This window comes from Vibrio sp. YT-19(2023) (genome assembly GCF_033337395.1).
This window is the reverse complement of the sequence record NZ_JAWOQN010000029.1, coordinates 1-57,671: the sequence shown is the minus strand read 5'-3', so window position 1 is coordinate 57,671 and position 57,671 is coordinate 1. Positions and strand designations below refer to the sequence as shown.

Annotated in this window: 40 protein-coding genes and 3 pseudogenes (1 of these 43 running past the window's edge); 28 read left to right on the top strand and 15 right to left on the bottom strand. The window is 40.4% G+C overall.

The features are described 5' to 3' along the window. Nucleotides 1-480 carry the 3' portion of a hypothetical protein gene (locus R7E78_RS18850; protein ID WP_225481803.1) on the top strand. The gene continues 183 nt to the left of window position 1, outside the view, so the window shows 480 of its 663 coding nt (coding positions 184-663); its start codon lies beyond the left edge, outside the window; it ends in the stop codon at nt 478-480. A gap of 839 nt (nt 481-1,319) precedes the next feature. Continuing rightward, on the top strand, nt 1,320-2,420 hold the full coding sequence (locus R7E78_RS18845) for a hypothetical protein (RefSeq protein ID WP_025607707.1): 1,101 nt from the start codon (nt 1,320-1,322) through the stop codon (nt 2,418-2,420). Between the two features lie 5 nt (nt 2,421-2,425). On the opposite strand, the pseudogene R7E78_RS18840 reads toward R7E78_RS18845, so the two are convergent. The 4 genes and pseudogenes from R7E78_RS18840 to R7E78_RS18825 form a co-directional block, all read right to left on the bottom strand. Further along, nucleotides 2,426-3,356 (bottom strand): annotated as a pseudogene (locus tag R7E78_RS18840) (IS1595 family transposase). A 77-nt stretch (nt 3,357-3,433) separates the two neighbouring features. Continuing rightward, a pseudogene (locus R7E78_RS18835) lies at nt 3,434-3,666 on the bottom strand (MerR family transcriptional regulator); the annotation flags it as partial. Nucleotides 3,667-4,116: 450 nt separating this feature from the next. After that, nucleotides 4,117-4,734: a deoxynucleoside kinase gene (locus tag R7E78_RS18830; RefSeq protein ID WP_140069164.1), complete on the bottom strand. Its 618-nt coding sequence runs from the start codon at nt 4,732-4,734 to the stop codon at nt 4,117-4,119. Nucleotides 4,735-4,812: 78 nt separating this feature from the next. Next, nucleotides 4,813-5,730 carry a viperin family antiviral radical SAM protein gene (locus R7E78_RS18825; protein ID WP_318058135.1) on the bottom strand — a complete coding sequence of 306 codons (918 nt, stop codon included), beginning with the start codon at nt 5,728-5,730 and terminating at the stop codon, nt 4,813-4,815. 129 nt (nt 5,731-5,859) lie between these two features. On the opposite strand from R7E78_RS18825, the gene R7E78_RS18820 reads away from it, so the two are divergent. Beyond that, nucleotides 5,860-8,535: an ankyrin repeat domain-containing protein gene (locus R7E78_RS18820; RefSeq protein WP_318058134.1), complete on the top strand. Its 2,676-nt coding sequence runs from the start codon at nt 5,860-5,862 to the stop codon at nt 8,533-8,535. A gap of 378 nt (nt 8,536-8,913) precedes the next feature. Here the strand turns inward: R7E78_RS18820 and R7E78_RS18815 are convergent, their stop codons facing one another. Next, nucleotides 8,914-10,122: a winged helix-turn-helix domain-containing protein gene (locus tag R7E78_RS18815; protein WP_065871655.1), complete on the bottom strand. Its 1,209-nt coding sequence runs from the start codon at nt 10,120-10,122 to the stop codon at nt 8,914-8,916. A gap of 94 nt (nt 10,123-10,216) precedes the next feature. On the opposite strand from R7E78_RS18815, the gene R7E78_RS18810 reads away from it, so the two are divergent. From R7E78_RS18810 to R7E78_RS18790, 5 genes are all read left to right on the top strand, one after another. Then, nucleotides 10,217-11,044, top strand: a complete 828-nt coding sequence (locus R7E78_RS18810) for a hypothetical protein (protein ID WP_065871656.1) — start codon at nt 10,217-10,219, stop codon at nt 11,042-11,044. A 78-nt stretch (nt 11,045-11,122) separates the two neighbouring features. Then, nucleotides 11,123-13,498, top strand: a complete 2,376-nt coding sequence (locus R7E78_RS18805; RefSeq protein ID WP_065871657.1) for a hypothetical protein — start codon at nt 11,123-11,125, stop codon at nt 13,496-13,498. A 109-nt stretch (nt 13,499-13,607) separates the two neighbouring features. After that, nucleotides 13,608-18,308 (top strand): DUF3320 domain-containing protein, encoded by a 4,701-nt coding sequence (locus R7E78_RS18800; protein WP_140110378.1) that lies wholly within the window; start codon nt 13,608-13,610, stop codon nt 18,306-18,308. Between the two features lie 330 nt (nt 18,309-18,638). Next, nucleotides 18,639-19,982, top strand: coding sequence for a DUF262 domain-containing protein (locus tag R7E78_RS18795; protein WP_065871659.1), 1,344 nt, complete (start codon nt 18,639-18,641; stop codon nt 19,980-19,982). Next, nucleotides 19,975-21,888 (top strand): DUF262 domain-containing HNH endonuclease family protein, encoded by a 1,914-nt coding sequence (locus tag R7E78_RS18790; RefSeq protein ID WP_318058133.1) that lies wholly within the window; start codon nt 19,975-19,977, stop codon nt 21,886-21,888. The genes R7E78_RS18795 and R7E78_RS18790 overlap by 8 nt, the downstream gene beginning before the upstream one ends. A 31-nt stretch (nt 21,889-21,919) precedes the next feature. Here R7E78_RS18790 and R7E78_RS18785 read toward each other — a convergent pair whose 3' ends face one another. Further along, nucleotides 21,920-23,245, bottom strand: coding sequence for a relaxase/mobilization nuclease domain-containing protein (locus R7E78_RS18785; RefSeq protein ID WP_065871661.1), 1,326 nt, complete (start codon nt 23,243-23,245; stop codon nt 21,920-21,922). Beyond that, nucleotides 23,235-23,987 carry a chromosome segregation ATPase gene (locus R7E78_RS18780; protein ID WP_065871662.1) on the bottom strand — a complete coding sequence of 251 codons (753 nt, stop codon included), beginning with the start codon at nt 23,985-23,987 and terminating at the stop codon, nt 23,235-23,237. Before R7E78_RS18780 ends, R7E78_RS18785 begins: the two co-directional genes overlap by 11 nt. A 729-nt stretch (nt 23,988-24,716) precedes the next feature. On the opposite strand from R7E78_RS18780, the gene R7E78_RS18775 reads away from it, so the two are divergent. Both R7E78_RS18775 and R7E78_RS18770 read left to right on the top strand, forming a co-directional pair. Then, entirely contained in the window at nt 24,717-25,007 is a 291-nt protein-coding gene (locus R7E78_RS18775; protein WP_065871663.1) for a helix-turn-helix transcriptional regulator, read from the top strand. A gap of 284 nt (nt 25,008-25,291) precedes the next feature. Continuing rightward, on the top strand, nt 25,292-25,939 hold the full coding sequence (locus tag R7E78_RS18770; protein WP_065871664.1) for a hypothetical protein: 648 nt from the start codon (nt 25,292-25,294) through the stop codon (nt 25,937-25,939). Between the two features lie 242 nt (nt 25,940-26,181). On the opposite strand, the gene R7E78_RS18765 is transcribed toward R7E78_RS18770, so the two are convergent. Next, complete coding sequence (locus R7E78_RS18765) at nt 26,182-29,055, bottom strand: UvrD-helicase domain-containing protein (RefSeq protein ID WP_065871665.1); 2,874 nt, start codon at nt 29,053-29,055, stop codon at nt 26,182-26,184. Nucleotides 29,056-29,934: 879 nt separating this feature from the next. Here R7E78_RS18765 and R7E78_RS18760 point away from each other — a divergent pair. Both R7E78_RS18760 and R7E78_RS18755 read left to right on the top strand, forming a co-directional pair. After that, nucleotides 29,935-30,189 carry a helix-turn-helix domain-containing protein gene (locus R7E78_RS18760; RefSeq protein ID WP_065871666.1) on the top strand — a complete coding sequence of 85 codons (255 nt, stop codon included), beginning with the start codon at nt 29,935-29,937 and terminating at the stop codon, nt 30,187-30,189. A gap of 271 nt (nt 30,190-30,460) precedes the next feature. Continuing rightward, on the top strand, nt 30,461-30,736 hold the full coding sequence (locus R7E78_RS18755) for a hypothetical protein (protein WP_140054543.1): 276 nt from the start codon (nt 30,461-30,463) through the stop codon (nt 30,734-30,736). A 469-nt stretch (nt 30,737-31,205) separates the two neighbouring features. On the opposite strand, the gene R7E78_RS18750 is transcribed toward R7E78_RS18755, so the two are convergent. Next, entirely contained in the window at nt 31,206-33,518 is a 2,313-nt protein-coding gene (locus R7E78_RS18750) for an AAA family ATPase (protein WP_065871667.1), read from the bottom strand. Between the two features lie 607 nt (nt 33,519-34,125). Here R7E78_RS18750 and R7E78_RS18745 point away from each other — a divergent pair. Beyond that, a complete protein-coding gene (locus tag R7E78_RS18745; RefSeq protein WP_318058132.1) occupies nt 34,126-36,084 on the top strand; it encodes an NERD domain-containing protein/DEAD/DEAH box helicase in 1,959 nt (652 codons plus the stop codon). Nucleotides 36,085-36,086: 2 nt separating this feature from the next. Here R7E78_RS18745 and R7E78_RS18740 read toward each other — a convergent pair whose 3' ends face one another. Further along, nucleotides 36,087-37,121, bottom strand: a complete 1,035-nt coding sequence (locus R7E78_RS18740) for a hypothetical protein (protein WP_065871669.1) — start codon at nt 37,119-37,121, stop codon at nt 36,087-36,089. 356 nt (nt 37,122-37,477) lie between these two features. Between R7E78_RS18740 and R7E78_RS18735 the strand changes: the two are divergent. After that, nucleotides 37,478-38,397 (top strand): annotated as a pseudogene (locus R7E78_RS18735) (IS5 family transposase). A gap of 357 nt (nt 38,398-38,754) precedes the next feature. On the opposite strand, the gene R7E78_RS18730 reads toward R7E78_RS18735, so the two are convergent. The 3 genes from R7E78_RS18730 to R7E78_RS18720 form a co-directional block, all read right to left on the bottom strand. Further along, nucleotides 38,755-39,528, bottom strand: coding sequence for a hypothetical protein (locus R7E78_RS18730; protein ID WP_065871671.1), 774 nt, complete (start codon nt 39,526-39,528; stop codon nt 38,755-38,757). 14 nt (nt 39,529-39,542) lie between these two features. Beyond that, nucleotides 39,543-40,385 carry a hypothetical protein gene (locus R7E78_RS18725; RefSeq protein WP_140110381.1) on the bottom strand — a complete coding sequence of 281 codons (843 nt, stop codon included), beginning with the start codon at nt 40,383-40,385 and terminating at the stop codon, nt 39,543-39,545. Between the two features lie 135 nt (nt 40,386-40,520). Continuing rightward, entirely contained in the window at nt 40,521-41,867 is a 1,347-nt protein-coding gene (locus R7E78_RS18720; RefSeq protein ID WP_140110384.1) for a tyrosine-type recombinase/integrase, read from the bottom strand. Between the two features lie 838 nt (nt 41,868-42,705). On the opposite strand from R7E78_RS18720, the gene R7E78_RS18715 reads away from it, so the two are divergent. The 7 genes from R7E78_RS18715 to R7E78_RS18685 all read left to right on the top strand — a co-directional run bounded on the left by R7E78_RS18715 (nt 42,706) and on the right by R7E78_RS18685 (nt 47,886). After that, nucleotides 42,706-43,041, top strand: a complete 336-nt coding sequence (locus R7E78_RS18715; protein ID WP_010648852.1) for an energy transducer TonB — start codon at nt 42,706-42,708, stop codon at nt 43,039-43,041. 141 nt (nt 43,042-43,182) lie between these two features. Continuing rightward, nucleotides 43,183-43,605: a hypothetical protein gene (locus R7E78_RS18710; RefSeq protein ID WP_262640758.1), complete on the top strand. Its 423-nt coding sequence runs from the start codon at nt 43,183-43,185 to the stop codon at nt 43,603-43,605. A gap of 135 nt (nt 43,606-43,740) precedes the next feature. Beyond that, the gene (locus R7E78_RS18705; RefSeq protein WP_031781288.1) at nt 43,741-44,091 is read left to right on the top strand and encodes a hypothetical protein; all 351 of its coding nucleotides are present in this window, start codon (nt 43,741-43,743) and stop codon (nt 44,089-44,091) included. Nucleotides 44,092-44,242: 151 nt separating this feature from the next. Further along, nucleotides 44,243-44,644 carry an HIT family protein gene (locus R7E78_RS18700; RefSeq protein ID WP_029807766.1) on the top strand — a complete coding sequence of 134 codons (402 nt, stop codon included), beginning with the start codon at nt 44,243-44,245 and terminating at the stop codon, nt 44,642-44,644. Nucleotides 44,645-45,983: 1,339 nt separating this feature from the next. Continuing rightward, nucleotides 45,984-46,343 carry a hypothetical protein gene (locus R7E78_RS18695; protein ID WP_069494417.1) on the top strand — a complete coding sequence of 120 codons (360 nt, stop codon included), beginning with the start codon at nt 45,984-45,986 and terminating at the stop codon, nt 46,341-46,343. A 139-nt stretch (nt 46,344-46,482) separates the two neighbouring features. Continuing rightward, a complete protein-coding gene (locus R7E78_RS18690) occupies nt 46,483-46,941 on the top strand; it encodes a hypothetical protein (RefSeq protein WP_262640759.1) in 459 nt (152 codons plus the stop codon). A 159-nt stretch (nt 46,942-47,100) separates the two neighbouring features. Further along, on the top strand, nt 47,101-47,886 hold the full coding sequence (locus R7E78_RS18685) for a hypothetical protein (RefSeq protein ID WP_140055236.1): 786 nt from the start codon (nt 47,101-47,103) through the stop codon (nt 47,884-47,886). Between the two features lie 246 nt (nt 47,887-48,132). Here R7E78_RS18685 and R7E78_RS18680 read toward each other — a convergent pair whose 3' ends face one another. Continuing rightward, nucleotides 48,133-48,411: a type II toxin-antitoxin system mRNA interferase toxin, RelE/StbE family gene (locus R7E78_RS18680; protein WP_005398411.1), complete on the bottom strand. Its 279-nt coding sequence runs from the start codon at nt 48,409-48,411 to the stop codon at nt 48,133-48,135. After that, complete coding sequence (locus tag R7E78_RS18675; protein ID WP_005398409.1) at nt 48,408-48,692, bottom strand: type II toxin-antitoxin system RelB/DinJ family antitoxin; 285 nt, start codon at nt 48,690-48,692, stop codon at nt 48,408-48,410. Before R7E78_RS18675 ends, R7E78_RS18680 begins: the two co-directional genes overlap by 4 nt. 202 nt (nt 48,693-48,894) lie before the next feature. Between R7E78_RS18675 and R7E78_RS18670 the strand changes: the two genes are divergently transcribed. From R7E78_RS18670 to R7E78_RS18635, 7 genes are all read left to right on the top strand, one after another. Next, nucleotides 48,895-49,566: an HAD-IA family hydrolase gene (locus tag R7E78_RS18670; RefSeq protein ID WP_318058131.1), complete on the top strand. Its 672-nt coding sequence runs from the start codon at nt 48,895-48,897 to the stop codon at nt 49,564-49,566. Nucleotides 49,567-49,718: 152 nt separating this feature from the next. Beyond that, nucleotides 49,719-50,003, top strand: a complete 285-nt coding sequence (locus R7E78_RS18665) for a MazG nucleotide pyrophosphohydrolase domain-containing protein (RefSeq protein WP_318058130.1) — start codon at nt 49,719-49,721, stop codon at nt 50,001-50,003. Nucleotides 50,004-50,686: 683 nt separating this feature from the next. Then, nucleotides 50,687-50,935, top strand: a complete 249-nt coding sequence (locus R7E78_RS18660; protein WP_141135633.1) for a hypothetical protein — start codon at nt 50,687-50,689, stop codon at nt 50,933-50,935. Nucleotides 50,936-51,682: 747 nt separating this feature from the next. Beyond that, entirely contained in the window at nt 51,683-52,156 is a 474-nt protein-coding gene (locus R7E78_RS18655; RefSeq protein WP_047104294.1) for a GrpB family protein, read from the top strand. Between the two features lie 1,983 nt (nt 52,157-54,139). Further along, entirely contained in the window at nt 54,140-55,111 is a 972-nt protein-coding gene (locus R7E78_RS18645) for a phosphotransferase (protein WP_318058129.1), read from the top strand. Between the two features lie 686 nt (nt 55,112-55,797). Continuing rightward, complete coding sequence (locus tag R7E78_RS18640) at nt 55,798-56,862, top strand: hypothetical protein (RefSeq protein ID WP_054575062.1); 1,065 nt, start codon at nt 55,798-55,800, stop codon at nt 56,860-56,862. 140 nt (nt 56,863-57,002) lie between these two features. Further along, nucleotides 57,003-57,524 (top strand): GNAT family N-acetyltransferase, encoded by a 522-nt coding sequence (locus tag R7E78_RS18635; RefSeq protein ID WP_054575061.1) that lies wholly within the window; start codon nt 57,003-57,005, stop codon nt 57,522-57,524. Nucleotides 57,525-57,671 lie beyond the last annotated feature (147 nt).

Genomic DNA, 57,671 nt, shown 5'->3' with positions numbered 1-57,671 from the left:
ATCCAGAAGATGGTGGGCATGCCATTATCGCATGATGATCGCTTTTACATCATTAGAGAGTTCAACTTACTTGGTTGGCAGGTGGCTATTAATCCTGATTATTGGCTTATATTCGTGGTTGATGAAGAACAGTTGTTCAAATGGGATGAGGCTACGTACCCCTATGGGCTAGAACAGACCATTAAAGCGGTACAACAAGGAAAAGAGCCACCACTAGGTGAACTTGACGATTACTATCGGCTTAAGCCAAATCTAACTGCAAAATTCTTAGGTTGGTCAGACGAAGACATTCAAGAACAGCTTGTGGAAGAGGCTTTAAACGGAGTAGAAGGTGAAGTTGAAGAAGAATATGAGGAAACAGGTGACAAGTCTCTTCTGAACATTAAAGATGATGATGAAATCGGCTTTACAAATTTTACTGCTTGGGAATATCTCGACTATGAACTGGCTAGAAATGGACTAGTTTTCAAATCTAAATAATACTGGCGCAGGTGTGTGGTTACTCGATAGTAGCCACTCATCCACCAAGGAGGTTTGTGTTGTTAACCCATCTACCTAACGAGATCAATACTAGTCATCTTCACAAATGCCTAGAAGATGCGAAGTTAATATCGAAAAAGGTTGGAGAGCAGAACATTCTCTTAGAGCTTCAAATTTACCTCTTAAGGATAGATTTACTAATAGCCAATAGCCGTATCCAGAGTGATTGGCGAACCCATGCATTAACCCTCGATAAAATTCTTCGTAGACTTTTAGGACTTTCCAAGCAGATAGAGTCATTGACGGATAACCATGCTTTTTCAACTCAATATTGCCTTGATAGTGCTTTGGAACAAGTGAAGGTATTGATTACCGTAACCTGTAAAGTTATAGACGCTCGGTAATATTATTGGTGTAATATCGTGTTTGATGTGATGGCACGTGGCGAGTTCCCATCTATCATTTTGAAAAAATTACTCAATCATATTGACTTTATACTTTGTGCATTAATACTGGTGGAATCAGAGCCACCAACATTAATGATGCCAACTGGTGTAAGCCTTAAGCCTGTTTGCCAAACTCACCTCTGTTTAGTAGACGACACTTGTTACCAAGTGTAACTATCTTTGTGGGCGTTATCCAAGTAATGCCAGTAGCAACTCGCGGGCGTGGATTTTTCATCAATTTCATGGTTGAGTTGCGTTAGCCAATTTTCCAACCTGATTACGCATAACTTTCAGCTAAGTTGAAATATCACTTCGTTGCGCTTTTTTGTTACCCATTTATAATGACTTACATGAACAAAGGCTGTTCATCATTCACTCAAGGAATTAACTCACATGTCACTCAGCAAAGTAAAAAATTTGTTCTCTCGCTCCCAGTTCCCACTCCATTATGGCTGGTTAGAATTGATAGAAAAGAGCATTGCCGCTTCCAGTGACCAAGAGTACCTAATGAATGAGATTAATGACATATCCAAACTGATGGGTAATGAGTACACCGAGGCTTTGATATTGCTTATTGATTCCCAACCTGAATCGCCATATTCATTACCTTTGAAGTTAATGCCTTTAAAACTTTCAGCTAAAAAGAGGATAGCGACTAACAGTGGTGAGTTCGCAGGTGATTGTGAAATGATTAAATCCCTGCTCTCAAAACATGTCTCTATCGGAACCAAAACTCCCGCAGAACAACGAAATGAACAACGCCAGATTCAAGAGCAAAAGCTGCAAGCGAGACGTGAAGCATCAGAAAAGATGTTTAAGGAACGAAAAGCTCAATATGAGAGGGACTACATTGATTTTCCATCGATAGAGGTAGTTAAGGTACTAAGACGATCCAAAGCAGCAGAAATCCTCGAACCATTGACCAAAGGGCAAACAATCTCTGAGAGCGATTACTTATGGTTAATCAATAAAGGTTTTGAAAATCAATATGTAAGTGGGCTGTACTATCTGAATCGAGCTGAGCTAGCAAAGCGCAAATGGGAAGATACGAAGAAACCTTGGAATCTCGTGAATGCTATTGCTGATTACAGAAAGGCTGGGAAACCCCAAATTGCGGTCGCTCTGGTTAATAAAAACTTCCCATTCAATTTCGCAAATGGCAACAAGAGCCTGAAATCGGCACTCTTAACCACAAGTGGTGGTGCAAAGCGTGATCTAAACATGTTTGATAAAGCGATCCAATTTGGTACTCAAGCTCATGAACTTACTAAACAAGACTACCGCCCATGCACTCTAATTGGCGCATGTAAGATGATCTTGGGAGATGTTGCTCAAGGGCATGAGTGGTATCAAAAAGCAATTAAACGTGGGTTTAATGAAGATAGCTTTGAGCAAGAGATCCGATCAATCTACAACCGTGCCAGTCGCAAAGATAAAGCTAAAATCAAACAGACCTTAATCGCTGATGGATGGGTATATCAGTGGCTCAAATGAGTCACTTAATACGACTCTGCTAATTTTAGTAACCGATATGGCATAGGAGGTGTTGTCATTGATGAGCCAAGAAGCTCATCTAGCAATTCTTCGAGTCTAAATCGGTAGTTAAATCGAAAGCAAAACTCACCGAGATATCGAGGTAGATGCTTTTTACTGATAGCATGGTAAGTTCCTCTCAATGAGTTCTTGACGTTACCGATCATCGTATCAACCCAATGGAAGTATTTATCTTGAATTTCATCAAGATCAGGTGCGCCATCTTTAACAACCCGATCATGGTGTACGTTCGCATTGGACAGGGCTTCAAAGCAGGAAAGTCCATCTGATATGGCGAGAGTGGACGGCACTAAGTGCTTCTTAGCCCACTTCTCAACTTCATCTTTACGAAAGCCTTTAACCACAGTCATTCGCATGTAAACAGGGTTGTAGTCTTCATTCAGAGCGACAGCAGCAATGAAAGGCACTTTGTTTACAGATCCTCTGCCACGCTTACCCTTTGTTTTACCGCCCCAATATGCATCATCGAGTTGTCTTTTATCATCACTCTCTTTCATCGCTTGCATGAGCTTATGCTTCATGCGCCATGCCGTGTTATATGAGACCTCAATTAGCCTTGATAGCTCTAATGCTGATATGCCGTTTTTAACTTTAGTCAGCAGGAGGATGGCGAGAAACCACTTAGTCAGTGGCAGCTTGGTGTTATCAAGAATAGTCCCTGCGGTAAGAGATGTTTGTTGGTGGCAGGTGTTGCATTGATATAACGAATGCCGCTTTAGCTTGCAGTATTCTTTACCGCCACAGCTAGGGCAGACAAACCCATTACCCCACCTAAGATTAAAAAAGTCTGTCATAGCACTGAGTTTCCGTTCCATAAAGGTTGTTGAAGCGGATCAACGATAAACCTTTTTGAAACTGAATCTCATTTCTAGCCATAAACACCTCTCAAACCAATGATCTGAGTATAGGCTTGGCTCGGAAATGATCAAGCTGAAACTTATGCGTAATCAGGTTTTCCAATGAGCTTCTACTTAACTTCGCGTCCATGCATTGTTCACACTCTTTCAGTGAGAGTCCTGCACTTTGAAGTTGTTTAGTCAAAAACAGTAGCTGAAAATCGTTTTCGCTGTAATAGCGGTACCCATTGTCAAGGCGATGGCCGTTAATCAGCCCTAGCTTCTCGTAATAGAGCAAGGTGGTGCGAGATATACCAGCCTTTGCCCCAATTCCGAAATACGCAATACATGTGAGATTTGACCCAAATGTTCTTAGTATTTGGATAGTATGAACTGTAGGGTAGTAGACAGGTCAAGTAGACTTGTTAGAATTTTTCACCAACCGTGGCTGAAGTGAGATGTTGGTGAGGACTGTGGATGATTTTGAGTTATTAGTCGGTAGCTAGTAGACCGTGTTCAATACGAGAATTTATTTATGATATGAATAGCTAAATTAGCAAAATCACTGGTAAACTATTGTCCATCTTCGAGCCAGCTAGATCTGTGCTGGCTCATTTATGCCCCTTTATGAGTTTGCGTAATAAATCGCAGTTCAATCTAGCCAGAATCTAACCTTACATTTGCTTATGTCGAATCACGGAGCAGTAGTGCTCACGTTCTCCTAAACATAAGCAGAAACGGCTTTCTTTACGAGCAATTTGTGTCTGCATATTCATGCAATATCACCAAGAGATATTGAACTAGAAACTGTACAAATTATTTCCTCCCGAAAGAACGCGCTCGACCCGATCTTTCATTAGTTGGTAATTTTCTTCTACCGAACGGCCATGTTTTTCTGATGTATCGACCTCTACAATTGGAATATCAAACCATTCAAAAACTTTGTGATATGCTGATTCAACACTATTATTTTGCGTAACTGCATCGCCGTACCACTGAACTGTACCACCTCTGGTCTCTATTCTGTTGTTTATTGTTTCAATATCGGCTTTAACAAAAATGATCACTTCTGGAAGAAGTATTTTTTTATTAATTCTAAGTGTGTCAAAAATGTTTTTGACAATATCTTCTCCAAGCATAATTGTTTGGTAAGCCAAAGTTGAAAATATATATCTGTCTAATATGATATCTTCATCGTTTAATACTTTCGAAACCTCGTTACTCTTCAATAAATTATTTAACAAAAAAAATAGAAATGCACTCTCTTTTGACTCATATGAGTCAATGACCTTTCTTAGATCATGAGCTTCAGGGACTACCGCATTATGAACGATAGTATTCATTTCTTTCGCATATAGAGAGCTTAATGTTGTTTTTCCACATGCATCTAACCCTTCAAAAACGATAAATTTATTCATCTGTTCCTCATCTAATATTTTGTGATTATTTATAGCTCCTATAATAAGGAACCTAGTTTTATTTTTTGTTAGTAGATTTTATGAGATTTCTACAATATCTATATTGGTTTCTTTATATCTTGAAGAAAACGTAATTGGATTGAACTCTATTTGAGAAAGAGCTTTTTCCACACCGCATGAATTAATGCATTCGCTATATTTATACTCAGATTTATTGGCAGTATTTTGGTAAAAGCAACCCTCTGGACTAATCATTAAGTATGATTCTGTCATGGTAGAATTAGACTCAGAATACATAGGTAACCCTAATCCACTATGTCTTTGAACAAAATTATCGAACTGTTCTTTGGAAATTAGTATTTCATTATCACCATAAGGCATGACCTGTAATACTTTCCATTTGTATGGTTTTAGACTAGAAATTAAATTAGAGAAATCCTCTTCCCAATTAAGACTATTAATTACAGTATTAATCTTTGTTTTGATTCCTGTTTGTGACTGTGTAAGGTTCGCTAGAGCATGTGTTAAATCATTAACACCAAAAGAGTTCCCTTTTCGATCGTTTCTTCCTATTTTCATACGTGTACTTAAGTACTGACTGTCAAAGCTGATTCCAATCATGTCTAAAGTATCTTTCGGCAACGGTGATTTTCCATGAATTAGGTAATGTCCATTAGTTATGATTGAGGTTTTAAATCCTTTTTGTTTTGCAAGAACCAAAGCGGTAACGAACGTATTTCCTAACATCATTGGTTCCCCTCCTGCAAAGTTAAGACGAACACTTTCGTACCCCAGCTTTTCTTTTAAGACTGGAGTGCCTTTGATGAAGTAGTCTGCTAGCTTATCCAATAAGTTAGCGATTGCCTGTTCTGAACGATGGAGTTCTTTGGGGCGACCCCATTTTGCAAAACAGTATTTACAACTGTAATTGCAGACCTCTGTCATGTGCCAATTGATTACGAGTTCTTTTGTTTTTCTAGATTGTGTTGTTGTCATGCTTTTTATACTCAGGTATTCAGATGGCTTCAGTATGATAAAATCGGCTCTGTAGAAAAATGAAAAGCAACATCCCCCCCCATCAAATTTCTTCTTCTAGCGGAAAACGAAACAATAAAAGGACATTCAGTGGCTACTTTTCCAACCTTCGAATCGGTACTTCTTCAAATTGCTAAAGCGCTTGGCGCTAATAGTCAGATGACTTCAAAATCGAAAAGCACGTTTAAATATGTCGAGATGACGATGGATAATTTATCTAATACTTGGGAAAGTATTTTGGGTGATATAGCGGATGCTTTAGGGCTTGATGAAAGAGCGAAAGAAGATCTGATCTCCAATGTTGCAGATGATTACTTGATGCATAAGAACATCGAACTCAATGTTTATTCTTCAAAGGCGTCACAAAGAAAAATCGTTTGGCATTATTTAGCCAGGGTTATCATACCAGCTCTAGCGAGACATACGGTATTTTGGCAAATTGAATCAAAAATGGATGAGGGTATGCCTGGCGGACGGTTTTGGTATCTTCCTGCCGTAGACTCTACGATTGAACCTACGCAGCTTCTTCTCCCTGTACCGCAAGTCTTGAATTGGCTTATCGACTTAATCCAAAACACCAAAACATCTATTGCTAATAATTTAGACAACGATCTAGATAGTGATGATAAATACGAGAAAGTATTAAGGAATCTTTACAACTGGCAAAAAGGCACGAGCACCCCTGAAATATCAAGTATCGAGAAAACGTTTTCGGACAAAGTGAATATACAGTTTTGTGGCTGCTTTGAGCCTGATGAAAAGTCTTCGCAATTTGAACAGGCTCTGGAGTTTATTGAAAAAAAAGGTTTGTCTTATGATGACTTACAGCATGAAATAGCTATTGATTGTGAAGACTTAAAGTTAATATTAAGGCGTGAATGCTCAGCAGCGGAGCAGCAAGATTTTGTACAGAAACTAAAAGTACGATATCAGGCACCAAGCTCTAAAGTGATACGTATGAGGTTGCTGATAGCCAGAGCTATTCAAGAGGGATATGAGCAATTAGTTAAGTATTTAACACCTGAAGTTGATAAGCTATGTTTTGACTTAAATGAAAATAAAACACTTCAGTTAGTTGAACTTTACGACTATGTATATAACCTGACTTTTGAGGCTCATATTCAAAAGGGAAATTTAGGACACCATGAGGAAAATAAGTTTTTTGAAGAACAACTTCCTTCTTTTTTAAGGTACGATTTATTGAGAAATTTTACCTCAGCCAATAACCACTGTATTCCATGGAGCACTACAGATAGAATTAATGATATTTTTAGCCGTTCTGGAGAAGAGGATATATTAGATAATATATTTCCTACGTCTGAATATGAATTTAAAAAAATAAATAAACTTATAAGAGAAGAAGGCGATTATTCAAATAATTACCTTATGCGTAGAGATGTTTTGATAGATAAGCTAAAACAAAACAAAGCTCCATTTAAACACTTGCAGGATATTGATGATTTTGAGGTGGTATATGGGGCTAGAATTATTCAGGTGAATCAATATTCAAATCCTAATATAGTTGACATGATTGTTGAAAGGTTAAAATTTCTAGAAGCCACACCTACTGAGTCGATGAAGCGAATATTATTTGAACTAGAAGCTCATCTACTCCTTAAGAACTTTGATTCAAAAACCGAAGAAAAGGTATCTGCTTTACTCGATGAGGCGAAAAACTGTGATGATTTTGAATTTTCAAAAGCAAATATACTACGTTATGAAGCACTTCATTATATTGCGCAGAACAAGCTTAAAGAAGCAGAAAAAAATCTAAATTTGGCTATCGATGAATGTAAGAAATACAGCTTTGGAAAGTTTAGAGGATTGTTAGCTAGAGATGCATTCGCATTGGCTATAGCAAACCAAAAACTCATTCCTAATAATCACGAAAAGTACTTTAGAGACATGTACTACTGGGGGGGGCTGAAAGGAGAATCTAATATTTATGACGTTTCGCGTGGGTTACATGAGTATTTTTGGGAAAAGTTGTATCAATGCTATCCTAACTATCAACCGCTTTTTGCTTCTTGTTCTAGCGATATGGAAAAGTTTAGTCGTGATTTCGTAGAGTGTATAAAGAATGGACGTTCTATTGAGCTAGTACTAAAAAAACACAAAGCTTTAAAAAAGAAACAACTGAAATATCCACAAGCAGATAGCATCATTTTTCTAATGATGAAGATGAGCTATGAAATGCGTACTAAATTAAATTCTTATAAACAAATCGATATTGATAATGAAATTAGTAATGTATTTAGTGCGATGGTTACAGGCATCAGGAAAATCATCGAATTATGGCCAGAAATCGTTAATATAACTGACTTTAAACTCCAGACACCTTTGATGTTAGCTGCAAACAACAGAGATCATCAAACGGTAGAAGCATTACTAAAAGCAAACGCAGATCCGAATCTTCAAGATTTCACGGGTAGAACAGCCCTTCATGCAGCAGCAGCTAGTCGATGCTTAAAATCAGCTTATCTAATACTAGAGCATGGTTGTGATGCAACGTTAATTAACGAAGAAGGTGCAACAGCGTTACATACGGCTACTCGCATGGGCGATCTGCCTATAATTGAACTATTAATTGAAAAGAGACCTGAGCTACTAAAGATTGAAGATTCAAAAGGAATAATACCTGAGCAATTGGCCAGAGAAATTGCCAATAATCCGCTAGCTTACGACGTTCTGAAGAACTTTCTCTTGTCTGAAGGCCGTAGTATTGCCAGACACGAGACTTATAAGAAAATCTTAAAGGTTTTTTAACGGTAGATTTAGTTATAAGTTTCGATTTGAGTTGAAGTTTATTTCAGGGTACAAGTATTTCTAAGGATGGTCTGCATGTTATGCTGAAAAAGTGCATAACATGAATCTAACACAACTGGTTGAAGATGGAAGTTTTTGTCCATTTTCTTGAATCTCTGTAACAGTGATAAGCAGTGCCTGATTATGCTTTTGGATACTAAAAGTTATTAATAGGTTGAAAGTTAGTCCGTCGATGTCAAATTAAAAATGTCCACTTTCGAGTTAGCGAGGTTAAGCTTGATTGGTCGGACTATAGGTCAGCACAAGCGCTTGTTGCTTGTGCATTCAGAAAAGTGCATTTTTGGTAGGTTATATATATAAACTGAACAAATGCACTTTTTACATAAACAGAAGCTCTTTCACTAACACACTCACTCTTTGCCTAGAGAGTCCCATTTCTCTGGCAATTTGGGATAAGTTGACTCGTCCGTTATCTTCTAACTGCTTACGGTAGAGTTCACACAAAATTTCTCGGCGCTCCACGTCTGCACCATAGCCTTTCATAGGACCCGACTTCAATGGCTGATATATGCGCTGCGTAGCTTCATACCTCGCTAAAATGCTCAGAATAGCAAACCTCAATTGACCGTTATTGAAATGATTTAATTCTTCAGAAGCTTCCCATCGTGAAGATTCACCCTCCGAGTCATCGAGGCTTTCGATAACCATGAATCCCCAACCTAGAAGAGAATTAAAGCTGGAGAATTGAGTTAAACTATCGGCCTGTTGTAAGCGATGAAAGCTAGTAGGGTAGTTATTTTTAGCATAGAGAATTATCGATTCGGCATATGACTCCCAGTGTTCATCGGTTTGATAACTGAGAACATCAACTACTGCTGGGATGCTATCGTTCACCATGCTGAACAACTTAGCAGCTAGGCCTCTTTGCTTTCCGTTCTTCTTTCTATATGCATTGGAAAAATCTTTTAACTCTGAGTTAGAAGAGTGTCTTCCCGTAAATGATAGAACCTTTCGTACGGCCGAGTTGTACGCTTTTTTGTTGTGAATGGAATGGTGCTCTTTACAATAGTAACTGGATGAAAATGTCCGTTTCCAACAAACAGCACACATAGGCAAACGAGTTTTGTATTGGGACTCAAAAAGATTTAATCGCCCTTGCTCTTGAGCGATTTCAAAAGGTATCCATTTTTTAGTTTGGTTAGTTGCACTCCTTGCTTTTAGCAAAACGCTTTCTAACGAAAAAAGTAAGAACTCTAAATCATCATCTACTTCCACCCTCATCGGTAATTCGAATTCGTAAGCATATTGGATGTTATTTATAGCTGTGCTTAGTCCACCACAGTAGCGTATTAACTCTTCAACACTTTGTGGCTTCAGGCCTTCATATTTCCTGCAAAAAGGAATGGTATCTGAAATTAAGCTTGAATAATGGGCTGACAATTGTGGTTGAGAAAATGCTGTTGAAACCAGAATTCCTGAACTCTTGTGACACTTCTTTTTGAGGAGGTTAAGCCCTTTGTGAGATGCACTAGCTTTGAGTTTTTCAAGGTTGGATACTAATTCGGCTTCTAGTTCTTTATATCTCATGTCAACATGGTTGGGTGGTTTTTTGGTTATTTTGTGTATGGTACAGAGATTTTAAAGTGAAGTCATGTTCAACACATAAGTCGGAAAATCAAAAATGAAAAAACAAAATTACAACCAAACAAAGTCAGTCAGTGAGCAGACTATAAGTAACTTACTTACTGACGGACATACCGAACAAACTAACTTTACAGACCAAACTTACTTGCTGATGGAAGCATCGTTTGTAGAGAAACTGAAATCGTTGGGATATAGCCCCCAAAAAGGAAAGCCATTCTCTGATTACTACAAAGCAATGAAAGAGGGCGAAAACTCAGGGGAGCCAATTGAAAACGTGACTCAATTGAATGAAGCGGTCGGCGGTAAGTTCAACAAATCGAGAGCGGCTTATGAAGCGTACTGGGAGTTCCATTCTCAAAACCTGGCGTTAGAGCCTATTCCGCAGGCTTTTTCCCAAAAGCTAATGGGTTCGATTCAGGTGGATATTGAAAGCATATGGCGGCAGACACAGGAAGAGATTAACAATGCCCTAGCTGAAAAATCTGCTCAAGACGACGTTGAAAAATCAATGCTATCACTTCAGTTGATAGAAAGTGGCGAACTCATCGATGAGTTGAGGGGCCAGTTAGTAGTATTGGAAGGGAAGGCGATTGAGTCTCAAGCAAAGATGGAAGAACTTTTTGAGACTAAAGCTCAGCTCATGCAACTAGAGCAATGTCAGATAGAAATTGAAAGCTTACAAGACAGAGATGCTGAAAATCAGAGAGTGATAACTGAGCTTAATGTCATGAATCGACAGCTAGAAATTCAAGCTCATCAACTCATGGAGCAAAACCAAAGGTTACAACAAGAATATGAGTTCTCAATGGCAGAGAGGTACCGTCTCGAAGGCCGCTTAGAACAGCATTTATCTGAACAAATATAGAGCAATCAACATAGATATACAGGCGCTCAGTGCCTGCTTCAAAAAACTAGAATAAGAATAAGAATAAGAATAAAAATAATGAAACTAGTAGCTAAAAATCATAATTTTGCTCATTTAGTTGAGCAAGAAAGACAAACGAAAAGTATCGTTGTTAAGGCATCAGGCAAAATCAATTTCCAGTCAGAAACAGCAACAATCGTAACCCCTTTAGATAAAAAAAATCTCCAGAAAGTTTGTGAATATTATCGATATGCAAACTATCGTGTAACCATTGCTATTGACAGCCAAAATTTTCGCAAAGACGCAGTCAGGATATTACAAGAGAATTACTTAGGGCTAGGTTGTTCTGTGTTTGATTTGTCAATTTCGGAGTCCCTCCCGCATCCTAAAAATGCAAAGCTTGAGTACTTATGTAAAGCATTTGAGTTAACGCGCTCTGGAAACCTTGCTCAGCTAGCAGCGAAGATAGCGATCATAAAAATTCCGTTTGTTTTTTCTTGTGCTAAACAGTGTGCAGCAGCATATATTCAGGATGATAGTTTGAAAGCACCTTTCATTCGATGTCTTGAGCGCAAGATAGAAAGGGTGAAAGAGGCTGTAGAGCGTGACTTTAAAATCAATTCATCTGATAACTATCAGCGAGTAGACAGCTTGAGAGGTTTAGAACTCTCTCAACTCCCGTCAACCACGGCAATTATCGCTGCGACAGGAGTGGGTAAAACAAGCTATGTATATACTCCGATTGCTCGTAGCGCTTCGGCAGATAAAAATGTGACTTATATTTCGCATTTGATTTCGTTAGTGGAGCAATTTTGTTTGGAAGTAAGCTGTGCGTCCTATCAAGAGCAAGATCTAATGAAGTTAGGACAAGCCAACAGCATGGGGAGTGTAATTAATAGTATTTGGAAACCCCATCTCTTCGAGAAGATATGCTCATCACATACTTTACTTATCGATGAGTTTGAGAAGGTCTACAAGACTCTCGTATGTAGCGAGAACAGTCGAACGATGCAAGCAGATAGAGTGTTTGATGCACTAGTTCATATTTTAAAAACTGTACCAAGGGTAATAGTAGCTGACGCTGATCTTACAGATAACTCATTATCCTTTCTCAAGCAAATTCGTGGGGAACTGTCAGTAGTTGAGTGCGCAGAAAACCCTTATAAAACCCTTAACGCAACGATCTTGAACAAAAAGGAACTTTTAAATCCTAAGCAGATTCGAACTGTATTAGAGGGGGATAAAGTGTTTCTGTTTGACAATCTTCAAACACTGAAACAAGTCGTTGGTCAGCTAGGCTATCAAAATCATCTGGGTTTAGATTGCGAGACGAAAGCTTTAAATGACGGTGTACTTGTGCTGCATAGTGATAATCGAGATATGCCAGCTCAGAAAGCTTTTCTAAAAGATCCAAATCGAGAAGTGACAAAGTACAAAGCTGTCATTGCATCTCCATGTTTAGGTGCTGGTTTTTCGATTATTGAAAACTATACCAACACAGTGAATGTCATCTGTGAATCCACCTTGATACCAAGAGAGTTAGTTAATTTCTCGAGGCGATTTCGATGTGCAAAGGAATATAACTTTTGGTGTGGCGATTTGAAAAGCTCTCGTAATAACCAATCTAACGACTGTCTTGAAAAACACCGCCACTCACATCTCGGGCTACGTTATACAGAAAGGTTGAAATTCGAAAGGCAAAAGCGAGAGCTTAATGAGCATCTAGCTCTATCAATGCGATTTACACTAGAAAAGCTTGGCTTTGCAGTCTCTTGTGAAAATTCTATGCAGCACAATACTGCCCTTTCCAAACATAAAAGGCAGTTTGATGTTGAATTCAAAGCCCAACAGCAAATTGCAGTCGTGAAAGCGGTTGATATAACATCGACGGAATTTGCCACCAAACAACGTTGTAATGCACTATCGTCAATAGCTTTAGCAGAGGTCAGAAAGTTTGAGATCAAAATGATCTACAACTTAGACAAAATCAATGTAGAGCATGTAAAGTTTGATGATAACTTCGATAGAGAGCTATTTGCTCACCTCCCGTTTGTGTTGGACAAATCGAGTCTTCTAAAGCTCGGTATTTATTCAAGGCAGAAAGAATACATAGCGAATATGATTTATCTCGTAGTGTTTGATGGCTATAACTTCGAAGAAGAAAAGTCGAATCACTTCTTATTTAAATCTTCTGTAGCCGACGTATTGAGAAAGATGGATGGTGATGGCCTTGACCTCTATTTCCCACCGCACTTGAAATTCCCCAGCTTAGATAAAGCGGAGCAGACTTACAAAGCCACAAGTTATTTAAAAGCACTGCTGACTAAGCTTGGGTTTGTGCTTGGAAGATACGGAGGAAAGGAGCAAAAAGCCAGAGTATCAGTGTCACCTCTAGCAAAAGAGTACAAAATATGGTTGCGTAACGCCTCACTGAAGCCTGTTGCTGGCTATTAATCATGTGATTAATGTATTTGTTAAACAATCAGTTTTTGATCCATAGTTGTGTATTGCTTAATCAGTTTCTATACAATACGGTTAACGAAATATAAGGTTTAACAGCAACATGAACTCGAATCTTAAAGATATTTTTGATAAAAGCCGTCAAGAACTCCTTGATATGGGGCTTAGAGGAAATACATTACTTAATGTCGGCAAGGGAGCCAAAATTCTAGACATTGTTGACGAAAAGTCCGAGCAAGTGTTTCAACATTTGGTTGAAGACTCAAAGACAATGTCATTTCTTCCAGCTCCTGATTCTCTAGAGAAAGAGGATAGCAATTCGATATCTTTAACTGATTTGACAGCTCATCTTGAAGAAACAAATGGTGATAAAAGGCACGCTGATAACGCTCTGCAAACTCAGTTATTTAGAAAATCACTCGATACTCGCCTACTAAAGCTGAGCACGGAAGCTACGACCTTTGTCCAAGAACAGGGTGTTGATCTACTTTATCTTGCTCTTGGTTTCGTTAAGTGGTTTGAAGACGCTAATTCTGACAAACCGAGACATGCTCCCTTAGTACTTATCCCTGTCGAAATTTTCCGAGCTGATGCGGGTGATGCATACAAAATTCGCTACACAGAATCAGAACTAGGAACAAACCTTACCCTTGCCGCTAAGCTTAAAATGGAGTTCGGTATTGTCTTACCTGACTTTGAAGAAGGAGAAAAGGGTTATGACTTTCAAGGCTACTTAGATTCAGTTGCGAATGCAATTTCAGGTGAAAAGCGTTGGTCGGTAGAAAGTAATAAAATCGTATTAAGTTTCTTCTCTTTTGGTAAGTTTCAGATGTATCAGGACTTATCAGATGAAGTATGGCCTGAAGGTAAAAAACCATCGGAAAATAGCTTAGTTCAAAAGCTGTTTACGGAAGGTTTTGAACGTGATGCAACTTTGCTTGACTCAACACCAATGGACGTAAACCGTGTTGAAGAAATTCAACTGGTTTTAGATTCGGATTCGAGCCAAACTGAAGCCGTATTAGCTGCAAAATCAGGGGCCAACCTTGTTATTCAAGGCCCTCCTGGTACAGGTAAATCACAAACCATCACAAACATCATCTCTCAGGCTTTAGCTGATAATAAAAAAGTGCTGTTTGTTGCTGAAAAAATGGCGGCGCTTGATGTTGTTAAACGCCGACTAGATAACTGCCATATTGGTGATTCAGTATTAGAGTTACACTCCCACAAAGCGAACAAGAAATCAGTACTTTCTTCATTAGAAAGTACATTGATGCAGTACGCTCCTGTCACTCCAGAGAGAAGTGACGATATTGACCGCTTGGTATCTCTTCGTAATAAGCTGGATGATTACTGTCTGTCGGTGAATGAAAGCATTGCTAAGACCGAAGTGAGTTATCATGATGCTCTAGGTTATAGCTCACAGTTTGAGCGAATCATTACTGACGCTTCAATCGACTTGGATGAACTGCCTAGTACCGACTTTGATTTAAATGTATGGGATAAGAGTTATTACTTATCTGCCCTGGCGAAGATAACTGAGGCTGTTGACTATTTAAGTGAGCACGATGCGCCAAGCCTTAATCTGTTTTCATCAACAACCCTTAAAGATTATTCGCCGTCTGATGACAAGCTGGCTCAAAAGCTCGTCTCTGAATTAGAAGAAACACAGCAAGAAATTATCACCCAGGTTAAAGGCCTTCATACATGCGCTGGTTATGTTTCACCTATCACTAATTACACAGACTGTATCTCGGTTTTAGAGGGGCTTTCTCTTATTGCAGATAGACCTGAGCTTGAAAGCGTTGATGCGAACTCTTCCGCTTGGGAGTCTAAAGGTGATGCGATACTCGAGTTCGCTCTTCAAGGTGCAACCCTACAAGATCAAAAGGCAGAGTTATCTGATTACTTTGTCGATAGCGCTTTAGATTACGATTGGATGCCTGTTCGTGGATCATTGCTGACGACTGGTCACAAATGGTGGCGATTCTTATCAGGTGATTATCGAAGAGCGAAAAGTACTTATTCTGGCATGTGTAAGAATGGACTTGCTGGTGGTGCAAGTGAATGGATTGAAAAAATTGATACCGTATTGGAATATCGCTCGACTCAAAAGCGCTTCATCGATTCTGCACAACTAGCAATAGATACTATCGGTAGCCATTTTAAAAATGAGAGTACTGACTGGATAGCGATCTTAAAACCGCTTCAATGGGTTCACCAGTGCCATTCAGGAATTAAGTCTGGCTCACTCGATGCGAGTGCTGCGCAGTACTTAGACCCTTCAAAGGAAATTGGATTTACCACAACAGAGCTTAACCATGTAAAAGAGTTAATCAGTAAGCGTGAAGGTATGCTGAGCGAATTAGCTTCATTACTTCAGCTAGATCTGACGAACTTTACTGACTGTTGTGACTCTTTATCTATTGGTGATGTTGAGTTGTTGGGGAAAGATATTCAAAAGCTTTACCCTCTAACTCGCTTTAACCGCTTAGGAGCTGAGTTAGACCGAATTGGACTTTCAAAATGGAAACAGGAGGCATTTACTTGGGCTAATGTGCCAACACTTTTCCGTGACTGCTTCAAATATACGTTTTATCGCTCACTTGTTGAACATCAGTATGATTCAAGAGATGAAATCCGTTATTTCGATCGAGTTGAGCATGAAAAACAGATTGAGCAGTTTAGCTTCATAGACGGGCGACTATTCCACTTTGCTCAAGAGTCATTAGTTAAGCAGCTCTACGATAATTTACCCAACCCATCAGCAAGAGGTGAAGTTGAAACTTTAAGACGAGAGTTCAATAAGAAGCGACGTCAAATGCCAATCAGAAGACTGCTTAATAAATCAGGTCGTGTGATCCAGCAGATCAAGCCCGTATTTATGATGAGTCCAATGTCGATAGCGACTTATTTAGAGCCAGGTGTGGTTGATTTCGATTTGGTAATCTTCGATGAAGCCTCACAGGTTAAAGTCGCTGATGCACTTGGGGCTATTATGCGTGGTAAGCAGGTTATCGTGGTTGGTGATACCAAGCAGATGCCGCCAACAAGTTTCTTCGGCAAACAATTAATCTTAGATGATGAAGACGCAGAAGAAAGTCTAACTGCGGATATGGAAAGTATTCTGGGCATGTTCTTAGCGTCAGGTACACCAGAAAAGATGCTTAAATGGCATTACCGTAGCCGTCATGAGTCATTGATTGCAGTGTCTAACCAAGAGTTTTATGACAATAAGCTGATGATTTTCCCTTCGTCGGGCATTAACCCTCATGCGAAAGGTTTGAGTTTTAACTACTTGCCGAATACTACATACGATCGTGGTGGCTCTCGAAGTAACGTGGGAGAGGCGACAGAGGTTGCAGAAGCTGTAATTAAACATGCTAAGACAACGCCAAATCAAACACTAGGTGTTGTTGCATTCAGTACAGCTCAGCGTGATGCAATCCTTCTGGAAGTTGAACGACTAAGAAAAGCGAACCCAGATCTTGAGAACTTCTTTGGAAAGCATGAGGAGGGGGAAGACTTCTTTATTAAAAACCTTGAAAACGTGCAGGGTGACGAGCGTGACACCATATATATCAGTATCGGCTATGGTAAGACGAACGAAGGTCGCTTGCCAATGAGTTTCGGTCCACTAAACAGTGATGGTGGTGAACGAAGACTCAACGTTCTTATCTCACGTGCTCGTATGTGTATGGAAGTATTCAGTAACTTCAAAGGTGATGAGATGCCAACGACTGAGGCATCTCCGTTTGGTGTTCGAGCGCTGAAGAACTTCTTACATTATGCTGAAACAGGTGATCTCGTTAAGCGAGAAGAAACAGGCAAGGCACCTGATTCACCTTTTGAAGAGGACGTGATTTCTTCAATTCGCTCTCTAGGTTATCAAGTTCAACCACAAGTAGGTTGTGCAGGTTTCTATATTGATATTGCAGTGAGAGATCCAAATAAACCTGGTCGCTATATGCTTGCAGTAGAGTGTGATGGCGCGACATACCATAGTTCAAAGAGCGCACGTGATAGAGACCGTATTCGTCAGAGTGTCCTTGAAGGACTTGGTTGGCGCTTCCACCGCATTTGGAGTACTGATTGGTTCCGCAACCGTCATAAAGAAACAGAAAGGCTAAATGATGCTATCAAGTCAGCTATTGCTTATTATGAAGCCTATGATTCAGAGCCTATTGTTGAAGAGACTGTAAAATCAAAGCCAAAAGCGGCGATTGAAAGGGTGGAAGTTGAACATCAGGCATCTGCTGCCGTTTACCAAGTTTTCCCTACAGAGCAGTTATACCTTGGGTATGGCGATACGATCCCAGAAGCAAGCACGACTGCCCTAGCAGAGGATATTCTCAAAGTTGTAGAGCTTGAATCTCCAATTCACGTCAAACATCTAACTATTCGTCTTTTGTCTGCGGTGGGTAGCTCACGAAGTGGTGCTCGGATAAATCGATCGATTCTAGATGGTATCGGTTTACTCAATCGGCAAGGTAAAGTTGAATTAGACGGTGAATTCATTATTGCTAAAAGCCAAGGTGATATTACGATTCGTAATCGAGTTGAACTACCATCAAACGAGCGCAAGTATGATTTGATCTATGATGGTGAAATCGCAAAAGCCGCAATAGAGACTGTTAAGGATACTTTCTCTATATCTAGCGATGACCTAGTTAAGTCGATTACGGAAGTACTCGGTTTTTCTAGCACAAGTAAAGCGATGAAAGATAGAACAGAAACAATACTGTCTGAGCAAGTTCAATTAGGTCATTTGGAAATAAAGGGCGGCACCTACCAAGTTGCTTAGTATGCCTTTAGCCATATTCCACTGAGTTGTTGCTCAGTGGAATCCTTTTACTTTTTTATGCATAACAGCACGTTATGCTTATCGATAGACTATCGGATTCATATGTTGATTACGGTATACTGATTAGAAAAGATAAACTGAGCGAACGCACAAAATGGTCACCAGCATCAACAAAGCTAAGCTATATAAAATTGATATTATAACTAGGATTATTCTGTCTGCGTTTAAAGAGTCAGTGATACTATGCGACCAACATAAAGCTCGCTTAAAAGAGTTTCAAGCTACTCAACTGTCTCTAACTGAAGCTATTATTGAGTAGGTGGCGTAATTATGGCAATTGTCTTTAATCAACCTCAAACCATTGCACAGTTGTTGGAGCAAAAACTCACGATTCCTGAGTACCAACGCCCATACAAATGGCAGCCAAAGCATGTTAATCAACTGATTGATGATATTTTTAACCATCGTACTAAGCTTTGTTATCGGCTTGGTACGGTGGTACTGCATCAAGACAAAGATTCAGAAAGTGGGGGGGAAGGTGGCCTCAACATCGTTGATGGTCAGCAGCGCCTTCTTACCTTAACGCTACTTTGCACTATTCTGGATGGAAAAGAGAAAACCATCTCATCAACTCTGCTTGAGCACCAATTTGAATCCTCAGTCAGTATCGAAAGCCTCAAGAACAATGCGCAAATTATCTCTGAACGGGTAGCGAATCTGCCTGCTACAGAAAAGCAGGAACTACTCAATTTTGTTCTTAATAAGTGTGAGCTTATTCAAGTAACGCTGGATGACCTGAGTGAAGCGTTTCAGTTCTTCGATTCACAAAATGCCCGTGGTAAAGCACTTGCCCCTCACGATCTACTAAAGGCTTACCACCTACGTGAAATGATGGACTCAACAGAGCAAAACGAGCGTCTTCACCACGTAAGCTTGTGGGAGCAGGGCGTCAACCCTGATGATGAGTCGGCGAACTTGCACACCATCATGGGGGAGTTTCTGTTTCGTATGCGCCGCTGGATTGACGGTGACTACGGCATCCAGTTTAGTCGCCATAACATTGATGTATTCAAAGGCATTAACCTAGACAGTACTCAGTACGCCTATGTTGATGCAATGCTTGCGCTTGATTACGCGATTGAAACCTTCAATGCCGATCCTGCGAGAAAATGGGACAAGCAAACTAAGGGTTATCCATTCCGAGTTGACCAAGTGATGATCAACGGAAAACGGTTCTTTGAGTACATTCAGCACTATATGGCGATTCACTCTAAGTTGTTTGTTGGCAAGGATGCAAGGCTAGCTTCATTTGTAAAGGAGCACACAAAATACAGTGGCAGTAATCGCAAAGGGGATAGCTATGTGCGAAACCTGTTCTTGTGTGCGGTGATGTACTACTACGATAAGTTTGGTGATGTGGAATTAGATAAAGCAGCACAGATCTGTTATCGCTGGGCGTATTTCTTACGTCTTGATTTGCAGCGTATTGGTATGGAGTCGGTAGATAATCACGCCAAAGCTCGAAGTGGACTCTTCAGGGCTATTAGCAAAGCCGTTCACCCTCAGCAGGTACTGAACTATCAGCCCCGTTATATCCAAGAACCTAAGTTCAATAACGCTGAGGACGTGCAGGCATCAATTGAAGCAATGAAATCGGGAAGTGTAAATGAGTGATTCGAACCAAGTAGAACAGTTATCAGTTAAAGACCTTTTCGATAGTAAAACTCAATATGTAATTCCTATCTACCAGCGTAACTACGCTTGGGGTGCGACAGAGATTGAGCAGCTAATTCAAGATATCAGTGATGCCGCAGGGCTTATTACTCAATCTGATGAAACAGCTACTGCCAAACAAGCTAAATATTATCTGGGTAGCCTCGTCGTTTATCAGCGTACAAATCACACGCACCAAACTGATGTAGTGTACGAAACCATTGATGGACAGCAAAGACATACCACGCTCTCTATATTATTAGCGTATCTGAAACACCGTAAGGTGCTGGGTGCCGACAAACTCGAAGGGCTAAATATTAATTTAACCTTTGATAGCCGCCCAAAGTCTTCCAGAGCGTTAAATGATATCTATACAGGTAACAATAATGGCGAGTCTGAAGAGCCTAACATCCATGCTGCCTTTAACATTATTCAGCGTTACTTCAAAACCAAAGGGTTAGACGCAGACGATAAAACTAAGCGTTTTTTCGACTACTTGTTAGAAAGCGTCACTATACTAAGAGTTGTTGTTCCACCGCAAACCGATCTCAACCACTACTTTGAGATCATGAATAACCGTGGCGAGCAGTTAGAAAAACATGAAGTATTGAAAGCGAAGTTTATGGCTACGCTCGGTGATGAGGAAAGAAGCTGCTTTTCTACAATTTGGGATGCTTGCTCGAATATGAAGCGCTATACGCAGATGGGCTTTCAATCTGACTTGCGAAAAGAAGTATTCGGTGACGACTGGCAAACCATGCCACATAGCTTTGAAGCTATACAAGATAAGCACACGAGCAAGCTGCAAAAGCAAGATGCAATGACGCTACGAGAAATTATCGCCAACAAGACATCCAGCTCAAACAGTGATGATGAAGATCGAGAGAAAGAAGAGCGTTTTGGCACTGTTATCGACTTCTCAAACTTCTTGCTTCATGTTTTAAAACTTATGAAGACAGAAGAAAACGTTTCGTTAGATGACAAGAAGCTGATCGATTCATTTATTTCTAAAGACGATGGTTTGAGGGTTGGTGCCAAAGACTTTGTGTATCAACTGCTTAAGTACCGAATTCTATTTGATAGCTACATAATTAAGCCTGATCAACACGATGAAAAACGTAAGTGGAGTTTGTTAAGGCTCAATGCTTATAAAAACGGTAATAGTTTAAGTCCTGAGTATCCAAATGCCTTTAGTGACCATAACGAAAAGATTCGCATGATATTGGCAATGTTCCATGTATCGAATCCAGCATTAGTCTATAAGCGTTGGTTAAATGATGCGTTAAGGATATTAAATATCCTAGCTACTGACAATGAAAGGTTGGAAGTCGATGGTAGTACGTACTTGATAGATCTTGAAGCTCTGAGTGATAGCTACTTTGATGAAATTTGTGGTGGTTCGAAACTTGAGTTTAGGGAGGATAATGTTGGCGTCTTGCATCAAGGGACGGGCGTCCAAAACTTCGTGTTTAATCGACTAGACTACCTATTGGGGAAGCGTCTATCTGACGATGAGTCGTTTGATGGTATAGGTAAAAAAGAACTTGGGAAGCACTTTGATGATTTCCAATTTTCATTCCGAACCTCTGTTGAACATTACTTCCCGCAAACCGATCCATCTGGCGCACGTAAGATGGACGATGTGGATCGATTTGGCAATCTCTGTCTTATTTCGCCAAGCAGTAACTCAAGACTTAGCAATTACTCTCCTCAAGATAAGAAGAAGTTCTATCAAGAGAACAATCGCGCCGAGAGCTTAAAGCAAGCGATAATGATGAGCTACGATGAGTGGGGGTCAGAAGGGGCAGGGCATGACAATATCCTTAACCATGAAGCTGAAATGATTAAAGTTCTGTGTAATCAGTAGCAATAAGTGAGGCTCTCTGAGCCTCACTTTTCTAACTACCGAATGTCTGTTGAACGATAGGGTCCTTTTCATGCTGAGTTGTTGCCAGTTCATCCAAAGGTGTAATCGAGAGGTTAAACTTATTTTGAAAAGAATACTCGAAGACAGTCAGTATTAGATGATAAAACAAGTTGCTTATCATACTGGATGCATTGTAAATCCCCCGTTCACACTCATAAATAGCTCTTACAATCGCTTTGTCACGGGTTGAACGTATACGCTTTGCATATTCAAACCAATACTCCATTTGTGATTGCTGAGCAGCTTCATGAGCACGAGAAAATGAGAACAGCAGGTAACGATACTGCTGATGCTCGTATTCCTCTAGTTGTTTCTTGAGTTTATCAGCGTGTTCAATCGCCTGTTTCCGAATCGTCTCAAAATGAATGATGGCTTGATCCACTTCAATTTTGCACTTGTTGTAATTGGTGCTTTCAAGGCATGAAGCGTTCAGTACGCCATTTTGAATCAGTTTACCTAATGTATACTTATTGCCACTTCGTAGCGAGGATGCTGCAAAGCGATATTGATGAAATCGATAAGCAATACCTTTAAATCGAGAGTTTGTTTTGTCTGGTATTAGCTCTATTTCAATTCCTTGTTTGAGCAATGCCATTTCATACAGAGTCAACGAGCAAGAGGGCTGCAAAGTACGAATTGCAGTATCAACTTTTCTTCTCATCATACGAATCACCGTTTTCTCTTTTTCGCCTTGTACATCAGTGTCGTAACTTGAGTGAAGTTCCCCTGAGCTTTGTAATGCTTGTAACCCTAGCGTAACTTCTTGCTCCCTCATGATTTCTTGGGCTTTGAGGTGCGATTGCCAGTTAGAAATGATTTTTCCAGTAAGTAAATCAGTCGTAGACGCTACAATATGGACGTGTTCATTGTCGGTATCGGAGTGCTTAAAAACGATATAACGAGCATGCTCATATCCTAAATGGTCCATCAGCTTCTTAATCGTGTTTCGCCATTGGGTTAGGGGTAACTGTTCGCCCTCTGCGAGGGAGACAACAAAATGGCGGAAGGGTTGTTTCGTATTAGGGTTAGCTAGGTGAGCGCTTTGTAGTTCAGCAATCGCACGGCTCCAATCAATGTCTCGGGCATCTTGGTTTCTTGCATTCAGGGGAACCGAAGCGATTTCGTTGGCGCAGATAAACTGCGATGTTCCCCCGAGTTCGTCACCCTTGGAGTGACTTGAAGAATACTCGACCAACAGCGTGACGTCGTCATTTTGCTTGGCGCCATATTGAACTAACTGCGTAGCATCATGCACCGTTTGTTTATCATTCTTACATTTCAATTCCTCAAATATCATCACTAGCGTTCTCTTGTTCAAGTTTGCGACGGTAAAGCTCACGTAAGGCACGGCTATCCAGAAATTGCATTGCTAACAGCTCGGCAGTTTGAGAATTATGTGCATCGATAGCGAGGTTTCGGATGAGTTGTAAATTCTGCTTTAGTTCATATAGAGCATCACCCAGTTGGCGGGCAGTTTCATGGTCGTAAAGGGGGTTATCTTGTTCAATGAGTGATTCCATTACATTCGCGATACATTTAGTTTGCTTGAAGTAATCGGTAATTTCTGAACTTTGTTGAGGTTTGATTGTGAGTTTTTGAGTTATGACATCTCTCAGGAACCGACTAGCGGATTTATAGTTATAGCTATGCATGACTTCAAGAAACTGTTGGTATTCGCTTTCTGTTAGATTGGTTTTTACTGCTCTGCAATACAGCTCTTTGTCAGTTTTTCGTTGTTTCTTGAAATTGGCTTTAACGGTACGAATGAGGGCTTTTACCTTCAAAAGTTCATCTTGATTGGAAGACGTTTGAGGATGTTGGTGGATGAATAGGGTATGAGCAAATGTCGTGATAAATGCTTGCTGCTCCTTGATACTGACACCTGATTCAATTGGGGAAGGTAAAACCCCTGGTAGTAGGGTCGTTAATTCATCAACGGAATAGTCATGATATTCCATCCATGATGTTAGATGTTGCTTTTGTTTTCTGGAGGTGCTGCGAATAACAGCCGCTGCGACTGTATTTATATTAATGTCCATTTTTAAATTCTCTATTTATTATTTTAATTATTTAGAGTGTATTGTTTTTAGCGATAACGCCGAAGGCTGTTATCGCAACCCTACTAAGTAGGGCAAGTTTTCGTGCGTTTATTTGGAACAAATAAGAACGAGCGATATCAGCTTGTTACTATTTTTGTTCTATCTGTTTTTATTATAACAATATAATTTATAATATTAAATGTGCTTATTCAAATAAGTAGAATATATTTTGTGTGATGGCTGGTGTAATATGGAGTTTAACTGGGGAATATGATTGGGAATCTGTCGCATGCGACAGGGAAAGTGCGCGTTACGGCATCGAAAGTGACCTTTGCGACAAGGAATTTGCGCCGCACTCTCACTACGTCTCAGCCGCTTTCATCCGCTTTTACGCCATCTCACTGAAAGTCAGTAGGTAGTTGTCGAGACAGATGTTAAATGATTTAAGTTAAGAAGTAATAAAAAAGGAAGTGTATTCTTGATGGCTGAGTTAAATGAAAATAAAGGATGTACTTGTCATTTATTTATTTTAATTACTTCGCTTGGTTATATTGTGTGATGTTAAATATATGGTGTGTGTATATTTTTTGCGTTTTTAAATATATAGGTTTTGTATATTTCACTTCATGAAATTAATGCGAAAAAGTGATTGCTTTTTACTTCTAAATACGAATATTATATTTGCAACGACTCCTGTAGTCATAAAAAAAGAATAAACGGAGGCGTCCAATGACGCTTATACACCCAATTAACCAATTAAAAATAGAAAAAAAAGTCGATGTATTAAAACGCGTTGGCTTATCCCAAGCCACGCTTCACAGACGTATAAACGATGGCACATTTCCGCCCGCAGTGCAACTGGGTCCCAAGGCAGTGGGATTCATGTCGCATGAAGTCGATGCGTTTCTTATTGCATGCGCTTTGGGAGAAGATAAAAAGCGAGTTGTATCTGAGCTTCTTGCGCAGCGACAAGCGCTTAAACAAGCGAATCCGTTATTGCAGTACATGAACTTTCAATAATCTATCTTTTAGTTCTGTGCATACGTTGCACAGAGCTTGCTCAACTTCAGTGGTAATTGCAAGATTCTCAACGACTTTTGTGCTCAAGCTGAGGAGGATAAAAAAACTCTTGACATTAAAGTACAGGCTAAGTTAGTTTGATAAGGCTTCCAAACCGCTCTGCTCTTTGAAAGCTCTGAATAATAATATAACAGCAAAAATAATAACGATAAAAACAAGATAAGTGGCTGAAAGCCATCAATAAAAGTTATTACGTTGTCACTCATTATTACTTCGGAGAAAACATGAAAGAGTTTAACGTCTTAAAGAAAAATCGAAAGTATTTTGCTGCATCGCTTAACGGCTACAAGTGCAGAATCTTAATCGATGAACTGTCCCAGAACCTCTCAATCGGTACGCAACTGCTGAATGTCGAAGACATCTCCGTTCGTTCAAAGTATGGAACCGACTTAATATTCAAACTTAAATCCTCGATTGAGGAGCAAAATGAGTCTGGTTTTATTACTTTAAACAGCACTTACAATACCTATCTCGTTGAGAAATGCCATGCTCTGGGTGGACAGTGGGATAAGTCCAGTGAGTGTTGGGTGTTTAGCGGCCTTATCGAAGAAAAGGTTGATGAACTGGCTTATATTTTCAATTCCTCTCTCGTACCCGTCGAAGTGACGATTCATGATGACTATGATGTGTACGAAGAAAAGGGGACACTGTGTTGCCTTGGTTACCCAGTCGCACGCGCATTTGACCGTGATTCAGGAGCAAGAGTTGAAGAAGGGGTGGGTGTCGTAGCGGGCGGCTTCACAAGCGGTGGTAGTAAGAAAAATTGGGTGACTCAAGCCAAATCTGGGACAGTGTTTCGCTTTGAGGTGGCAGAGCAAGTGCTCATCCATTTTTCTGAGAAAGAGCCTCATTACCACTTTAAAGCTATCTGAAAATAAGTGATATAAAGTGGTTGCCACCACGTCTTGATGAAACTGAGGCCGTACTTAACAACGCTATTATTCATAATAGCGTTGTTTTTTTCCAAGTTCTTCATGGGATGCCGCAACTGCGTTTGTCTTGTATGACATATTCATGCCAAGTTATCAGAGTTTCATATGTGAGGTCTGATGGTTTTAAGTTGACCAAATTTTAGTAATGATTCCTTGTGTATATTAGTTCAGTTACGATTTGTCTATCCTTTTTTCTTGTATGTGCAGGTATTCGTAGTCCCTTTTCGGTAAGTAGAACATCCCCAGAAATTGCCATACTTACCTTCCCAAAGCTTCATCTCACCACCGCAGTTTTTACATATTGGACGTTCATCATTACAACTCTTATCTATACAGACTTGGAACCCGCTCTTAATACCTCGGCTCATCGGGCTGCCACATTTGCTGCATGGTGTTTCCTTGTTCTTACAGCGTGGATAGAGAGAACAAGATAGAAATTTACCATACTGACCTGACTTGGGGCGTAAAGTGCCTTCACCACATTGATGGCAAGAAATTTTATCGGATTCTTTTTGAATAAGAGAAACATCAAATTCGTTGGTTTCTACAGGGTACTTAGCTTTAATAAGCTCGGTAACAAAATCACTAGCATCCATCATATCAACAAGCAAATAAGCTCTGTGTTTTGCACGAGTGAGAGCAACATAGAACAAGCGGCGTTCTTCAGCATGTTCGAATCTATCTCCCTGTGGCAATAATGCATCCACTAACGGTGGAGTTTGTTTCTCTGAGGGAAATCCATGCTTACCAGTGGTAAGCCCCAGTACAATTACATACTCAGCTTCTTTCCCCTTGGAGGCGTGGAAAGATTGATTCTCTATGTTCAAAGTCGGGAACTGATGCTTCAAAGTCCTTAGCTGGTGTAAATCAGGGAGTTGGTGCCAGTAGCGGGCAAGCAAGTATACCTTGTTCTTGCTCGGTTTCTGAGATGCGAGCAATTGATTAGATATCGAAATGAGCGCCTTTTCTAATGCCGAGATTCCTTGTTCATCTTTTCCATGACGAACGATACTCACCGCAGGTTTATCTACTTTAACAAGTGAAACTATGTCTTTCTTTAACTGAACGGGGTTTTGTGTGACAAATCGAGTTGCGACATCACCAATTGAGCTATTGAATCGGAAGGTCATATCTAAGGTGGTTTCAGATGTAGAGCCAAAGTAGTTGGAAAACGCTGTGGTAAGACGCACATCGGCACCGCTAAAGCGATATATCGCTTGCCAGTCATCACCAACGCAAAACAGTGATGAGCGTTGCACACTATCCCTAAGAGCCTTAACAAGCCTGGCTCTCGGTTCTGAAATATCTTGAAATTCATCGACTAACAGATATTTCCAAGGAGACTGGAATTGACCTGTTTGTACATACTTTAACGCTTTTCCAATCATATCGTTAAAGTCGATAACTTGATGGTCTCGCAGGTACTTCTCATAGCTGTGATACAGCGGCATTAATAACTCAAGCGCTTTTGCTGTTTGCTTCGAATCAATCGATTCTTTGATGATTTTGTTTACGCCAGCGTCATCAAGGCATGCTGCTTTATACATATCAACTAGCGCACCGAGTAACTTAGCTAGCTCAGTTACCCGACCCATCTGCTCCAAGCTGTCTAACAAAGCACTCTCGGAAACTGGTTGAGTTTCCACACCATGCTTATCTAACTCCTTTTCTAGTGCTGTGAGTAGGGTGCCTTTCTTGTGTTGGTGGTAAAAAAACTCGATGTAACCTGTCCCATATTTCTTATGGGTTTCACGCTTCCATTTGATACCTGCATGATAACTCTCTCTGTCTATGTACGGTGCGGTGTTACCGTTTTCATCAATGCCGTAGTATTCGATATAAATATCATAGTCTGGGAGATAGAAATCTGGCTCATACTGGCGATATTCCGCTGTTGCAACGTCGAAGCGATATTTAGCCTCATACTCGTAGTTGATACCTTTACGAAACAACCAGTTGGCAATAACTAGCTCGCCATAGCTTTTAACTTGCTCGCCTCTCATAGAACGAATGTCGTTATCATTGAGATATTTGAGATATGAGCCGCGGGACTCAAAATCCCAAGGATTTTTATCTACGTAGTAGTAGGAGCTAAAGTAATCGAGTAATGCCTTTTTGTAACTGCTGTCAGACATCAAGGCCTCGACTTCATCGTGCATCCATTTGGCTTTCATCTTGGCGCTGTCTTCGAGCTTAGACAGACTCGGTGCCTTACCTTCAACGGATGAGATAATCCTTACGCCAATACTATGAAAGGTACTAGCTTTCACGTCCTCAAAACCTAACTTGTCTTTGATTCTCTCATCCATCTCTTGGGCTGCGATGCGGCCATAAGCTAATAACAAGATATCGCTAGGATTAGCTTGTCGACTTTTGATGAGGTAACCTGTTCTTCCTACCATGACACTGGTTTTGCCTGTACCTGCACCAGCTAATAGGAGGTTGTTGTCATTATCGGTAACGCAAGCGATTCTCTGTTTATCAGTTAGCGGGTTGGATTCCACACAATCAAAGAACGACTTGTATTGAGCGAGCTGCTTTTGCACATACCGACTTCGTATTTTTTGGACATCCGAAGCGCTCCAACTACTGATATTAGTAAGTTGCGATGCTGTGATTTGAGCTAGTTCTGAGAGACCTTGTACTTTGTCCCAACCTTTCCAACGCTTTAATTCATTACTGGCAGTTGTTCTAATTATCTCAACAGAAGAGTCTCTCAGAAATCTTGATGTGCATTGAAGGTATGCATCACTGAGAAAATCTTGCAGGCGCTTCGCACTTTGATTTGCCCAAGATGGGAAAAGTCGTTTTGAATACCTAAACGGTGTAAGATAGCCCAGCATACGATAACGGTAAGTTTGTTCTTGTGAAACTATGACTAAGCACCCGCCATCAATAGCGAGTGACAGGTGTGGTGGGTAATCAAGCTCCGCCCAGTTAAAGTGAGCATCTTCTCCTCCTTGAGCAACATGAATCCCATTATCGTCCACTGTTACCTCGATCTCTTTGTTAAAGAGACGGGCAATTGGATTCGTAGTAAGTGTCCATAAAGTCATTGCACGTAAGCCAGTATATTTACTATTTGTCTCGAAAATTTTTTGTAGTTTACCGTAATGCTTGGAGAGTTGTACTTGAGCTTTGTTAAGCTCTGGTCAGGCACTCAGTTTATGTACAGAAAATTAGCGGACATCTAACTGATGATATTGCTCTAGGGACGTTTCTCAATTTTAAAAGTGTTATAAATAGCTAGCGCACACGTGTCCCAAAGTGTGTTTGAAAATACTAAATATTTTTGTCTTCCGACATTTACGTCCATCTCCTGAGTCTATTGTGTGTCCTGCCTGAATAGAGACCCAACACATTAGCCTGTCGAGCGTTTTGACATACTTCATTTTGTTGCTGGTGGAAGGTATGAACAAGAAACACTACGTGGGTCATATCATCCCCACACCAAGAGATTTACCAAGCCTAACTTTAACGTAGGGTCGATAGACATGGTTAAAGCTCTTATCAATGCCAGTTTTGAGAATCAAAGTAGCATCGTCACTAATGCCCACAGAGCAAGCTTTGTTTCAAGACTGATGTCAAAGCACTACAAAACGATTGGTAGCGCAAACACGACCATAGTAGACAGAATGGTGACTTTTATACTGATACATTGCCTCACTCAATTGACTCATTGCATCATTTAAGTGGGCTGGTCATGAGAAAAATGATTATTTATCAGTATCTTAAGTGTGTGGGGGGGTAAATTCCATCTCTTTGAAAGCCTATATCAAGCTCTTGTGTTTTCTAATGTTCTTACCTAGTCAACTAAACCTCTTAATCCTAGCTATGACTGATTACCCCTGTACGCGGGTAAAATTAACTTTAACCCCTTAAGGGGTTAAAGTGCTAATATCCTCTGTAGGGGTTAATTTACATTGGAGGCAGATATGCTCATAACAAGTCCGAAGCAACTGGGAATATACTTGCGTGATGTTCGCAGGAATCAAAGGCGCAACCAAACCAAAGTCGGCGATATTGTTGGTCTAAAACAGACCACGGTATCAAAACTTGAACGTGCTCCTGCCTCGTCGAGTATCGAAAGTCTGATGCGTCTGCTGTCATCACTAGATCTTGAGCTACATATTCAAGACAAAGCTGTAAGCTGTGAACAGGCAAAGCTTCGTGACCCTGATGATTGGTAAAATCCTATAAAACAAAGCCAACTGTATAACTAAGTTGTTCTCTCACAATCATCATCGAGTTAGCAAATCGATGGTTACGCGACCAGTTTATTTTTGCCCAAAAATGTGTCGGCATCGCTGGTTACTCAGATTTGAACACGTGATTTCGCAAATACTTGAACTAGTGATGGGCAAATGACAAAATCAGCGCCTGAGCGGCGCGTTCTTAGTCCACGCTAATAAGCCAATGAATTTGTTTATAATTCATAAAAGTGTGATATATTTAACGTAGTTGACTAGAGCATATTGGTCTGAAAGCGCTACCGATGGTCACATCTGTGCCACTTACGAAATCACTGACTACGTAAAAGCAGAAGCTTGTCTGACAGCAAGCTACCCATTGACTAGCAAGACCCAAAGAGAAGGCACTTCAACATCAACTACAACCAAGAAGGTATCGAGCATGAAGAAATCATCTAAATCTCTGAAAAAACTTGGTGCAGTTGCTGGCTTATCTTCAGCGTTACTAGGGGGTTCTGAACTACAGGTTCAGACCAATGCGTTTTAGTCTTCATCTACCGAGATAAAAATCCCGTTTGCATTCCATAATTCAATGATTTTCCTAGTTTTCTGAGTGTTCCAGAAGCACTTGCCAAATAAGATGAATCTCGCACCTTCTAGATCACGTCTTTCAGTTATCTTAAAAGTGTTTGAAGAGCTTATCTTTATGTCTTTTGATCGGAATTCCCACATCATCACAGTCGGTAGGGTTTAACCATTCAAGGTCACTAGCTCATTTCTGTCCATCAGCGTGCTGGTGAGACCTAGTTAGCAAAGGTTTGCCCCTTTTCGTGCTGGCAACTAGGAAGGGATCCTTCTCGGTTGCTTTCCAGCTCTAAGAAACACTTAGTAATTGCGTCTTCGGTAGCTGTAACGAGCCTATGCCCCAAACCTTGTTACGGCCGCTGTACTGTACTACGTGAAAACCTAATACAGAAAAGCTCTACCTATAAGGCAGAGCTTCTTGAGGTGTCTTTTTAAATACCAGTAACGAATTGTAGCGTTTCTTGAGCGTATGATTGAACTGTTTGTAGATCTAAGCTTTGAATCTTAGTATCAAAACCATCTGCATGATGAAACGCCTTAGAAAATTCATTAATTTTAGTGATTTGGCTTATCTGATTGTGTGTGTCGAAGAAGTGACTACTAGGATCTGTCTCATCTCGAATTTTCGTAATCATATTACCTAACCAAACGCCTTCGTTAAACTCTCGAGGGTATAAGAAGCGTAGGTGTGCTTCTAAAATAGGGCGAATAGAACGAGCTACTTCAACTTTTGATTCATCTTTGGCGTCAGCAACAAAATCATAGAGCTTATTATATTCTTTGTGGTAGGAGTGAAGAACGTGAGCGTCATAGTCGCTTCTTTCTACCATTTGACTAGATATGTATTGAGAACTGTCAGCCTTAAGAGGATCTGATTTTTTATATGACACATCAATCTCAAAGCACTTGGTATGTTGGGATAATATCGAGTATTTCTTAATCTCAGATAAAAAGAATGGATCGTGACTAAATACGATGGTTTGATAGCCGTTGTTAATCAGCTTTTCGATCTCAACGATGGTTGCGTCTTTGCGGTAGTTATCTAAGGATGACATAGGGTCATCTAAAACAATGATGGAGTTGTCACTATTAGCCTTGGCAAACTTAGATAAGAAGAATGCTAGAGCGAGAGCAGATCTATCACCTAGACTCAGAACGTGCTCAAAAATGTGTTTGTTATCGTCCACATTTTCAACTGAAAGTTCTTTGTCGATAAAGGTTATTACATACTTAAGACGAGTTGAACCACCTTTACCTTTATTGTCCTTATCAAGCTCTTTGATTCGTATCATTGAGTGAAAGTTTTTCAATAGCTGGTTAATAGAATCTTTATGCTCTTTAATGCTATCTTCCTGATCTTTATCAATTTCATTTTTTAACTCCTTGATTTTATTAGCCTTGTCTCTTTTATCATCAGACAGAGACTTGTGATAAACCAAATCGTCAGCTACTTCTGCTTCGAAACGCTTCTTGGTTTCTTCAATGTCGTCGATCTTGGCTTGGAGAGCTTGAGTTGAACCAGTTGCTAGTTGATTCAAAAACTTAGTAACTTGCTCGTTAAATTCTTGCACTTCACGGTTGTATGCCGAGAAGTCAAACCCATTGAAAATACTGTCAAATAGTTGATTGAACTTAGTGAAATTAGTTTCTAACAATAAGTCTTTTTTCTTCTCTTTGATCAGGTTGACACACTCAAATACGATTGATGTTGATAAAGAATCAAGGTCTTTAAAATCATATTGAGGATTGAAGCCTTGGATGCGATCTGACCAAGTTTTGATAATCTCACTATTGGATTTCACTAAAGCTTCTAAGTCTTCAATTTTACAACCAATGTCTCTTACATCTAATTCGAACTGGTCACTATCAAGCTCGAACTTATCACTAGCTTTGGTGTATGAATCATTAATGAAATCCTGATACAGCCTAAAGATACTGGAGTTTGCAAGAGGTTGAGCGCAAAAAGGGCAATTATCTAATTCGTTTACCAGTTGAGTGCCAGTTTCAAGCCACATGACATCCCGCTCTTTAAGATTCTTAGCTATGTGCAGCTCAACTTTTTCTTGTGCTTCTTTTGACAGACTCTCGATGCTGAGTGTGAAGACGCTTGTATCTAAATCTGGCTTAGTCAGAGCCAAGGGAGAAAGCTTTTTACGGCTTTTGTAGTGTTCTACACTCTTCAAATCTTGGATTTGAGCTTCAAGACTTGCAATCTCAGCATCAGCGTTAGGAGTAGCTTTTATACCACGGATTTTAGCAACTGTTTTTCCTGGAAATTTCGTAGTGAGTCGTGTATCAATTGGGCTTAGCTGAACGTTGATAGCGTCAATTTCTGCTTTAAGTGTATCAATCTCTTGTTCCTTTAATACTGATACTTTACCTAATGAAAACTCATAATAGTTAGTGAGTTGACTACGATCTTTAGCATTAGGAATATAAAGGTTAGTATCAATGAACTCTTGATTGAAAACTTGGAAACTAAACGGTGTTTGAAGCGAATTTAGCGTTACGTTTTTACCGCCAACTCGAAGATTGAGAGCTGGTACACCATCAGACTCTAGCGGCTTTAACGCTTCTATCGCTGCTTTGTCGCTTTCATTTATAAAATTGAAGATCTTACTTAGCGTAGACTTACCAGAGCCATTTCGGCCGTAGATCAGGTTTAGCTTATCAAACCCTTGAGTTAATGCTCGTTTGTGTTGCCATTGCTTGATGTTTTCAATTTTTATTATTCTTTCTAGCATTTCTAATTTTTTCAGTTAGTTGCGCTTATTTGTGCAAGGTTAATATGGGATTAAAGGCATACTAACATGGTTATGTTGTCCAGAACTGTGTCTAGCTCAAAGAGCAGAGAATTATCAGATAATTGCCTTTTATCTGTCGGAACTTTCCATACCTGAGTTAATTTAAATTTTACTAATCTAGTAAAAGCGCTAACGCATTTCTGTCCAGAGACGTGCCAGAACTATCACTGCTGGCACACTTATGCCCCTTTATCATTTTCGGGCAACAAACTAGTTTTTGAATAGGGTCGGTGTTTACCCAAAAATTTCTAATGTAACGTTTGTGCTTTTTATGGCGTGAAAGTGAGTTTTTATTCATTAAACTTCAATGTAGAGAGGTTTCGGTCGTGACTTGCTTGGGGACAGAAGCGCCTTAGAGCATCCAATCTAGAACATTTATGGTTTAAAAATTTTCAGCCTATCATTGAAGACACTGTGATTGAGGACACGTTTTTATCACTATCAATTGACCTATTCTTTTAATAGCTGAATTTGTTTTACCGACTCCAATTACTCTATCGTCATTGTAGATGCTTTATTCAGGCTACCATTATTATAAGAAAGTGTTATGGCTAAATTTTACCCTACTATAGAAAATATCTTGCGACTAAAAGTGAAACCTACTGAGGGTGAACAACATCTCCTCAATTACTTTGAAGAAAACTTAGACGATAACTTTGAGGTGTTTTTTAATCCCTTTTTGGATGGTGACAGACCTGATTTTATAATCATTAAAGAGGGTGTCGCGATATTTGTAATCGAAGTTAAAGACTACAATTTGGATAACTATCAAGTTGATAGCTATAACAAGTGGTCAGTGAAATACGCTAATGGGCAATCTAGTATATCGTCTCCTCAGTCACAAGCGTTTACTTATAAAAAGAATTTGTACCAGCTACATTTGCCCGTCTTAGGCATAGGGCAACTAGGCAACCGAAACTTTTTTAACCTTGTCCAACCAATTGTCTATTTGCATAAGGCAGATAAAGATAAAGTGGACGCGCTATATCAACCTGCCGAGAATGACTTAAGACTGAAAACAAGTGAACTTCTCAATGCTAAACGTAAATGCAGTATCGATGTAGACACTTATAATAGACGTGCAGAAGGATTATCTCGGACTAAAAAACGCATAGTTCGTGATAAGGCGATGATATTTTCTGGCGAACAAACTCATAAATTAGTAAGTAAAATCAAAAACTACAAATCTCAAGTACTATTCGATGATAGAGTATATGATGACCTGAAGCGTCGTCTAATGCCTTGTGAACATGTATTAAAGCAAGGTAAAGCTGTTTCCTTAGACGATAAGCAAGCTAAGTTGGCTGTAAGTTGCGTAGGGAAGGAAAAGATTAAAGGTGTTGCTGGTTGTGGAAAGACTACAATAATCGCCCAAAGAGCTGTCAATGCGCACGAGCGACATAAGGAAAGAGTGCTAATTGTAACGTTTAACATCACTCTTAAAAATCTAATAAAAGACAGGATTAGTGATATATTAGGTTACCGTGATGAGCAAAATTTTGCGGTTACCAATTACCACCAATTCTATAACAGTCAAATTAACGCTAGTGGACAGGATATCTCTGATTTAATAGCACGCTTTAGCCTAGATGGTTTGTATAAAAAAGACTGTTTTCAGAATTACCAGTTAACTCGATACCAAACAATTCTCGTCGATGAAGTTCAGGATTTTGAGAGTGAATGGGTCAAGATATTAAGAGACAATTTTCTTTCTTCTGAAGGTGAGATGGTGTTATTTGGCGATGAATCACAAAACATTTACGAGCGCGATGACAAGCGTGCGGCTGTGATTGCACAGGGATTTGGAAGTTGGAAGAAGTTAAAACGTTCGTACCGAACCAGTTTGGAATCCCCCCTCAACCAAGTATTCAAAGACTACCAGTCAAAGTATCTAATTGAAAAGTATTCAGATTCAGAATTGATAGAAACAGTCCCTATACAACAAGGATTTACATTTGAGATATTAGAGTTTCATCAATGTAGTGGTGACTGGGAAAAGAAATCTTTTGAACTTATTCAAAAAACTATCAGGGTTAATAACTTTAATCCGAATGACGTGGTAATATTGTCGTCAAACATTTACCTCGTCAGAAAGTTGGTCCAAAAGTTTAATGAAATAGAGAAGACTCACTGTATGTTTGAAACCTATCAAGAATTACATCAAATGATAAAGGCTTATGATAGTAAAGTTTCATTGGAACAACTCAAGTCAATGTCTGAAGATGAGTTACATCAATATGTATATAAGAACAAAGAATTACGTTCTGATATGGAACGAGCAAGACGCATTAAGAAGAACCATTTTTACGCCAATAGCGGTCTGATAAAGCTATCAACGGTTCACAGTTTTAAGGGGTTAGAATCTAAGACGGTTTTTTATCTAATGGACCAAAAGGATACCCCAGAAATTGTATATACATCAATAACACGCTCGGTGGAAAACCTCATTGTCTTAGACGTAAGCAACGAAAGTCCATATTCGGAATTTTTTAGCAGTAGTATGTAAGCTTATTTAATACCTAGCTTATCTAGAAGCTCGCTTGCCAGTTTGTTCAAGTTATTATAGTGTTTCTGTTGCTCTGAGTTCATTGTACAGCCAAAGATGTCTTTCCAGAATGAACGGTGAAACTTATATAATCTTAGTTCGCCCTTTATTTTAGGAACATACTCGGCAATCAAAGCTGCTATTTGGGCCTGTTGTTTTCTAGCTTCTATTAACTGAGTCGAGGCTTGTACTGTTAGTTTCATGACCTTATCTGACTCTTCAGTCAGTTCATTTCTCTTTTCTTTGACAGTATCTACTTTTTTATAAGCGCTTTTCGTCGAGAAAAATACTATTGGGGCAGCAACAATACCTCCTAGAACCCAAAATCCACCAGCCATTCCAGCTCCACCCGTAGCAAGCGACCCTCCACCAAACCAAGCTAACGTAGCATTGGTAGCAGCAACACCTGACAAGGAAGATATTGCTGTGCCAGTAGACGCGGAACCAATCAGCGAAACTAGTCCCCATGCGCCAAGAGCCGCAGAGCCGCCCACTAGGCCACCGAAACCCGTATTTAAAGATGTATTAAAGCCAGTATTAAACTTGTTAATCCGAGTCAAAGAGTCTCGCGTTGCTGGATCACTGTTTGTCCTTGAGTTAAGAATATTTCCAACTGGCTTGAGTGTTTTGTTTAGCTCAGTCAGTTGCTCCCCTATCGAAGATAGGCAATCATTAGTGTCTTTTTCAATTGACTCAATTATATTGCAAGCTGGCTTATAAATAGCTTCGTAAATGTCAGAATAGTGCTTGTTATGCAATTCCAGCATATAAGAGCCACCGAGAGACACAATACCACCTATTATTTTGCCTGTATTTCTAAGAATGCCGCGTTTAGTTTCGGTTGATACATAAAAATCCACTTCTTCGAAAACTTGCTCTAAAGACGAAAATGACTCTTTGACTATCTCTTTCAAAGACTTATCGTCACAGTTTACGACTTGTTTATAGGCGATTATTGAGTTTCCTGTTCTTTTATATGCTTCAATGAAAGATGTCATTTCTTTGGGACTCTTGATTCGAAAAATTAGCTCACGATTTCTGGATCAGAAACTTTGATTTATACCCATTTGAAGGTTGCAATAAAGAACTTATCACTAATTTATTAACCGCACTAACAAATATTTGTTCAGGCTTGTATTATATCATCGGGTTTAAGGCACGCTCGGGGACAAAAGCGCCTTAGATTAGTTAACCTTAATTCGTGTTGTAAGCATATCTTTGGCGCTATTTTAACAGATAAATTAATCTCGGCTTTGCCACTCTTCAACGATTGGCGGCTTTGTTGCGCAATTCGATGGAACTAAATCAGGAAGTTACGATCTGAGCGGCTAAATCAGCTAATCTTCGTAGCCTTATGCTGAAACCTCGTTACAAAACAACCAACTGGAAGCAGTACAATAAAGCCTTAATCAACCGTGGTTCTCTGACCTTTTGGATTGATGAGGAAGTGATAGCCGAGTGGAAGCAAAACAAACAAGGCAGGCGTGGTAGACCTCGTCGATTCAGCGACTTAGCCATTTCTACCTCACTGATGGTGAAACGCGTTTTATCTATGCCATTGAGAGCACTGCAAGGTTTTCTAGACTCCGTATTTAAGCTGGCTAACATCCCGCTTGTTTGCCCGCACTACACCTGTATAAGCCGCCGAGCTAAGGAAGTTGAAGTTTCATTTAAAACCAAAACCAGAGGAGCAATACAACATCTGGCCATTGATGCCACTGGACTCAAGGTTTATGGCGAAGGTGAATGGAAGGTCAAGAAGCATGGTACTGATGGGAAACTCAGAGTCTGGCGTAAGCTGCATATCGCTGTAGATACAGGCACCCACGAAATAGTCGCAGCAGAGCTGAGCTTATCTAACGTAACCGATGCCGAAGTGCTCCTCAACTTACTCAAGCAGATACGTCGTAAAATCATTGAGATATCAGGTGATGGTGCTTATGACACAAGGAATTACCATGATGCTATACGGTTCAAGCGAGCGGTTCCGCTTATCCCGCCACCAGAAGGGGCGGCCTTCTGAGAGCAAGGACACCCTCGCAATTTAGCCGTAGGTTGTCAGAAACTCTACGGCTCCAACAAGAAGTGGAAAAAGCAGTACGGCTATCACAAGCGCTCGCTATCAGAGACAGCAATATATCGGGTGAAACAGTTGTTAGGTGGGAAATTAAGCCTGAGAAACTACAACGCCAAGTTGGTGAGACTTACGCCATGATCAAAGCGCTGAACAAGCTTACAGGACTTGGTATGCCTGAAACTCAGTATATTGTCTAAAAGTTACTCAATTTTAGGCGGTTTGGTTTCTCGTCTGAATTACGCAACAAAGCCCTGATACGGCTGAAGAGGCGATTAAGCTTGTTCTCGATCAGGCTGAAGTGCTAGCTGATGGGTGGTATGCAGCATGATTTTAATAGAGGCAAGGTGTGAAAACCTTGCCTTTTGCATATTTATATATCATTGACTTCCACTTTAGTGGGGTATTTGGCTCGGTCAGAATACATTAAGTAATGAATATAGGGTGATTTAGAGCATCGACCATAAATGATTTTTGTCCAAAAGAGAGTTAAACAGCTTTCTTGCAAGAAAGCTGTATCTCTAATTCGAATAAGATGTTTGAGACGTTCAAGGCACCTAAGTTGGTATTGTGGTGTTACGCGTGTTTCTCTCAATCAAGGTTTTAAAATCAAGAATCTTCTTCTGATTTCTGAGCTTAGTCATGGCTTGAGCGTCATCCACGACACAAATCCCTGCTGCCGTGTTTTGACAAAATTTCGAAGCGAGGCAACGTACCTCTATGACGGCAGCTTTATCTCGGCGATGCGCTTGTAAAGTCAGGAGCGATTTCGGTTCGTCATACTCAATGAATTCGTAATCTCTGAACAGTAAAGCAAAACTCACCGCTGCTGCTTCGGCGTCTGTAGCGGGAACAGTGGCATAATGGCTTCGGGTGATAGGAATAGAGTGAATTGAGTAATCATCATTGAGTAACACCGATAAGTTTGGATGCATGTCAGCAATATGGCCTTGAATGTAGTCTCTGCGTATATCTTGATAAAACTTCTGATATTGGAAGTACGAGAGCGTAATGCCGTGGCTAATATCCCAATTGTTATCTCGTAGTAAATCACTAAAACAATAATCATCAATCTTCAACAGTTGCTTGAAGTTGTCAAAACCACCCAACACACGTTTAATTTGCCTTGGACTCACTCCACGATCGAGCAGGTCAGTTTCATTGAGATATGGTTCAGTGCGTAATATCGTGGTGACTAGTTCAATGAGACCGATGTCTACCGCACTGATACCTTGCATCAGAAGCGGCGCAAAGTAGTCTGAATGGGAGTAAGCTAGGCCTTCATCGAGTGCAGAAATGACGCTGAGGCGTATAGGGTTAGTCATCATCATGGTTAAACTCCTAATTAAGAGAAAAGGGGACGTGTCAGTCTTGGGGTAGTGCAATAGCCTCGATAGGTCAGCCAGCGAAAGTAAAAGTGTACTGCATCAATACGCTGTTTTTGCTCTTTGTGGCATACGTTAGATTGGCGGAGTGACTCACGATATTGACGAATGTCTCGCGTCTGGATGTATAACCTTTCATTGCTGCTGGAGTGCTTGTCGTCAACGATGCATAAAAACTGATGAAGGTAATCTGCAATCTGATTGAGTCTGAATCGAGGCATTCCTGAATGAGCACGCTCTTCCATTAATTCACTTAACCAGTTGAAGTATGGAAAACGGAGTTCCTCTTCTGCATTGCTCAAGTCTAGAGGGGGCAAGGTTGGGAAATCGTCTTTTGTCGGTTTGTGTTTGTAAGCACGAACCGCAGGAAAATGTTTAGCCACTAAGTGGATTTGCACTAATAATTGCTGACTCAATGACAGAGAGTCGGGAAGGGCATGGGGGCTGTTTTGGAAAAAGCACTTAGCTTGTAAGCGCACTACTTTCGCTCTGCTTATGGCATGTTGCGGTTCATCTGTTTTCAGTGCCACAAAATAATGAGACCTAGTGTGGCCTGAGATTCTTAAGGATAATGGCGGTGTGATTTTGACTTGATAAATGCCATGCTGATTGGTGGAGATATGATGGGCGCGAAGCTGACGGTGTTGTTTTATTCCGATGTTTTCATTTTGATGGGGGAGGGCTAGGCGTCCTTTTCGACGTAAACGGCGCAGTGCTTGCATTTCACTAAAGCGAGGATGTTCGCTGATGGGTTTTACCTCAAATGGGCTTAAGTGAGTTTGATGTAAGTTCGAATTTGGCATAGGCGTGATTCCTTCTTGGCTGAATTTAGGGTGCAGAAGTCTGCCCCCTAAACTGGTTAAGGGTGTCATAAGTGACGGTGAGTTAAGTGGTGTTAAGCCATTCAGGCTCAGTGGTAATGCATACTGAAGCGCTGGTTATGCGCTCTGTTTATTCTCCGCTCGATATTGTCCTGCAATCGAATAGTAGTTGCCTGTCGATTCCACAATATAATCGCTCCAGAATTGAAGAATTTCGTATCGTTCATCGAGATACAACGCACTGTTGTATGAAGCTCGAGTGGTGTTCTTATCTAAATGAGCAAGACACATTTCAATGGCATCTTCACGGAATTGTTTGTGTTCATTGAGATACGTGCTAGCAATGCCCCTAAACCCATGACTGACGAGCCTGCCTTTCAAACTAGTGAGGTTGAGTGATGAATTCACGGCGTAAGGACTTATGTGCGGGAATTTGGTATTAGGCTTGTCAGATGGAAATACGTGGATGTGCTCTCCTGATATTGGTCGAATGAACTCTAATATCCCTAACGTGTAGTCATTCAGCGGCACTAAATGCTCACGTTTGCTTTTAGTGTAGAACGCTGGGATTGTCCAAAGTTTATTCTTAACGTTGATATCACACCAGCGCATGGCAGCGAGTTCATCTGCGCGAGCCATCGTGTGCATTTGCATTTCGAACGCGCAACGGGTGACGGGTTTCATTTGGTTGTTTGACATGATAGCCATCACTTCACCAAGTTCGTTTGGCGGTACTTTGAGCATGTGAGTGACTTTTGATTTGGCAAAGTTGTCTTTAATGTCGGCTAAGCAATTAAATTTAATGATGTTTGAGTTTACCGCGAATTTCATCACTTGATTGGCAATACAGCATGCACGTTTTACATTTTCTAATTGTCCTTTAACCTGCATAGGTTCGATGACCGAAATGACTCCAGCGGCAGTGATATAGGTTAGAGGGAGGTTGCCTAGTTTAGGGTATAGGTTACGCTTTAAGAAAAGACGCTTGCGATGTGACGAGCGTACTTTGTTGGTGATGCGGTCGATTTCATCTTGCCCGAATACCGTGCCATAAATCCTAGCTCTCTCACGTTCTTCGACAATCAGCTTTTCTCGGTTAGTGGTCTCTTGAATTTCTTCTTTCAGAAGCATCTTTTCTGCGACCGCTTTAAAGGTCAATTGGCTTTCAACCAAACGGTCTAACTTCTGCTTTTCACGAAACAGTTTTGGGTCAATACCGTTCGTCATTTGCTCACGAAGCTCTTTAGCGACCTTGCGTACTTCGTCCAGCGTCATATTAGGGTATGAGCCAAGCCCCATTTTTTTACGCTTTTTAGTGCTAAAGTCTGTGTAGATAAATAACCAGTTCTTAGAGCCGTTTTTACGTATTCTTAGGTAGAGGTTTCCACCATCTGATAGTGAATATTCTTTGTCACTTTTCGCTGCATTCTTGATTTGTGTATTTGTTAATTTATTGATAGCCATGCTGCTACCCTCCTGTTTATCTATTTGTTCCCCTTCAAATTATCAATCGATTTTGGGGTACGCAAGGGGGTGCTAGAGCTGTGAGATGTAGTGAGAAAAGGTGACTGTGAAAGAGTGTTATATTCTTTAGAATCAAGTGGTTAGGTTGCTTTTTGAGAGGTGGTGAGTCATGGTGATTAGTGTCTGAGAATTCTTAAGAGTGATTCGCAACGCTTGGCAGTTTCGCTTCGCTCAAGTATAGCCAAGCGCCGCTCACACCTTAATGCGGCGTTATGTTTCCGAGGATATGTATGGCGTTACCAAAATTTGTGATTGAAACGATGTATAACCAAATCCCGCTCAAAATTAATTGGGTTCAATTTGAGCTTAGGCTTATTAACAGTGGGGTTTCTAGAAGGGTCTCGTCGTATCTAGTAGAGAGTATTAAAGACTGTAGTAATACGACTAAGATCAATATTCAAAACTTAATAGAATTTATTGATTTGTTTTGTTATGACAAAGATATTTCTTGCGGAGATACTTGTTCTTTGATTAACAGGCTGTTTCGAGAATCTATATTGTTAGAAAAAAATCTAACCTTACTTCTAGCGAGGTATAGCTCAGACCCTGTTGGTATAGCCAACTTGTTAGATTGGTTCCAATTGGATAAGGAACAAGCTAATGAAATGGTTAAGCTTATGTATAAGTATTAAGTGAAAACATAACAATAAATTTAAGAGTGATTCACAACGCTCGGCGCTTTCACTTCAAGCCAGTTTAGTGATTATGGCACAATGGTTTAGGTAAGGTGGTAGCGTTGTTCACACCTTAATTTGGCGTTATGTGTCAGAGAGAGATTATGAGATTTTTGCAATTATTTATCTTGATCTTAGTAGTAGGGTGTTCAAGTTCTGTAGAAAACACTTACTCATCGGAATATTTAGATCTAGAGCCAATAGAGTTTGTATCGCCGAGATACCCTAAAGTTGCAGTAGAGAATAACCTGTCAGGGTATGTGGTCATGACGTTTAACATTACTAAAAATGGAGATGTGGCTGATATTGTTGTAATCGATTCCACCCCAAAGGGGATCTTTGAAAAGGTAGCTGTACAAGCGTTGTCCAAATGGAAATATGAGCCACTTGAAGATGTTGAGCTTATTGCTCAAAAACAAAAATTAGTCTTTAAAATCTAACACATAACAAATTGTTTAAGAGTGATTCGGCACGCGTGGCATTTTTACCATGCGTTAGGTTTAGGGTTTAAGGTGGTATGCGGAGGCTACGGTATTGCGTGCCTCACACCTTAACAAGGCGTTATGTTTTACGAGGAAATTATGAGTGATTTGGTTGAACAGAAAGCATCTCAAAAAGTACTAGATGCAGCCTTGAAGGTCTTAGAAGTTAGCTCGCCTGTTCTTAGTGCATTGACTGGTGTCGTTATTGAATCGGCAAGAGAAACTGAAAGATTGCACGGCTCAGGCGAGATTGAGGCGCTGGACGCTGAAGCGAGAAAGCAAGCTATCGCTTTAAACATGGCAAAAATGCAAGCAGCAGTTGCTCAAGAGCTGGCAATAGCTGAACGTATTAAAAATGCACACGAAGTTGAAATTGAAGAATACTATGAAGGTACAGGAAGTGGTGGTTTGAATGCTTCCGGTAATTTAGACGGTGCTTCTATCAGCTTGGGTGGTGGTAGTCATAAGGTTACTAAGCGCGTCTACCGTTTTACAGGTGGCAATAGTCAAGAACAAACATAACAAACTGTTTAAGAGTGATTCGCAACGCGTGGCATTTTTACTATGCGTTAGTTTTTAGTGTTTAAGGTGGTATGCGGTGGCTTTTGTATCGCGTTGCTCACACCTTAACAGGGCGTTATGCTCTAGGAGGGAATTTTGCTCAATTTACTGAAGAAAGTGGTGCTAATCAATCTTGCTGCAGCATTGATTGTTATTCTCTTAGCTCAGTTTGTCCCCTTCTTTGCCACTACTCAGCCAGTCGACTTTCTGTTCTTCGTTGTTATCGTGAACTGGGTTTTAGCAAAGCTTATGTGGGAAGGTGGCGTATATAGTAAAACAGCGCATATGGATGATTCTAGAACAGATAAAGTTTACAAAATGGTAGAAGGTCATGATTTCGAAAAAGACCAACGAGAGCAGCATAGAATGAACTTCCAGACAGGTTTGGTTTTCTTTATTGCAGGGCTTCCAGCGTTTGTCACTTGCTTAATTCTCCAATTTCTTTGAGTACGAGCATAACAAATTGTTCAAGAGTGATTCGGCACGCGTGGCATTTTTACCATGCGTTAGGTTTGGTGGTTAAGGTGGTATGCGGAAGCTTAGGTATTGCGTGCCTCACACCTTAACAAGGCGTTAGCATACTTTGATAGGAGTTCTGATGACTACGATAGTCGAACAAATTGTTAATCGTGAAATTGACTCGGTCATCGTCTACGAATCTGACCAAGTTATAGCTTTTGCGGACCATGACCCAATCAACTTTGGACACATTTTAATTTGTCCTAAGACTCAATACCGTACTTTCATCGACCTGCCTGAGTCTGTGTTTTTAGAGATCACCGACGTTGCAAGAGATTTATATAAACGTATAGAAGCTAAGTTCAACCCCGATGGTATCGGCTTTATGCAAAACAATGGAGAGGCACCTCATTTCAACGAGCTCGATCACTACCATTTGCATATTTTCCCTAGATTCCATGGCGACCAGTACGGTTGGGTTAGTAGTGAACTTGGAATTCAACCTATGGATAAACTTAGAGAATCACTTAAAGATCTATGAGTATTGAAAAAGTATGCTAACAAATTGTTCAAGAGTGATTCGGCACGCGTGGCATTTTTACTATGCGTCAAGTTTAGTGATTAAGGTGGTATGCGGAGGCTTCGGCATTGCGTGCCTCACACCTTAACAAGGCGTTAGTCGCCAGAAAAAGCTTGCAGTCAAAATCATGTTTCTAAGCTTAAAATTTGGCTGATGATTGTTTGCTATACAGGCTCTTCATCGATGGTCAAAACTCAGTTTCAGGCTGTTTCAAATCCAAAGTTTTGCAAGCGTCCAAGCGTTTTTTTTGTTCTTTGGCGCTGACAGAACAGGGCAATCGAGCGTCTGTTCTTGGTTGCAACCCTGTCCGGTGAGTTTGTTGGTTCAAAAGCAGATCTACTCGCTGAAAAGTCGTCTTCTCTGGTGTTGTAAGTTCCACGTGGTTTCAGTGACTTTGTTGAAACTCCGCACTGTGAGATTGGTTTTCCAAAAAGCGCTTTTTGGTGTTGTCAGTCCGTTTTCTACGGCGTTTTATGTTCCAAGTGGTTTCATTGAGTAGCCGCTTTGAGACCACGCCTAACTTAAATGCATCAAAGCACATAAAGTTTGTTATTTGCAAAGTTTAGTTCGGCTTAAAATTGTCGCTCGGTGCCTCGCGACTAACAAACTGCTCAAGAGGGATTCGCAACGCGTGGCATTTTTACTATGCGTTGAATTTAGTGATTAAGGTGGTACGCGGTGGCTTCGGTATTGCGTTGCTCACCCCTTAGCAGGGCGTTAGTACGGGTTTGACATTAAAGGTTATAAGTTTTGGGTGTTTATCTGTTTTGGCGTTCGTATTTACACCTTTCAGTTTGTACCTCTCACGTTCTTTCCGGTGGCACTATATGCGGAGTGTTCGCTTTGATTTCACCGTTTACGGTTTCTAACTCTTAGCCTATTTCTTTGGCGCTTCTTCATTTTTGTGGCGGCTTCTGAGTGAATCTTTGTTGCTATCGGCGCTGCCGTTGGAGTGCGAGGATTGAATCCTTTTCTAATTTGAAGCAAGTGAAAGTAGGGAAGCTCAGTGCGTTTTTCTTCTAGCTAACTTTCGTCTTTCAATCGAGATAAAGTTTTGTCGTTGCCCGTCTCACTTCAGTGTTCAAAGCCTTTTATATCATGTCACTTTTCAATATCTTGGAGCGCATAAATAGAAGTGGTGCATGTACTAACAAATTGCTTAAGAGTGATTCGTAACGCGTGGCATTTTTACTATGCGGTGGCTTATGGTGATTAAGGCGCTGTGCGGTAGCTTTTGTATTGCGTTACTCACACCTTAGCAAGGCGTTATGCGCTAGTGCATTTAAATATCGAGGGATGTATGGATAATGAACTACCAAAAGCGATGGTATTGAAAACAATAGATGGTAGACATGTGGGTTTCATGTTGTTAGCTCCCAATTCAGGCGAGTCGGGGGAATGTGTTTTCAGTTTATCTGCGTCATCTGCAGAGGTAATCGATAGCAATTTAGGTGTCGTTCTATCTGAGCTTAAAGTTTCTGGCGAGCATAAATACGTAGTGGAAACCATAAAAGATGGGTACTTAATTAATATTGCACCAATAGGCCTACCTAATGTTCAAGTTCAGCTTAATTATCAGTTCTCCGGAGATATAGTTACTGATATTGAAGGACGAGTCGCTTGTATTGGAACAGCTGAATTAGTGGAGCAAAGCGCATAACAAACTGTTTAAGAGTGATTCACAACGCGTGGCATTTTTACTATGCGCTGACTTTAGTGTTTAAGGTGGTGTGCGGCAGCATCGGTATTGCGTTGCTCACACCTTAACAGGGCGTTAAGTGTATCTAGGGTGAACTAAAATGAAAGAAATGATCAAATGTCTCGAAGAGATAAAACCACTGATAGATCTATTCACTGCGCTGATAACCCCTTCAATTGCAATTTTAGGTGGTTATATTGCATATCAGCAGTATCAAACAAATAAAATGGCGCTAAAAAAGGATTTGTTTGATAGACGCTATGCTGCATTTGAATGTGTATATGATTTCATTGTGACTGTAGTTGAATGGAATGGAACAAGTAAAGAACAACGTGAAAAGTTCCTTTCTGGAACTAAAGGCGTTGAATTTTTATTTGATGAGGAAATCAAACTATACGTTGATGAAGTTTGGGAACGCAGTTCAGACGATTGTGGGTGGATTGAAGACTTACTCGTGCCTACTAAAAATAGTCAGTCTTCAGATCATCACAAATGGTTTGTTGCTCAACGACAAACTATAAATTGTAAATTCAAAAAATATATTAACTTGAAGCACTAAATACTTAACAAACTGTTCAAGAGGGATTCACAATACGTGACATTTTTACTATGCGTTAGTTTTAGTGTTTAAGGTGGTATGCAGAGGCTTTTGTATTGCGTTGCTCACCCCTTAACAGGGCGTTAACTGTCAGCGAACATATTGAGATTGGAGTAATTTTTGGATAAGAAGTCATTGTTTAAGCTTTATCGTGAATTGTACTTTCACGAGATGGACGTGAAAGAAAAATTGGTGGCTCGCACCCAGATTTCTTTTGCGGTAGTAGTTACTGCGTTTACTGTGATTAGCTATATGATCAGGATGCTTGACTATAATTCAAATTGTTATGCGGTAGCGTTCTTTGTCGTTTTTGTTTCAATATCAACTTTAATACTTATTGCATCGCTTTGGTTTCTAATCCACTCGTTTTCTTGGCGCAGTTATCGTGGTATTCCTTCTCCCTCGAAAACAGACAATTACCGAATAGAGCTAATTGAGCATAGGGATGCACTAGTTGCTTACAATGAGGAAAACCCAGAGCATCAACAGGAACTATACGATGTTGATGAAGTAATGGAATCCTACCTTTATGAAAACTTTAAGGTTTGTTCAACTCATAATACCGAAGTTAATGATGGACGCTCAGGCTATGCAAGAGATGGTTTCAAATGGGTTTTAACCGCCCTGTTACCGTTGGCTATCGCCAGTAGTATTTTTATAATTGCAGACCTTGATACCTCATCACCTCGAAAAGAGTTACTGATTAAAGATTCTAATGTGACTGCTCAACTAGAGAAGTTCACTGCGCAAGTTGAGTTATTGAAGCTAGAAACTTCAAAATTTCAAAAGGAGAGTATAATGTCCGATGAAAAGAATGTGGCTCCGCCACCGCCACCGCCGATGCCAACAGCTCCAGAGCCTCGCAATATTAAGAGTGAGACTCCTGTTCCACCTAAGGAGATGTAACATGAATAAACCTGCAAAACCGAAGCCGCCACCAAAAGCTCCAACTCCGCCACCAATTAGGGTCATAAAAGACGGCAGCCCTAAGAAAAAGTCGAGCAAAGACAGTTAACAAACAATTTAAGAGTGATTCCCAACGCATGGCATTTTCCATTCCATCGTTGGGTTTTGTGTTTAAGGTGCAATGGTTAAGGGTAGTGGTAGCGTTGCTCACACCTTAATTGGGCGTTAGTTCCCCAGAGGAAGCAATCAATCCGTAGGGAATTTTTGTTTCTGGTGGAGTACACGCATAACACGGATGATATCGCCCTCAACCCAGTAAGATACAATCATCGAAATCTCAGGAATAATGAGCAATCGTCCGCGGATGCCATCTCGTTGTACACCCATTAAAGGTTGTTCAAGCAAGTTTTCTACTTTTGCTTCAATGAGGTTGTCAGTTTTTTCTGCCGCATCAGGGTTGAAGTCATAGAGAAACTCGAAGATCTTTTCACGATCATTAAGTGACTCTTCTTCCCATAAAATCATTGCTTACCTCGATTGCGGATTCTGGCTTTGCGCTCTTCCATTCGAGACTTAGCAGTTTGGTGCTCAACGAAAACAGATTTTCCTGAGTCAAACTTCTCAAATGCTAGGTTTACTTGTTCAGTTAGCCATGCATCGTGAGATAATGTTTTTCTTTGTTGTTCAGCGAGTTGCTCAGTAAGTTCACGGCAAGCATCACTTAAAGTTCGACCTTGGCTCTCAGCCATTTGTTGAGCTAGGCGTTTTGTTTCTTCATCAACACGAAATTGAATTCTAGTGTCCATGATATATTCCTTTGTTGGTGTGTGTACAAATGTTAGCACTAGGCTTTGAAATGGGCAACTAACAAACAATTTAAGAGTGATTCGGCACGCGTGGCATTTTTACTATGCGTTGGTTTTAGTGATTAAGGTGGTATGCGGGAGCGTCGTATTGCGTGCCTCACACCTTAATTGGGCGTTATAAATACTCATGGATTGAGCAAAAATGAAAGAAAATATAGATTCAATAATATTCGACGCAGGTGGTGTGCTTATGTTCATCAAAGAGTTCCGTTCGTCGATTATTAAACGGATTCTACTCGCGAAAGGTTATGATATTGCGCTGATTGATAGAGCTCTAGCGGACTTGCAAATATTCGATCAACAATTTTTTGCTAAGTACAAAATCGTTGACTGGAGTGACGAGAAGCAATGGCTTCAAGAACGTTCCATAAGAGTTTCAAATTTTGTGAATGGTGATAACTTGCTCGCAGAGCAATTATTCCACATAGCCTTAGATACGCATCAGTACCAGTTATATAGTGAAACCTTGGAAGTTCTCGAACGGCTGCGAGAGAAGTATCGCTTATTCGTGTTATCGAATGCGACGGCAACATTAGACTGGGCGTTTGATAGTTTAGGTATTCGGCAGTATTTTGAGAAAATTATGATTTCGTCATACGTAGGTAGTGAAAAGCCCAATCGAGAAATCTACGTTCATGCTCTGTCTTCTTTTGCTTTGAACCCTAGCTCGACGATGTTTATTGATGACAAAATCGAAAATGTAGTTGCTGCTCAAGCGTGTGGTATTCAGGCTTATCATTTACAGCGTAATAAAGGTGAAAGCTTGTCTTCTTTTGAGGAGCTCTTGGTGGCTTCATCGAAACCGTATTTATAACAAAGCGTTTAAGGCGGATTCACAACGCGTGGCGAACTCAGTTCAAGTTGAATTTAGTGTCTAAGGTACAATGGTTTAGGTTTGGTGGTGGCGTTGTTCACCACTTAACGTGGCGTTATACGCTTTATGGAAAATGATACAAAAAGGACGTGATGAAGTTATCTGAGTTACAAAGTCATATAAAAGAATTCGATTATGCGCCAGAGCAATCTGAACACTATTTTTTTAAACTAATCGAAGAAGTTGGCGAGTTATCGGAATCTATTCGCAAAGGTAAAAGTGGACAACCAACGCTAGATGAACTTAAAGGTTCAATCGCAGAAGGGTTATATGACGTCTTGTATTATGTTTGTGCTTTAGCCAATATTCACGGTGTAAACCTTGAGAAAACGCATGAACTAAAAGAAGTTTTGAACAAGGTTAAGTACAACCGATAGAACGCGTATAACAAATTGTTCAAGAGGGATTCAGCACGCGTGGCATTTTTAATATGCGTTGGTTTAAGTGATTAAGGTGGTATGCGGTAGCATCGGTGTTGTGTGCTTCACCCCTTAACAAGGCGTTAGTTGCCAACGAGGAAAACGCAGCTTAAACAGAATGTTTAGAGTTAAAGTCAGTGTGTTTTTGGTGGGGTTTCGTACTTCAATTTTAAATCGTTCGGGTTTGTGAAAATCGTTCTCAGGTTTCTTTTGTGGTTGGATTCGTTTCAGAAACCGAATCACTAGTTGAGAGTCAGCTCTGTGACATTGTCTTTTCAAATGAGCGTTTTGGTGTTGTCAGTTTGTTTTCTACGGCGTTGCGTGTTCCAAGTGGTTTCAGTGACAGGCGCTTTGAAACTGCGCCTGATTTGAGTCTACCAAAACACGTAAAGCTAGTGTTGGCAAAACGGCAATTGACTTCAAATCAAAGCTTTAGGTTTGGCAACTAACAAAGCATTCAAGAGGGATTCACAACGCTTGGCAGTTTTGGTTTGAATCGGCTTTAGTGTTTACGGCACAATGGTTTAGGTTGAGTGGTTTGCGTTGTTCACCCCTTAATGCGGCGTTATGCGTATGTGTGATTATCGTTCCCTTTAGTGGTAAAGTAATGATTTAAAAGGGTACATAGAATGGGGAAGGCAATGGTTACTACCAAGTTTCATGGCTTTAAGGGCAAGGAAGAACTCATAAAAACCTTGGCGAAAGACCTTGCAAGTATTTTTTCTGAAGCAGCTATCGATCTGGATGTTTGTTTAGAATACGATAGCGAGGAAATTGCGTCAGGTTCGGTGCGTGATGCCGAAAATGTAGTGGCGAAATTCGAGTTCAACAAATTTCTAAATCCTACAAATCAAATAACCTATACGGATATATCAAAAACATACGCATAACAAAGCGTTCAAGACGGATTCACAACGCTTGGCATTTTCAGTTTGATTCAACTTTAGTGTTTACGGCACAAAGGGTTAGGTTGGGTGGTCGCGTTGTTCACCACTTAACGCGGCGTTAGTTTGCAAGAGGAAAAACGCAGCTATATCGCAAGATCTAGTGGTAAAAGATCAAAGTTGAAATTGGCGTATCGGCGTTCAATTTCAGTGTTAACTAGCGTGGTGAAAATTCAAAATTGGCATCGTTTCAACGGTTGATTTGTTCTTTGTTGCGGCGACTTTTCGGGTTACCTGAGTCGAACTTTTTTGCTGAAACTCTGCTCGTTGAGTTTGTTGGTACAAAAGCCGATCTACTCGCTGAAATGGCGTTTTCTCTGGTGTGGTAAGCTCATGTGGTTTCAGTGGCTTTGTTGAAAGTCCGCATTGTGAGATTGGTTTTCCAAAAGCGCTTTTTGGTGTTGTGAATTCGTTTTCTGCGGCGTTGTTTGTTCCACGTGGTTTCATTGACTAGCCGCTTTTAGGCCACGCCTGACTTAAGTGCATCAAAACACATAAATTTTATTGTTTGCAAAGTTTAAAATAACGTAAAATCAAGGCTTTGGGTTTGCAAACTAACAAACTGCTCAAGAGGGATTCGCAACGCGTGGCATTTTTACTATGCGTTGGTTTAAGTGATTAAGGCGGTATGCGGCGGCTTTGGTATTGCGTTGCTCACCCCTTAGCAGGGCGTTATGCCTTTTGGGAGAAAATATGCAGTTTTACAAAGCAGATGAATATCAGACATCTTGCGAAAACCTGTATCGTAAGTACGAACTTGAGATAGCTGCTTTACTTCCAGATGCATCTATTGAGCATATTGGAGCTTCCTCTATCCCTAATGCTGTATCTAAAGGTGACTTAGACATACTCGTTGGTGTTAACGGCAAGGAACTAGAGAATGCAGTAAAGTTGCTTTCTACTCTAGGTTTCAACGAAAAATCCGATACGTTAAGAACTCCGGAGCTTCGCATGCTGGAAAATAGCTCAGGTGAGGATGTCGCTTTTCAAGTTGTAGCCAATGGTTCGGAATTTGACTTTTTTGTGGGGTTTAGAGACAAACTCCGTAAAAGTCCTGAGTTAGTTCAACGATACAATGAGCTGAAAATGTCTTGTACAGGTTGGTCTCACGAAGAGTATCGTCGGAAAAAATCAGCTTTTATTGAGCGTGTGTTAGGACAGGCATAACAAACTGTTCAAGAGTGATTCGCAACGCGTGGCATTTTCACTATGCGTTGTGTTTAGTGTTTAAGGTGGTATGCGGCGGCTTTTGTATTGCGTTGCTCACACCTTAACAGGGCGTTAGTTGCCAACGAGGAAAAACGTACTTAAAGCAGAATGTTTAGGGCTAATGCCCGTGTGTTTTTGGCTGGTTTTTCGTATTTCAATTTCTAGCCATTTGGGTTTGTGAAAATCGAACTTTGGTTTCTTGTGCGATTGGATTTTCTGTTTCAGACGCTGATTAGCTTGTTGAAAGTCAGCTCGGTTAAATTATCAGTCCAAAAGGGCTTTTTGGTGTTGTTAGTCCGTTTTCTACGGTGTTGCATATTCCAAGTGGTTTCAGTGACAGGCGCTTTGAAACTGCGCCTGATTTGAGTTTTCGAAAACACGTAAAGCTAGTGTTGGCAAAGCGGTAATTAACTTCAAATCAAAGCTTTAGGTTTGGCAACTAACAAAGCATTCAAGAGGGATCCACAACGCTTGGCAGTTTTGGTTTGAATTGGCTTTAGTGTTTACGGCACAATGGTTTAGTCTGGGTGGAATGCGTTGTTCACCCCTTAATGCGGCGTTAGCACTGGGTTGGCATCAGAGATCAAAAGTCTTGGTGTTTATTGGTTTCTTTTCCTAGCTTTACACAGGAGCAAATGTGCCTTTCATGTTCGCTCCGGTGGCACTAGATGTGAAGTTTTCGCTTTGAGTTTATCGTTTACGGTTGCTAACTTTCGGGCTATTTCTCTGGTGTGGTTTCTTTAGTGCTGAGAAATTTTCGGCAAAACAAGCGTTGCTTTGTCGCTGTTGTTCAAGTTCGAAGCCCGTATTCTTTGCTAATTTGAAAGCGGTGAAAAAGGGCAGTTAAGCATGTTTTTCTTCTAGTCAACTTACGTCTTGATGTCTGTTTTTAGTTTGGCAGCTGTCCGTTTGGTTTAGTGTTTTAAGCCATAAGTTTCGTGCTATATTTCAATGTCTTGGCGTGTACCAAAAGCTTAAAGGGCAGCGTGCTAACAAACAGTTCAAGAGGGATTCAGCACGCGTGGCATTTTTGGTATGCGGTGGTTTCGGTGTTGAAGTGCCATGCGGAAGCTTAGGTATTGCGTGCTTCACCCCTTAACTGTTGCCAGTCCGTTTTCTGCGGCGTTGGTTGTTCCAAGTGGTTCCATTAAACAGCCGCTTTGAGACTACGCCTGACTTAAGTGCATCAAAGCACATAAAGTTTGTTGTTCGCAAAGTTTAGTTTGGCTTAAAATTGGCGCTCGGTGCCTCGCGACTAACAAACTGCTCAAGAGGGATTCGCAACGCGTGGCATTTTTACTATGCGTTGAATTTAGCGATTAAGGTGGTTTGCGGCGGCTTTTGTATTGCGTTGCTCACCCCTTAGCAGGGCGTTATGTTTCTTTAGGAGTTAAACGTGGAATTTTTGGAAAGTCGTATAAATAAGCTATTGGGCGAAGCTAGAAAGATTGAAATTGATGTCGCGCATCATCAAATTAGTTGGTCTCAATGGGATCTAAAGCAAACCGGAGTTCGGTCGGTTTCCTTAGCTGAGCTAATGCGAATAATTTCAGTTTGATACTTAAGTTTACTGATGTGAAAGGCGGCACAAAGCCTTCTAATAATATAAGGCATTCGTGATTAGTTCGGCGCACTTACATCGCCGAAGTATGGTGTTGTGAGACGCATTTCAAACTAAAGATAAACGGTAATTTTTTGGTTAAATACATATTTGAGTTAGCTTTGTTAATCATTAATTAGCAAAACGAGCTTTGGCGAAAGTGGCTGAAAGATCAGCGAAAACTGAAAGGTGCTCAGTTAACAAACTGTTCAAGAGGGATTCGCAACGCGTGGCATTTTTACTATGCGTTGGTTTAAGTGTTTAGGGTGGTATGCGGCGGCTTCAGTATTGCGTTGCTGCCCCTTAATGCAGCGTTATGTACCTATGAGGTCAATTGAACTATGAGTGATTTTGTTCGTGAGGTTAGTGAAAACTGGAACCAAATAGATGCTGATGCTAGTTTAAATCGGCAATCAGCTGGCGCGACTAATCATGTCTTTCGAATCCAATCCTCAGAGACTTTTTACCTTAGAAAATATCGTGTTCGCAATGTTGCACAAATCAAGCTTGAGCATGAATTATTACAAAAACTCTCCCAAAATTTGAATACTATAATAGCCCCAGTTTTGACGCGCGATGGCTGCTCCTTTGGCAAAATAGGTGATGGCTTTTACGCTTTATTCCCTGAAGCAAAAGGGGGGCTAATTGGAAAAAGCGAGCTGTCGGAGTTACATGCTTTTCAGTTAGGAAAAGCACTGGCTGAATTGCATGTTCAACTAGCTTCTATGGCTGGAAATAGTTTTCCAACAATCGAGCTCTCATGGGATAAAAGTGCTTGGGTCGATAGGTTACAAAAAATAGTTGCCTGTATTGAAATCAACAGTGCGCTTGATGCAAAAGGTTCGGCGCTACGAAGAGTAAAACAACAGCGTGACTATCTAGCGAGCTCACAAGCCGTACACTCATATACTCCTTTAACAAGCAGGCAATTAATTCACGGCGACTTTCATCATTTTAACGTCTTTTTTGATTTAAACGGTGCTGTAAGTGATGTGATTGATTGGGACCTAGTACAAAATATGCCACCTGGTTATGAGGTGGCTAGAGCCTGTATGTACATGTTTGACATGGATGTTAATAAATCATTGGCCTTGTTAAAAGGGTATCTGTCTATTAAACCTATGACACAACCTGAGCTTAACGATGGAGCAAAGGCATGGGCTGTTTATGCTGACCATCATGTATGGGCTTTGGAAGAGGTGTTCTTAAAAAACAATACCGCTGCACAGAAGTTCATCCCCAAAAGTGACTTTATTCCGTTCATGGTTCAATGGTCCAAAATTGAAAGTGCATTATTTTGCGGCGGTACATAACAAGGCGTTTAAGAGGGATTCTCAACGCTTGGCGGTTTCAGTTCAAAGTTTAGCTTTTGTGTATATAGCACAATAGTTTAAGTTGGGTGGTATAGCGTTGCTCACCCCTTAACGCGGCGTTAGTAAGGGGTTGGCATCAAAGGTCATAAGTTTTGGTGTTTATCTGTTTTGGCGCTCGTTTTTACACCTTTCAGTTAGTGCCTTTCACGTTCTTTCCGGTGGCACTATATGCGGAGTGTTCGCTTTGATTTCACCGTTTACGGCTTCTAACTCTTAGCCAATTTCTTTGGCGCTTCTTCATTTTCGTTGTGGCTTTTGAGAGAACCTGGATTACTTCTGGTGTGGCTGTTGAAGTACGAGGAAAGAATCCTTTTCTAATTTGAAGCCAGTGAAAGTAGGCCTGTTCAGTGCGTTTTTCTTCTAGCCAACTTTCGTTTCTTAACCGAGTTTAAGTTTTGTAGCGGCCCGTCTCACTTCAGTGTTCAAAGCCTTTCATATCATGCAAGTTTTCAATATCTTGGAGCACATAAATAGAAGTAGCGCATGTACTAACAAATTGCTTAAGAGTGATTCGTAACGCGTGGCATTTTCATTATGCGTTGAGTATAGTGATTAAGGCGTAATACTGGATCTTCGGTATTGCGCTACTCACACCTTAACTCGGCGTTAGGCAAAAAGGAAGACATATGGCTATAGAAATAATTGTTGGTGCTGCTGGTGCATCCCTTACACTTCTTGACCTTGTATTAAGGGCTAAAGGGTCATTAATTGCTCCCAAAAAAGATCCTTTCATAAATTACGATACTAGCTATCTGTTAGGTGTTTACTCGGAAGAAACGCCGATTTCTCATTTTATACCTTACAGTGAACTAATAAGCATGTACCCTGAAGGTAAGAAAATAGAAATTAAAATAAACAATCGAAAGTTCATGCTTCGACCACCAAACCAAGAATGGTCTAAAGTCTCAGACCTTGGGTTCAGTCAACTTATAGAGTCCCAAAGGGTTAGAGATAACGAAGGAGCGATCAGGCTTCATGAAGTTTTAGAGTCAGGTGATAATATAAGCTTCTCACTACAGAAGGCATCATACTTTGACCAATGTAAATCCAATTTAATATTAGATTGGTCATCTCAGGATGATGATGGCATTTCACTAAGGTCCTTACAGCGTGGAATCTATGGAGGGCTCTTACCTAATTTAAATGATAAAACTATGGCTAACACAGTTGGAATTGCAGCTCTCATTTATTACAGAGAGGAAGACGAATATGTCCCCTATATGGTTAAACGTGTAAAGAAAGTAGGAGTCTTTCCTGGTGGTATTCACTGCACTTCGTCCGGGGTTGCAAAGTGGCCCTCAGATTCTGCCGATACTAGCTTTGAAAATTTCTTTACAAAGCATATGTACTCTGAATTAGAGGAAGAAGTTGGTCTGACAAAGAATGATATTTCAGAACTTATTCCCATGGCTGTTTGCAGGGAGTTCGCTAGGGGAGGAAAGCCCCAAGTCTTTTATGCTGGTTTTACTGAGTTATCTAAATCTGAACTAATAGAAAAAAGAATTAAAGCGCAAGCAACAATTGCAGAAATGAAGCTATGGCCAGAAATTGAACAGCAAAGATGGTATCACTCTGAAATCGTATTAGGTACTGATGAATTAATGGGATCTATTAGTAAATACAAAGTTACTTTAGAAGGCGTGGCATCTCTGCATTATGGAATAAAGTATTTGCAGCAGCACAGGATATAAAATGCCTAACAATCTGTTTAAGAGTGATTCTCAACTCGTGGCATTAACTGGGCGTTGAGCTCAGTGATTAAATCGGTATGCGGCGGCTTTTGTATTGCGTTGCTCAACTCCAAAAGGTCATTAATACTCAAAGGTCAAATATGGATATTTACCCAGAAATCGAGTTATCTAAAGCGCAGCATAATGCAATTGAAGCTCTTAGAAACCAGTCGTTTCCTGAACACCAAGTTACTCGCTCTTACTATAAGCAACTCCCGCATATGAGAGTTCTGAATTACGAAGGTGATCAGTTAGTTGGTTACATGGGATTAGACTACAGAGTTGTTCGCGTTGGTGATGAAATTTATAAAGTATTAGGTGTGAGTGACTTTTGTGTCGAGAGCAAAGTTCAAAGACAAGGTATTGGCACAACAATGTTGTCTCAACTCAGCGAGTATGCGTCCACTAAAGATGTCGACTTCATCATTTTAGTCTCCGATTTGGAGCGTTTTTATGTGGCTAATGGTTATATGCGCCTTAACTCTCTAAGTTCTTGGTTGCGAGTTCACGAACATAAAAATTACGGTGTCGCTGTAGAGCAACTAGATGATTTATATGTTAAACCTATCAGCGGTAAAACTTGGGCTGTTGGTCATATAGATTGGTTAGGGTATATGTATTAGTCTGTAGTGGGCTAATAAATTGTTCAAAAAGAAATACTACACGTGGCATTTCCAATTAGCGTTTCTTATACTGATCCGCACCAGCAGTTTTGGACACCGAGTTAAGTGAGTACAATCACTAACGAGGTGAAGCATGACAAGCAAGAA

Excerpts from the sequence above, each read along its gene's own strand:
- R7E78_RS18845 (WP_025607707.1), top strand. The coding sequence starts at position 1,320 with ATGTCACTCAGCAAAGTAAAAAATTTGTTCTCTCGCTCCCAGTTCCCA.
- R7E78_RS18830 (WP_140069164.1), bottom strand. The coding sequence starts at position 4,734 with ATGAATAAATTTATCGTTTTTGAAGGGTTAGATGCATGTGGAAAAACA.
- R7E78_RS18825 (WP_318058135.1), bottom strand. The coding sequence starts at position 5,730 with ATGACAACAACACAATCTAGAAAAACAAAAGAACTCGTAATCAATTGG.
- R7E78_RS18815 (WP_065871655.1), bottom strand. The coding sequence starts at position 10,122 with ATGAGATATAAAGAACTAGAAGCCGAATTAGTATCCAACCTTGAAAAA.
- R7E78_RS18810 (WP_065871656.1), top strand. The coding sequence starts at position 10,217 with ATGAAAAAACAAAATTACAACCAAACAAAGTCAGTCAGTGAGCAGACT.
- R7E78_RS18805 (WP_065871657.1), top strand. The coding sequence starts at position 11,123 with ATGAAACTAGTAGCTAAAAATCATAATTTTGCTCATTTAGTTGAGCAA.
- R7E78_RS18800 (WP_140110378.1), top strand. The coding sequence starts at position 13,608 with ATGAACTCGAATCTTAAAGATATTTTTGATAAAAGCCGTCAAGAACTC.
- R7E78_RS18795 (WP_065871659.1), top strand. The coding sequence starts at position 18,639 with ATGGCAATTGTCTTTAATCAACCTCAAACCATTGCACAGTTGTTGGAG.
- R7E78_RS18790 (WP_318058133.1), top strand. The coding sequence starts at position 19,975 with ATGAGTGATTCGAACCAAGTAGAACAGTTATCAGTTAAAGACCTTTTC.
- R7E78_RS18785 (WP_065871661.1), bottom strand. The coding sequence starts at position 23,245 with ATGATATTTGAGGAATTGAAATGTAAGAATGATAAACAAACGGTGCAT.
- R7E78_RS18780 (WP_065871662.1), bottom strand. The coding sequence starts at position 23,987 with ATGGACATTAATATAAATACAGTCGCAGCGGCTGTTATTCGCAGCACC.
- R7E78_RS18775 (WP_065871663.1), top strand. The coding sequence starts at position 24,717 with ATGACGCTTATACACCCAATTAACCAATTAAAAATAGAAAAAAAAGTC.
- R7E78_RS18770 (WP_065871664.1), top strand. The coding sequence starts at position 25,292 with ATGAAAGAGTTTAACGTCTTAAAGAAAAATCGAAAGTATTTTGCTGCA.
- R7E78_RS18765 (WP_065871665.1), bottom strand. The coding sequence starts at position 29,055 with ATGACTTTATGGACACTTACTACGAATCCAATTGCCCGTCTCTTTAAC.
- R7E78_RS18760 (WP_065871666.1), top strand. The coding sequence starts at position 29,935 with ATGCTCATAACAAGTCCGAAGCAACTGGGAATATACTTGCGTGATGTT.
- R7E78_RS18750 (WP_065871667.1), bottom strand. The coding sequence starts at position 33,518 with ATGCTAGAAAGAATAATAAAAATTGAAAACATCAAGCAATGGCAACAC.
- R7E78_RS18745 (WP_318058132.1), top strand. The coding sequence starts at position 34,126 with ATGGCTAAATTTTACCCTACTATAGAAAATATCTTGCGACTAAAAGTG.
- R7E78_RS18740 (WP_065871669.1), bottom strand. The coding sequence starts at position 37,121 with ATGACATCTTTCATTGAAGCATATAAAAGAACAGGAAACTCAATAATC.
- R7E78_RS18730 (WP_065871671.1), bottom strand. The coding sequence starts at position 39,528 with ATGATGATGACTAACCCTATACGCCTCAGCGTCATTTCTGCACTCGAT.
- R7E78_RS18725 (WP_140110381.1), bottom strand. The coding sequence starts at position 40,385 with ATGCCAAATTCGAACTTACATCAAACTCACTTAAGCCCATTTGAGGTA.
- R7E78_RS18720 (WP_140110384.1), bottom strand. The coding sequence starts at position 41,867 with ATGGCTATCAATAAATTAACAAATACACAAATCAAGAATGCAGCGAAA.
- R7E78_RS18715 (WP_010648852.1), top strand. The coding sequence starts at position 42,706 with ATGAGATTTTTGCAATTATTTATCTTGATCTTAGTAGTAGGGTGTTCA.
- R7E78_RS18710 (WP_262640758.1), top strand. The coding sequence starts at position 43,183 with ATGAGTGATTTGGTTGAACAGAAAGCATCTCAAAAAGTACTAGATGCA.
- R7E78_RS18700 (WP_029807766.1), top strand. The coding sequence starts at position 44,243 with ATGACTACGATAGTCGAACAAATTGTTAATCGTGAAATTGACTCGGTC.
- R7E78_RS18695 (WP_069494417.1), top strand. The coding sequence starts at position 45,984 with ATGGATAATGAACTACCAAAAGCGATGGTATTGAAAACAATAGATGGT.
- R7E78_RS18690 (WP_262640759.1), top strand. The coding sequence starts at position 46,483 with ATGAAAGAAATGATCAAATGTCTCGAAGAGATAAAACCACTGATAGAT.
- R7E78_RS18680 (WP_005398411.1), bottom strand. The coding sequence starts at position 48,411 with ATGATTTTATGGGAAGAAGAGTCACTTAATGATCGTGAAAAGATCTTC.
- R7E78_RS18675 (WP_005398409.1), bottom strand. The coding sequence starts at position 48,692 with ATGGACACTAGAATTCAATTTCGTGTTGATGAAGAAACAAAACGCCTA.
- R7E78_RS18670 (WP_318058131.1), top strand. The coding sequence starts at position 48,895 with ATGAAAGAAAATATAGATTCAATAATATTCGACGCAGGTGGTGTGCTT.
- R7E78_RS18665 (WP_318058130.1), top strand. The coding sequence starts at position 49,719 with ATGAAGTTATCTGAGTTACAAAGTCATATAAAAGAATTCGATTATGCG.
- R7E78_RS18660 (WP_141135633.1), top strand. The coding sequence starts at position 50,687 with ATGGTTACTACCAAGTTTCATGGCTTTAAGGGCAAGGAAGAACTCATA.
- R7E78_RS18655 (WP_047104294.1), top strand. The coding sequence starts at position 51,683 with ATGCAGTTTTACAAAGCAGATGAATATCAGACATCTTGCGAAAACCTG.
- R7E78_RS18645 (WP_318058129.1), top strand. The coding sequence starts at position 54,140 with ATGAGTGATTTTGTTCGTGAGGTTAGTGAAAACTGGAACCAAATAGAT.
- R7E78_RS18640 (WP_054575062.1), top strand. The coding sequence starts at position 55,798 with ATGGCTATAGAAATAATTGTTGGTGCTGCTGGTGCATCCCTTACACTT.
- R7E78_RS18635 (WP_054575061.1), top strand. The coding sequence starts at position 57,003 with ATGGATATTTACCCAGAAATCGAGTTATCTAAAGCGCAGCATAATGCA.